The sequence below is a fragment of the Gordonia hirsuta DSM 44140 = NBRC 16056 genome, from assembly GCF_000333015.1.
In the GTDB taxonomy this organism is placed as follows: domain Bacteria; phylum Actinomycetota; class Actinomycetes; order Mycobacteriales; family Mycobacteriaceae; genus Gordonia; species Gordonia hirsuta.
On the sequence record NZ_BANT01000002.1, the window covers coordinates 57672 to 114451 of the forward strand.

Here is a 56780-nt window from a genome sequence, read left to right on the forward strand (position 1 = left end):
ACAAGGTGATGCCGCAGACCACGGCGATGATCCAGAACGCGGGCACCATCTTCGAGACCACCGCGCAGATCCAACCGGATCTGAAGCGGCTCGTCGACGGGGGCGCCTCGCTGATCAATGCGGCCGTGGCCTCGGATAAAGAACTCCGCACCCTGATGGGTACCGGCAGCGGCCGACTGACCAGTCTGACCGGCTCGCTGGACACCATCACCGATCCGATCACGGACGTGCTGGGGCAGTTCATCGACATCGCCCAGCAGGGTGCCCTGCGCGCGCCGACCCTGGCGGTGCTGTTGCCGTCGATCCGGGACGGCTCGATCCAGGGCGGGAAGATGTTCCACGACGGCGCCTGGTGGGCCCTGGGCTCGATCTACGCACGGCCGTACTGCGACTATCAGGTGACACCGACCCGACCGACGCAGATTCTGTCGGCCTCGGTGCCGACCAACCTGTACTGCGTGACCGAGGATCAGAACATGCAACGCCGGGGATCGGTCAATGCGCCCCGACCCAAGGGTGACGACACGGCCAATCCGCCGCCGGGTTACGATCCGAATTCACGCACCGTGCCCTTGAAGTAGCCGCACGCGGCCGCGCCGAGATGTCTCGCGTGAGACGCTGCGGTCGTACGACAACCCGAAGGACAGATGAGTTCAGACTCGACATCGCCGGACACTCCTGCCGATGACAACCCCGACGCCACCGACCAGACCGACCCGATCGATGCGGCCGACGTGGCCGTCTCGAGCGCGGCGGCGGACACCAAGCAGCCGGCGGGGGAGAAGAGCGGTGTCGCCGCCAAGGCGGCCCGGCGGGCGAAGGCCGCCGGGACGAGCGACGACGGTGACTCCACGAGCGGTGACTCCACGAGCGGTAAGGAGTTCACCGTCAGCGCACGTTCGTTGTGGCGATCGCTGATGGCGGCGCTGGTGGTTGTCGCGCTGGTGGCCATTGGTGTACTCGGATGGAAGACCTGGTCCACCTCGCGCACGCTCGACGCGTTCGACGAGACTAAATCGTTCTCGCGGTCGTTCGTGCAGACCTATTTCGAGACGATGATGTCCTCGGACACCACGGCCGAGAAAATCCAGGCCAAGGTGCTGCCGATGACCACCGGCGAGGCACGTGACCGCGTGAAGGAAGAAGCCGAGGTCACCGTCAAGATGGTGACCGAGGGGCAGTTCAAGAACATGACGGTCGACGTCAATGCGGTGATGGTGGAGTCGTTCACCGCCACCACGGCGACCACCGTCGTCGCGGCGACCCTCGCCGGCACCAGTGCGCTGCAGACCGGCGGCGGGCAGCAGGCGTTCCTGCTGGACCTGCACCTGGTCAAGGAAGACGGCCAGTGGCTGGTGGGCAAGATGACCCCGACCGTGGGTTCAGGCGGTACTGCCGGGGAGACCGGGTCCGCTGTCCCGGGTGCCCCCGGCGAGCAGACCGAACCCTCGCCGGCCGAGCCCGCGCCCGGCGGCTGACGGCAGGAGTCCGAGAACGGGCCGGGGGCGGATCGCCGTCACTCGTCAGCGGCGCGCTCCAGGATCGCGACCGACCGATCGCCCAGCAGGTGATCGGCGCGGACAAAACCGGAGTGCACCGCATCGGTCTGCACATCCCGCCAGCGGCCCGCGGGCAGATCCACGGCGGCCTCGGCCCGGTCGGCGCCGGTCCGGAAGGTCTGCGTCATACGGGCGGCGACCACGACCACGACCGGCGGCTGTCCCTTCTCACCACGGGCGAAGGCCAGCAGGTGCCGGCGCCGTTCGCCCCGTCCGATCAAGGCCAGATAGGTGCCGGTGCGGCCGAAGGCCTCCGGATGTCGGCGCCGGAGCGCCAGCGCCTGGCTGATCAACACGAATTTCGGATGGTCATGACACTGCCCGTAGTCCACGGGTCGCCGGTTGTCCGGATCGGTGAGAGCGTCGAACCACCACTGGCTGCCCTGATAGATGTCGGCGACACCCGGGCCGAGCAGGGCGATCGCGGTGCGGGCCAGCGCCTCGTCGCGCCCGGGTCCGGCGATCAGGTCCACGAAAGCCGAGATCTGCGTGGCCGGCTCACCGGTGAGCAGGCCGGCGACCCAGTCCAGGGTCTCCTGTTCGGCGGCGATGTTGGGCTCGGCCCACGAGGTGATGACGGCGGCCTCGCGCATCGCCTTTGTGGTGTAGGCGGCCAGCCGCTGCGCCAGCGCGGCGTCGGGGATACCGTCGGCGGGCCAGGTGCCGACGATGTTTTGCAGCAGCAGGTAGGCGGTGCGTTCGTGCGGCGGCGGGGTCAGCCGCCACAGGCTGCGCACCAGGATGTGCCAGCGCTGGGGGACCTGGGCGATGACGGCGATCCGGGCGCGCACATCGCCGCTGCGTTTGGTGTCGTGGGTGGAGATGGCCGTCAGCGAGAGCGGCCAGACCGCGGCGCGCTGCCGGTTGCGCTCGTGGAACATCGACCGGCTGACGGTGGGACGGCGTGGATTGCAGCCCAGCTCCTGGGCCGAGATCAGGCGTGCGGTGCGGTGGAAGCCGACGTTCTCGATCGCTTTGGTCGAGACCACGGAAGCCAGGTCGGACACCCGGAAGGCGGCCTCGGGATGGTCGTCGGGGTGGCTGAAGACGGTCCGGAGCGCATCGAAGCCTGCATCGGCGCCCGGCAGTGCGGCGCGCGCATGCTCGATCACCTCCAGCACCGTCTCGCGTGCCTGCGGATAGTCGGGCCGGTTGACAGTGAGGGGAACGATGAACGCGGCGACGGCCTGTTCGACCAGATAGGGTGGGACAGAAGGAGCGACCGCCGACACCGCCTGTGAGGCCCACCGCAACCGGGTCGAGAAACTCGAGCGCATGGTTTCCTCGCGCAGCTGCCGGGCAGCCACCGCCAGGCGCTGATCATCACCGTGGAAGCCGGTCACCCAACGGTAGATCTCGTCGAGCTCGATGATCCCCGGTGGTGCGGTGAAGGCCGCCTCGATCAGCTGCAGCTGTTCGTAGCCGGTGGTGCCGTTGATCGGCAGCCTGGGATCGAGCTCCTCATCGACGGCCAGGCCCTTCTCGACGTAGATCAGCCGTTCGGGACCGATCAGGCTGCGCAGGCGTGCCAGATAGGTCGGCGGATCGGCCAGACCGTCCAGGTGATCCACCCGGACCCCGTCGATCAGGTCCTCGGCGACCAGTTCGCGCAGCCAGCCGTGGGTGGCGTCGAAGACCTGTGCGATCTCGGTGCGCAGTACCGCCAGTTCGTTGATATCGAGGAAGCGCCGGTACCCCAGAAAGGCATCGGAGGAGGAGGTGAACCGGTAGTGCTGCCTCTCCAGGACAACGGTGGGGTCGTCACCGGGGGAGGCCGAGCCGGGGGCGGTGGCCATCACCCACTCGTGCAGATGCAGATACCCGTCGTCGTCGAGGGTCAGCTCCGCCAGGTCGTCGTCCCGGCCCAGATACGGCAGCAGGATCACCTGGTCGATGCCGTCGACCTGGACCGGGTGCAGGTCGAAGTAGCCGGCGTATTCGGAGTCGGCCCCGAAACGCAGCACATCTGCCCACCACGGGTTGTGCCGGGCATCGCGGATCCCGACGTGGTTGGGCACGATATCGATCAGAACGCCGATCCCGACCGCGCGGGCCAGTCCGCGTAACAGGCGGAAACCGTCGAGGCCGCCGAGCACCGCGGACAGTCTGGCCGGCGGAACCCAGTCGTAGCCGTGTTGGGAGCCGGGCATCGCGGTCAGTACCGGCGACAGGTACAGGTGCGAGATGCCAAGTTCGACGAGGTCGTCGAGGATCCCGACCACTTCGGCGAACGTGAAGTCGGGGGTCAGCTGGACGCGATAGGTGGCGATCGGTTCGCGCGGGATCCTGTTCATGAGCCGCCCGGATCGGATCGGATGGCGCGGGCACCGGCCAGGATCACCTGGAGGGCCGCGGTGAACTCGCCGCTGTAATCCCGCCCGGACGGCCCGGTCACGCCGAGTCGCTCCATCTGTGCGCGAGTCTGCTCTTCGATGGTGAGGCCGACGATCAGCTGACACAGGGCGGTGGCGGTTCCGGCTGCGGCGGCCGCCTCCAGCCCGCCGGCCTGGGCCAGCGCCGCCAGTCGAGTGGCCAGATCGTTGCGCGCCAGTCCGGAGGCCCACGCCGAGGAGACCACTTCGGCGCTGTCGGGAACGGCCAGCAGCACCTGGCGCACCTGCCGGGCCATCATCGCCAGCGACTCGTCCCACGGCAGTTCGTCTGGGACCGGGACACCGGTGAGCAGATCGTCGGCCAGTGCCGCCAGCATCGTCTGCTTATCGGCGAAATGCCAGTAGATGGCGTTGGGGGAGACACCGACCTCGGTCGCCAGCCGCCGCATGGTCAGGTCAGCCAAGCTGTGCTCGGTCAGGATGCCGCGTGCGGCGGCCAGGATCTCCGACCGGGTATCACTCACGGCCCCACCCTATCGGCGGACGGGTCGGCCGGGACGGGACATCGGGACGGACTCCTGGATGTGACGTGTCACACTGATGGGCACCGCCCGACCCGATATGCAGGAGGACACGTCCGTGACCATCGAATACGCCGACAACGGTGACATCAGACTCGCCTACGAGAGCTTCGGTTCGGCCGACGATCCGGTGATTCTGCTGGTGATGGGGTTGGGGACCCAGATGCTGGCGTGGGATGAGGCGTTCTGTGCACTGCTGGTCGATGGCGGGTACCGCGTGGTGCGGATGGACAACCGCGACATCGGGCTCTCGACGCATCTGGACGCTGCAGGCCTGCCGGATATGACCCCGATGCAGTCCGGTGGCCTGCTGACCGATGCCAAATACCTGCTCAGCGATATGGCCCAGGACGCGGTGGCGGTGGTCGATACGCTCGGCGTCGACGCAGTCCACGTGGTCGGCGGATCGATGGGCGGGATGATCGCCCAGGAGTTCGCGCTGAACCACCCCGACCGGACCCGCAGCTTGACCTCTATCTTCTCCACTCCGGCTCCGCGGATCGGCAGCCCCACCCGCGAGGCGATGGCGGCGCTGATGCTGCCGCCGGCCCGCAGTGAGGACGAGGCGGCCGATCGGGCTGTCGCGATGTACCGCGTCGTCGGATCGCCGGGATACCCCCTCGACGAGCAATCGCTGCGCGAGCGGTCCCGGCAGGCCTACCGGCGCGGGGACGATCCGGCCGGCACCGCCCGCCAACTCGCGGCGATCCATGCCTCCGGTGATCGGACCGAGCGGCTGGCGGCGCTGACGGTGCCGACCCTGGTGCTGCACGGCCAGGACGATCCGCTGGTGCGGCTCAGCGGAGGAGAGGCCACCGCCGCGGCCGTGCCCGGGGCCACGCTGGTCACCTATCCCGGCATGGGGCATGACCTTCCGCGTGAGCTGTGGCCCGCGGTGACCGCCGAGATCCTGGCGCTGGCAGACTCCACGCGCTGACCGGTCGCGGGTACGCCCCGGCCGCACTCTTCCCGTCGCACAGCACGCTCCTGTACGCCGTACAGGAGGCTCCTGTACGGTGTTCAAGACAGCTGAGCAGTGTGGGAAGGAGACCGGTGGTGGAGGCCGCGGAAATCAGCCGGATCGATGCCGCGCACGTCTGGCATCCGTACGGTGGCTTCCCGTCGTCGACCACTCCTCGGGTGGTGACCGCCTGTCGCGGTGTCCGGCTGACCCTGGCCGACGGCACCGAACTGATCGACGGCATGAGTTCGTGGTGGGCGGCGGTGCACGGTTACGCCCACCCGGTCCTGGACGCGGCGGTGCGCGAGCAGCTGGGCGCGATGGCTCACGTGATGTTCGGCGGACTGACCCACGAGCCGGCGGCCGCTTTGGCGGCGCTGCTGGTCGAGTTGACACCGGAGCCGCTGAGCAAGGTCTTCTTCGCCGATTCTGGTTCGGTCTCGGTCGAGGTGGCCGTCAAGATGGCTGTCCAGTACCAGCGCAGTCGTGGCCGGCCGGCCAAACACCGGCTGCTGACCTGGCGGGGCGGCTATCACGGCGACACGCTGGCGCCGATGAGTGTGTGCGACCCCGACGGCGGAATGCACGCCATGTGGCGCGGTGTGCTGCCCGAGCAGGTGTTCGTCGAGGCGCCGCCGCCGGTGGACTGCGCGCACGGCGAAGCGGCCGCCTACGTGCGCATGCTCGAGACGGTGCTGGCCGACCGCCACGGCGAACTCGCCGCGGTGATCGTCGAGCCGGTGGTGCAGGGTGCCGGTGGAATGCGGTTTCATCCTCCACAGCTGATCGCCGATCTGCGCAGGTTGTGCGACACCTACGATGTGCTGCTGATCTGCGATGAGATCGCCACCGGATTCGGGCGCACCGGAGAACTGTTCGCCGTGGACCACGCCGGCATCAGCCCGGACATCCTGTGCGTGGGCAAGGCACTGACCGGCGGCTACCTCACGCTGGCCGCCACGATCACCACCGACGAGATCGCCGCGGTGATCAGCGCCGGCGAGGCCGGAGGCCTGGCACACGGACCCACCTTCATGGCCAATCCGCTGGCCTGCGCGGTGGCACGGGCCTCGCTGGGCCTGCTCGCCGACGGTGCCTGGCGCGCCCAGGTGGCCATGATCGGCCGGCGGCTGGAACGGGGCCTGGCACCGCTGCGCGCGGTGGCCGGTATCGCTCAGGTCCGCAGCTTCGGGGCCATCGGTGTGATCGAGCTGGATCGACCCGTCGACATGGTCGCAGCCACCGACGCCGCCGCGGCCGGGGGCGTGTGGCTGCGGCCCTTCGGGGACCTGATCTACGCCATGCCGCCCTATATCTGCACTCCCGCCGAGGTCGACGCCATCGCGGCGGCGATGGGTGCGGCCGCGCGGGCGAGCCTGGCCGCCGATCGGGCCACCGGACGGGTGAGCGCATGACCGCCGTCTATCCGTCCGTCGAGCAGCAGACCGCGCCGGCCGATGCCGGGCGCACCGATCCGCTGGCCTGGCTGGCTGCCGAAACCGCGGCGACCGCCGCCGCCGGACTGCACCGTGCGCCGATCGCGCGCCGATGCGACGGTCCGGCAGGTGACCGCTCGCAGCAGGGGCTGGTCGACGTCGCCTCCAACGACTATCTGGGATTGTCGACGCATCCGGAGGTGATCGCGGCCGGACAAGGCGCCCTGGCGCGCTGGGGCGCCGGATCGACCTCTTCGCGGCTGGTGGTGGGGACCACCCAGGCCCACCTGGACTTCGAAGATGCTCTCGCCGACTTTCTCGGTACCCCGGCCGCGCTGCTGTTCTCCTCGGGATACCTGGCCAACGTCGGTGCGATCACCGCCCTGGCCGGGAGCGAGGATCTGATCGTCAGTGACGGCGGGTCCCACGCCTCCCTGATCGACGGCTGCCGGCTGTCGCGGGCGCAGGTGGTGGTGGTACCGCGCGGTGACGTGCAGGCCGTTCGCGCCGCGCTGGCCGGCCACGCACGACGCCGCGCCCTGGTGGTCACCGACTCGATCTACAGCATCGACGGCCGCTGTGCGCCGATCGCCGAACTGTACGACGCCGCACAGGATTTCGGAGCGACCCTGCTGGTCGACGAGGCGCACGCCCTCGGCGTGCGCGGACCCGGCGGTCGCGGCGTGGTCGCCGAGGCAGGACTGTCCGGGGCGCCCGGACTGGTGGTGACCACCGTGGCCTCGAAATCGTTGGGCGCCCAGGGCGGCATCGTGGCCGGGCCGGCCCTGTTGCGCGAGCATCTGATCGATCGCGCCCGCAGCTTCATCTTCGATACCGGACTCAACCCGGCCGCCGTCGGCGCTGCACACCGGGCCCTGGAGATCCTGCGCGCCGACCCCGGGCTGCCGCAGCGCCTGCGCGCATCGGCGGATCTCTTTGCCCGGGCCGCCGGAGCCGAAGTCTCCGAATCCGCGGTGGTCTCGCTGATCGTCGGCGATCCGGCCGCGGCCGTAGCCGCCGCCCAATACTGCCGCGACCGGGGCATCCTGGTGGGCTGTTTCCGTCCGCCGTCGGTCCCCGCGGGCACCTCGAGGCTGCGGGTCACGGTGCGCGCCGATCTATCGGCCGCCGAGCTGACTCGGGTGGCAGAGGTGGTCGATACGGCACTGCGGCGGGTGGGTGCGCGATGAGCGACGGCGTTCTGGTGGTGACCGGAACTTCGACCGGTGTCGGCAAGACGGTGGCGGTGGCCGCGCTGGCGGCTGCGGCTGCGTCGGCCGGGGCCCGGGTCGCGGTGGTCAAACCCGCACAGACCGGCGTCGGTCCGCGGGAGCCGGGTGATCTGGCCGCGATCGCCGCACTGGTCGGTGACCTGCCGGCTGCCGAGATCGTCCGCTACCGCGAACCGCTGGCGCCGGAGACGGCCGCGCGCCGCGAGGGCTCGTCGTTCCTACGGCTCGAGCAGGTCCGCCGGACCGTCGATCAGATGCGCGCCCAGGCCGACCTGGTGCTGATCGAAGGCGCCGGCGGTGTGCTGGTGCGATTGGCCCCGGAGCTGACGGTGCTGGAGCTGGCCGGGGCGCTCGGCGCGCAGGTGGCGGTGGTGACCGATCCCGGCCTGGGCACCCTGAACCACACCGAACTGACCGTGGCGGCGCTGCGGGCCGCCGGCCGGGACGTCGCCGGCCTGATCATCGGCAGCTGGCCCGAGGACCCCGATCTGGCGATGCGCTGTAACGCCGAGGATCTGCCGCGGCTCACCGGCCTTCCGGTGCTGGCCACCCTGCCGGCCGGCGCCGGCGCTCTGCGCCCCGAAGACTTCCAGGCGGCGGCGCCGACCTGGTTCGCCCATCCCGTCGGCAGCCTGATCGCCGGCCGTTCCGTCCCGACCGAAGGAGAGATCCCATGACCACCACCGAAGCTCCGGTGACCACCGACCCGACCGCCCGCGACATCCTGGACGTGGCCCGCGAGCAGGTCCTCCAAGAGGGCCAGGCGCTGGGCTACGAACAGATCCTGCAGGTGCTGCAGCTGCCCGAAGGCCGGCTGCCGGAGCTGCTGGAGCTGGCGCACGACGTCCGGCTGCGCTGGTGCGGTCCGGAAGTCGAAGTCGAAGGCATCGTCTCGCTGAAGACGGGCGGCTGCCCGGAGGACTGCCACTTCTGCAGCCAGTCCGGACTGTTCACCTCCCCGGTGCGCAGCGCCTGGATCGACATCCCGGCGCTGGTGGAGGCAGCTAAGCAGACCGCCAAGACCGGGGCCACCGAGTTCTGTATCGTCGCGGCCGTCCGCGGCCCCGATCAGCGGCTGATGGCGCAGGTCGCCGCCGGAATCGAGGCGATCCGCGCCGAAGTCGACATCCAGATCGCCGCCAGTCTGGGCATGCTCACCCAGGAGCAGGTGGACCAGCTGCGCGATATGGGGGTGCACCGCTACAACCACAACCTGGAGACCGCGCGCAGCCACTTCCCGAACGTGGTCACCACCCACACCTACGACGAACGCTGGAAGACCCTGTCGATGGTGCGCGAAGCCGGTATGGAGGTCTGCTGCGGCGGCATCCTGGGGATGGGGGAGACGGTGGAGCAGCGCGCCGAGTTCGCCGCCGAACTGGCTGCCCTGGGACCCGACGAGGTTCCGCTGAACTTCCTCAACCCGCGCCCGGGCACCCCGTTCGGCGACCTGGACGTGCTGCCCCCGGCCGAGGCCCTCAAGTCCATCGCAGCCTTCCGGCTCGCCCTGCCGCGCACCATCCTGCGGTTCGCCGGGGGCCGGGAGATCACCCTGGGCGATCTGGGGGCCAAGCAGGGGATCCTCGGTGGCATCAACGCGGTGATCGTGGGGAACTATCTGACGACGCTGGGCCGGCCCGCCGAAGACGATCTGGATCTGCTCAACGATTTGAGCATGCCGATCAAGGCGCTCAACGACACCCTGTAAGCGCTCGGGCGCCGACCGGGCGGCCGGCAGAAGTCGGAGGGCCGCAGGTGCGGTCCGGGCGCCGGGGTAGCCTCGGTGACGCAAGCGAAGGAGAGCCTCGATGATCACCGTGCCCGGGCCGCTGGAACAGCCGCTGCGTTACGGCGTGCACACCGGCCAGCCGTTGGAGATGCAGGCACCCGAGGCGATACCGGCCGCGGCGAAGCTGGGCCTGGAACCGCCGCGATTCTGCGGTCAGTGCGGGCGCCGGATGGTGGTGCAGGTGCGGCCGGACGGCTGGGCCGCGCGCTGCTCCCGGCACGGCACGGTCGATTCGGCGGATCTGGGGCGACGGTGACCGGGGTGGAGTCCGGCAGGTCGCCGACGGGCCTGGAGTCCGCGGCCCCGCGCCGCCGCCGGCAGCCCTACGGGGTGCTGATCGGACTGGCCGTGCTGGGTGCGCTGGGCGGGGTGCTGTGGGCGTTCCTGGTGCCCACCGCCCAGGTCCGGGTGACCGCCGACGGGTCGGTGAGTCTGCCGCCGGCGCAACTGGCGCGACTGTTCGACGGGGTGGCGATCTTTGCGCTGCTGGCCTTCGGTCTGGGGCTGATCTGCGGGGCCGTGATCTGGTTCGCCCATCGGCAGGTGCGCGGCTGGTTCGGTCTGCTGACGGCCGTGGTGATGGCGCTGTTGTCGTCGTCGATCGCGATGGACGTGGGCCTGCGCGTGGCGCGGGCCCGCTATTCGGCGGACGACCCGTCCGCGCCGGGGGTCCGGCACCTGTTACCGGATCTGTGGCTCGAGGGTGCCGGCTGGAACTCCATGCCTGCGCCGTGGCTGCTGCTGACCTGTGCCCCGGGTCTGGCCGCACTGACCTACCTGATCCTGGCGGTGTCGGCCGCTGATACCGCGTGGCTGCGCGATGACGAACCGATGAGCGGACCGCCGCCGGAGGAGACTGCCGCGGTACCGGCGGACTGGACCTATCCGGGTGCTGCTCCAGGCCCGGCGATGCCGCCGCCGATGACGCCGATGCCGCCGCCGAGCGATCCGGCCGAACGGGCGGTCTGGGGCCCGCCGACGCCTGCCGGATCCCACCCGGTCACCGAGCCGGTCACGGAGGCGGACGAAGAGTGGCGAACTCGTCGGTAACCACCAACTCGTCGTCGGCGAAGGTGTAGAGCGCCGGCGGACGCCCGCCGCTGCGGCCGGTGCGGCCGACGGTGCCGGTAGAGACCACCACACCGCGGCGGGAGAGCACCCGCAGCAGATTCGTCGCATCGACGTGATGGCCGAGGGCGGCGGTGTAGATCTCGGAGAGCTCGGACATGGCGAACCGTTCCGGAGCCAGCGCGAACGCCAGATTCGTGTACGACAGCTTCCCCGCCAGCCGGCCCCGGGCCAGCTCGATCACCTCGGCGTGGTCGTAAACCAGCGCGGGGAGGGCATCGACGTCGAACCAAGCGGCGGTGGCGGCCGGATCGGCCGGCACATCGCGCGGGACCAGCCCGAGGTAGGTCGAGGCGATGGTGCGTTCCCGAGGTACCCGGTCCGGCGCCGAGAGCACTGCGAGCTGCTCCAGATGTGCGATCCGGGTCAGACCGGCCTGGGCGCCCAGATGCCGGCGCGCCGCAGCGGCCAGCGACTCCCGTTCCCCGATGTCACCGCCGGGGAGCGACCAGGTGGAGCCGCCCGGTGAGTGGTCCGGATCACCCGTCTGCTGCAATAGCACCTGCAGGGTGGGGCGCTGATCGGTCTCCGAACCTAGTTCGCCGACCTGAAAGACCGCGCTGAGCACCTCGACGGGAATGGACGTGGCCATGGGCGTGAGTCTAGGCGACCGGTCCGGCGGGAATGCGTCGGCGGCGACCGGTGTTACGATGACTGCATGAGTTTTCGACCGACGGTCGAAAACCTGTGTCGGAGCCAGCCCGCTCCGCCAGACCCTGAGATGGGAGACAGCCATGACCACAGTGGAGACCACCGTGCCCGAGATCACCCGGAGTGTGACCGATCTGGGCATGCCCGACCCGCGAGTCGAGATCCCGGCCGCCTACGGCGGTGTGGAGGCCGATGCGCAGTGGGCCGCGGAGATCAAGCGGCTGGCCAAGGCGCGCAATGCCGTCATCCTGGCGCACAACTACCAGTTGCCGCCGATCCAGGACATCGCCGACTATGTGGGCGATTCGCTGGCCCTGTCCCGGATCGCGGCCGAGGTCGAGGCCGACGAGATCATCTTCTGCGGCGTGCACTTCATGGCCGAGACCGCGAAGATCCTGGCCCCGGAGAAGCGCGTGCTGATCCCGGACGAGCGTGCCGGTTGCTCCCTGGCCGACTCGATCACCGCCGCGGATCTGCGCGAGTGGAAGGCCGATTACCCCGACGCCATGGTGGTCTCGTATGTGAACACCACCGCCGAGGTGAAGGCGCTGACCGACATCTGCTGCACCTCGTCGAACGCGGTCGACGTGGTCGCCTCGATCGACCCGGACACCGAGGTGCTGTTCCTGCCGGACCAGTTCCTGGGAGCGCACGTCAAGCGTGAACTCGGCCGCGACAACATCCACATCTGGGCCGGCGAGTGCCACGTGCACGCCGGGATCAACGGCGACGAGCTGACCGAGCAGAGCGATAGCCACCCGGACGCGGATCTGTTCATCCATCCCGAATGCGGATGCGCCACCTCGGCGATCTACCTGGCGGGAGAGGGTGTGGTGCCCGAGGAGAAGGTGAAGATCCTGTCCACCGGCGGCATGATCGAGGCCGCTCGGGAGACCGATGCGAAGCAGGTCCTGGTCGCCACCGAGGTCGGCATGCTGCACCAGCTGCGCAAGGCCGCTCCGGATGTGGACTTCCAGCCGGTCAATCCGCGGGCGGCCTGCCCGTACATGAAGATGATCACCCCGGCCGCGCTGCTGCGCTGCCTCACCGAGGGCAAGGACGAGGTCCTGGTGTCTCCCGAGACCGCCGAGCGGGCCCGGCTGTCGGTGCAGCGGATGATCTCCATCGGTAATCCCGGCAGTGGTGAATGAGCCGGTGACCGGTACCTTCATCGGGCAGACCGGCCCCGGCGGGGACCTGACCCTGCCGGTGACCGAGGAACTGCTGGCGCTGATCGCCACCGCACTCGACGAGGATCTACGGTACGGCCCCGATATGACGACGCTGGCCACGGTGCCGGCCGAGACGGTGGCCGATGCGCGGATCGTCAGCCGTCAGCACGGGGTGATCGCCGGTCTGCCCGTGGTCCGAGCTGTGCTGGATCTGGTGATCGGCGGCGACAACTACGTCGTCACCGAAGAAATGAGCGACGGCTCGGTGGTCGCGCCGGGGCAGACGGTGCTGGCCCTGCGCGCCCCGGCGACCTCCCTGCTGACCGCCGAACGTACGGCGCTGAATCTGCTGTGCCACCTGTCCGGGATCGCCACGACCACCGCAGCATGGGTGGCTGCGGTCGAAGGCACCGGCGCCAAGATCCGCGATTCGCGGAAGACACTGCCAGGACTGCGGTTCCTGCAGAAGTACGCTGTCCGCGCCGGCGGCGGGGTCAACCACCGGATGGGTCTGGGTGATGCCGCGCTGATCAAGGACAACCACGTCGTCGCCGCCGGGGGTGTGGCCAAAGCGCTGGCGGCCGTGCGCGCGGCCGCCCCCGATCTGCCGGTCGAGGTGGAAGTGGATTCGCTGGCTCAGTTCGACGAGGTGCTCGCCCTGGAGCCGCAGCTGGTGCTGCTGGACAACTTCGAGCCCTGGGAGACGCAGATGGCGGTGCAGCGCCGCGATACGCGCTCGCCGGCGACCCTGCTGGAATCCTCCGGCGGACTGACCCTGGATATGGCGATGGACTACGCCCGCACCGGGGTGGACTATCTGGCAGTGGGCGCCCTGACCCACTCGGTCACGGTGCTGGATCTGGGCCTGGACTGGTAGTCCCGATCCTCGCGCTGGTCCTGGCCTTCGCGGTGAACCAGGTGTACGTCAGCAAGACCGGCAAGACGCTGATCCCGGGTCTGGCCCTGCGCTCGGCCGACGACCCCGGTCCCGATTCGTTCACCAACTCGGTGGCACTGGTGAACAAAACCCAGCCGGCCCTGACTCAGGTCAGCACCGCCGAGAGCAACGGGGTCCGCGCGGTCAACGGCACCGATCCCGGCCTGTACGCCACCACCGGCACGGCCTCTTGCGATGCGGCTTCGCTCGGCAATCAGCTCGCCGCCAATCCGGCCGCCGCGCGCGCCTGGGCCGGTGTCCAGGGGATTCGCACCAGTGACATCCCCTGGTACCTCGACTCCCTGACGCCGGTCGTGCTGACCGCAGACACCTGGGTGACCGACTACTCCTACCGCAGCGGCAATGCCGTGGCCTATCAGGCGGTCCTGCAGTCGGGGACCCCGGTCTTCGTCGACGCCGCCGGTGTTCCCCGCGTCGTCTGCGCCTGCGGCAACCCGCTGCGTCCCCCGGCCGCCGCCCCGATCGGTGGCTACCGGATTACCGGGAACCGCTGGCCCGGCTACACGGTGAACACCACCTACCGGGTCACCTACAACAACACTTACGTCACCAACCAGACGATCGTGAACCAGGCCCCGCCGGCCCCGGCGGCCGCCCCCGTCCTGCGGCTGATGGATCTGCGCAGCGACGTGCTCGTCGAGCAGCCCGTCGGCGGGATCCTGGAGCTTCCCGCCCAGCGGCCCAGCGACGTGCCGGACTTTCGGGCCCTGGCCGTCAGCAACAATCAGGCACCGGTTCTTCGCGACGAAGGAGGCGGCGCAGGCGCAGGGGCTGGCCGCCGCCGACTCGGACGAACCCGCCGAGGCCATGAAGCAGCGGGCCGCCCAGAACGGTAACCAGCCTGTCAGCGACCAGCCGTCCGGCACGGATCCCACCGATGCGACCCAGTCGTCGGCATCTGAGTCCAGCGGAGCGTCCAGCAGCGCCGCCGCCGGTTCGTCGGCGGAGGTCCCGACGACCGAGCCGACCGTCTTCCTCGGAACCGGGGATGCGCTCGGCAAGCTGGTGTATCGGGAGAAGGACGGCCGCACCGTGACCTGCACGCTTCCGAGCGTCTTCACCTCGACCACGGTCGAGGCGACCGAAAGCGACTGCACTCTGGTCTTCAAGCGCGAGGACCTGCTGGACTCCCGGGTCACCGCGGCCGTCACTGTCGATCGCGCCCGGGTCTGGAAGATCACACCGGTCAACGAGTCGACGCCGATCGAGGTGATCCAGGCGCAGTGGCAGACCTCGGTGACCTCCACGACGACCACGGCCCTCGAGCGGACCGAGGCTCCGCCGGCACAGTCGTCGACGCCCGAGGCGCCGCCGGCGGAGCGGTCGATGGAGGTGACGACGCCGTCCCCGACGCCGCCCACCGAGGCGCCGACCGAGGAGCCTGCATCCTCGTCCGCTGCGGTGCCGTCGGCCTGATGACCGACGGGCGGCAACCCGACCAAGACGATGGTGCCGCCGCAGCGAGCCATCCCGATCGCCTGACCGAACGCCTGCGGGTGCACGGCCCGTCACCAGCACGCCGTGCGCCCCGTCGGTCTGCTCCAGAAATCGCGCGAATCGGTGCGGCTTCGGGTCAGCGGTGGCGGGTGGTCAGCGCCGACCGGATCGCGGCAGGTCCGTGCAGAACGGCGCGGGCGAAATCGGACAGGTGCGGATCCGGCTCCGAGCGGAGCGGGCATCCGGCGGTCCCGCCGGGGGATCCGAGGGAATCCAGGACGTCGTGGATCGGTGCGACGATGCCGTGAACGGTGTCCCGATCGAAGTCGGCGCTGCGGTCGCGCGGGCGCCAGCCGCAGACGCCCAGGGCGAACGCGATGTCCCGCCAGCTCTGGTCGTCGTACCGGTGGATCGGCGGGCGGTCGGCACAGGTCAGCAGCAGCGCGGTGGCGGCAACCTGGGCACCGGGGGTGAGCCCGGTGAGGATCCGGGTGGTCAGCGCCGCCCACAACTGGGTCGGCGAACCGGCGGCCCGCTCGCCGTGGCCGGTACGGACCAGCCGACCGTGCAGGGGGCGCACCAGCCCCAGCCGGGTCGCGGCGCGGTGCAGCGTGGGGATAGCTGCCGCGGCCGGTTCCCGGGGTGTCTGCTGCGGGCGCGGGCGGTCCCAGTCGAGTACGGCCACAGCATCGTCGACGACCGCCGACGGCAGGCGGCCGTTCGCGGTCAGCGGGAGGCCGTCGGTGCCGACCGCCTCCAGGAACCAGCCGAAGGGCGCCGTCAGCTGCGCACGCACCTGCGCGGACACCTGGACCGGCTCGAGCAGCCCGGTGCGGTAGACGTACCGGCGGAACTCCGAGCGGGCACCGGCCGGCAGGTTCGCCGCGAAATCGGCCAGCAGCGCCTCGGGCGCCAGATCACCGGGTCCGCGCAGATCGTCGGCCAGCACCAGACCCGACAGATCGTGCGGATCGCGCTCGTCGGCCCGAAAGCCGAACGCCAGATCCAGTTCGGCCTGGGCGGCACCGGCATCGAACAGGTCCGGATCGGGAGTGAACCACGGGCCGGTGACTGCGCGCACCCAGTCGGCGACCACCGCGTGGTCGGGGTGCTCCGGATCTGCCAGGACGGCGAGTTTCTCGGCGTAACCGCGGGGACCTCCGGAACCTTCGATCGGTCCGCGGCCGGTACCGCCGAGCACGCTGACCGGTCGCGGGCTGCCCAGGGCGGCGGTGGGCGCCGAGCCGGTGAGACGATGACCCCAGCGGTCGTGAGGGTCATAGTCGTACCAGAGGGGACCGTCGGCCAGGGCCGCGGCGACGGGCATCTGATCCTCCGGCTCGAGCCGGCCGTGCCCGTTGCCGAACAGATGCGGCTGCTCCTCCCGCCAGTCGAAGACGATCTGCAGGGCGGTGTGCAGTTGCGCCAGCGACAGCTCGCCGTCGACCTGCAGATCCCGGGTGATCGGCGGCTCGGCCTCCTCGAGCTCGACGTGCAACGTGATCAGCGACGAAGCCATGGTCACGAGCCTAACCGCCGCAGGCTTGTGGTCTGGACCCAGGAGACGTGACGGTAAGCAGACCGGGCGGTCAAGGCGCGGTGGTCAAGGCACGGTGGTCAGAGTGAAAGCGTCGTCGCCCACCGACGGCATATCGGCGTTCGGCAGCTGCGTCCGGGCCAGCCCGGGATCGCGCTGCACCCGGACGGTCTGGCACATGCGGAAATCGGGCAGGCCCAGCTGCGGTGCGGCGGCGCAGTCCTGGTGGAAGTGGTCGCTGATCTTGATCACGTACACCGCCAGACCATCGGGGGTGCGGAAGACGACCACGTCGGTGTCACCGGTGGCGGCCACCTGCGCCTGGCTGCGGGCCACCTCGATCCCGACCGTCAGCGGGGCGCCGGTCCCGGCGGCCCGGCGCAGCGCGGTCACGAACGGATCGGACTCACCGGGCACGATCACCCCGTTGACCGATGACGGCGCCGGTGCGATCGTGCCGGCGGCGGCCGAGGACGGCGGGCCGGGGGAGGCGAACACCGTGGTCACCTCGGTGACGACGCTGGGTGCGGTGCCGGTGGCGGTCCGCCCGCCCGGATCCGGCGAACTGCAGCCCGACAGGAGGGCGGCGGCGGTGAGCGCGAAACCGGTGACGGACAGGATCGTCGTACGACGCATTCTTCAGGGCTCCTTCGGTGGTCGATTCCGAGCCTAGCTGGCCTTTCGCATGAGGTCTGGGTCTCAGCGCGGCGGTGCGCACGAAATCATCTGGCGATCACCGCATATCCTGGACGGGTACACATTTGCGTCCAGAACTGGAGTATCCGTTTCATGCTCGCCAGAACCGACCTGCGCGGCGCCGACGTCACGCTGAGCCAGCTGCGTCGTGCCCTGCCGCGCGGTGGCACCGACATCAACTCCGTCCTGCCGGTGGTCACACCGGTGGTGGAGGCGGTCGCCGAACACGGGGCCCAGGCGGCACTGGACTACACCGCACAGTTCGACAAGGTCCGGCCCGCGTCGGTGCGGGTCCCGGCCGAGGTCATCGCCGATGCCCGCCGGCAGCTGGATCCGCAGGTCGCCGCCGCACTGGAGGAGGCGATCCGCCGGGCACGGCTGGTCCACGCGGCGCAGCGGCGGCAGACCACCGTGACCCAGGTGGTCCCCGGCGGCAGCGTCGCCGAGAAGTGGATTCCCGTCGGGCGCGTGGGCCTGTACGTTCCCGGCGGAAACGCGGTCTATCCCTCGTCGGTGGTGATGAACGTGGTCCCGGCCCAGGAGGCCGGTGTCGGTTCGCTGGTGGTCGCCTCACCGGCGCAGGCGGATTTCGGTGGCTGGCCGCACCCGACGGTGCTGGCCGCCTGTGCGCTGTTGGGCGTCGACGAGGTCTGGGCGGTCGGCGGGGCCCAGGGCGTGGCGCTGCTGGCCTACGGCGGCACCGACACCGACGGGCGCGAGCTGGACCCGGTCGACCTGATCACCGGGCCCGGCAACATCTACGTGACCGCGGCCAAACGCCTGGTGCGCGGGGTGGTCGGCATCGACTCGGAGGCCGGACCCACCGAGATCGCGATCCTGGCCGACGACTCCGCCGATCCGGCCGTCGTCGCCGCCGACATGATCAGCCAGGCCGAACACGACGTCCTGGCCGCGTCGGTGCTGGTCACCGACAGCGCCGGGCTGGCCGATGCCGTGGATGCGGCCGTCGCCGAACAGGCCGCCGCCACCAAACACGCCGAGCGGGTCGCCGCCGCACTGAGCGGACCCCAGTCGGGCATCGTCCTGGTCGACGACCTCGAGACCGGTCTGCGGGTGGTCGACGCCTACGCCGCCGAGCACCTGGAGATCATGACCCGCGATGCCCAGGCGGTGGCCGACCGTGTCACCAGTGCCGGGGCGATCTTCGTCGGCCCCTATTCGCCGGTGAGCCTGGGCGACTACTGCGCCGGGTCCAACCATGTACTGCCCACCTCGGGGTCGGCACGCTACTCCTCGGGACTGTCGGTGCAGAGCTTCCTGCGCGGGGTGCACGTGATCGACTACGACCGCGATGCGCTCGCCGATATCGCCGACCGGGTGGTCACCCTGGCGCAGGCCGAAGACCTGCCCGCCCACGGCGAAGCCGTCCAGGCACGGTTCGGGGGTGCCCGATGAGCACACCGGGCCGCGATACGACGCTGGCCGAGCTGCCGATCAGGGACGACCTGCGCGGGAAGAGCCCGTACGGGGCACCGCAGCTGCCGGTGTCGGTGGTGCTCAACACCAACGAGAACCCGCACCCGCCGAGTCAGGCCCTCGTCGACGACATCGCCGAGGCCGTCCGTGACTGCGCCGGGGCACTGCACCGCTATCCCGACCGTGACGCGGTGGCCCTGCGCACCGACCTGGCCGACTACCTCGGCGAGATCACCGGGGTGGAGCTGACCTACCAGAATCTGTGGGCGGCCAACGGATCCAACGAGATCCTGCAGCAGGTCCTGCAGGCCTTCGGCGGGCCCGGCCGCAGCGCCCTGGGCTTCACGCCGTCGTATTCGATGCACCCGATCATCTCCGACGGCACGCAGACCACCTGGCTCGATGCGAAGCGGGCCGCCGATTTCAGTCTGGACGTGGAGTATGCGCTCGGCGAGATCACGGCGCGGGCGCCGGATGTGGTCTTCGTGACCTCGCCGAACAATCCGACCGGCGGTTCGATCACCATCGATGATCTGCGTCGCGTCCTGGAGGCTGCACCGGGCATCGTGATCGTCGACGAGGCCTACGGAGAGTTCTCCGACCAGCCCAGTGCGGTGACCCTGATCGACGAGTATCCGGCCAAGCTGATCGTCTCGCGCACCATGAGCAAGGCCTTCGCCTTCGCCGGTGGCAGACTCGGCTACCTCGCGGCGGCACCGGCGATGATCGATGCGCTGCAGTTGGTGCGGCTGCCGTACCACCTGTCGGTGCTCACCCAGGCCGCCGCCCGCGTAGCGCTGCGGCACAGCACCGAGACACTGGCCGGGGTCGCGGCGATCGTCGCTGAACGCCGCCGCGTGGTGGCCGCCCTGACCGGGATGGGGTACGACGTGGTGCCCTCGGACGCCAACTTCATCCTGTTCGGCGATTTCGCCGATGCACCCGCCAGCTGGCAGCACTACCTCGACCACGGCGTGCTCATCCGCGACGTCGGCATCGCGCATCGCCTGCGTGCGACGATAGGATTGCCCGCCGAGAACGACGTCTTCCTCGATGTCAGCCGCAACCTGGCGGCAACCGACCGAAAGGCCCTGGCATGAGTCGCATCGCCCGCATCGAGCGGACCACGCGCGAATCGTCGATCGTCGTCGAGATCGATCTGGACGGCACCGGCAAGACCGACATCTCCACCCGGGTGCCGTTCTTCGACCACATGCTGACCGCCTTCGGCGCGCACGGCGGTTTCGATCTGACCGTGCAGGCGGTCGGCGATATCGAGATCGAGGCGCACCACACCGTCGAGGACACGATGATCGTGCTCGGCCAGGCGATCGCCGAAGCCCTCGGCGACAAACGGGGCATCCGCCGCTTCGGTGACGCCTGGATCCCGATGGACGAGACGCTCGCGCAGGCGATCGTCGACGTCTCCGGCCGTCCGTACTGTGTGTTCACCGGCGAACCCGACCAGATGCTGACCACCGTGATCGGCGGCTACTCCGGCAGTGACAAGGGACCGGTCACCGCGTACGCGACCGTCATCAACCAGCACGTCTGGGAGTCGCTGGCGCTCAACGCCCGGATCGCGCTGCATGTGCGAGTGCTCTACGGCCGCGATCCGCACCACATCACCGAAGCAGAGTTCAAAGCCGTCGCCCGTGCCCTGCGCGCGGCCGTCGAACCGGATCCGCGGATCACCGGGATCCCGTCGACCAAGGGAACTCTGTGACGGGGCGACCCCGCGTCGTTCTCCTCGACTACGGATCCGGGAACGTCCGTTCGGCGCAGCGCGCGCTCGAGCGGGCCGGCGCCGAGGTGGAGGTCACCACCGACTTCCAGGCCGCCCTGGCCGCCGACGGACTGCTGGTGCCCGGCGTCGGTGCCTTCGCCGCCTGCATGCAGGGTCTGCGCGCGGTCGGCGGCGACCGCATCATCGGCCGGCGGCTGGCCGGCGGACGCCCGGTCCTGGGCATCTGCGTGGGTATGCAGGTGCTGTTCGAGACCGGCGACGAATTCGGTGTCCAGACGCAGGGGTGCGGCGAGTGGCCCGGCACGGTGACTCGGCTGCCGGCCCCGGTGCTGCCGCACATGGGCTGGAACACCACCGCCCAGCCCGCGGACTCGCAGATGTTCGCCGGACTCGATGCCGATGCGCGGTTCTACTTCGTCCATTCCTATGCCGTCCAGGAGTGGACGATGGACTCGACCGGATCGCCGTTGACCGCCCCGAAGCTGGCCTGGACCGACTACGGTGCGCCGTTCGTGGCGGCGGTGGAGAACGGTCCGCTGTGGGCGACACAGTTCCATCCGGAGAAGTCCGGTGATGTCGGTGCGACGCTGTTGCACAACTGGGTCCGGTCGCTGTGAACCGCGACGCCGATGCCGATGCCGCCGACAACTTCTCGTTCGGACGGCTGATCGCCCGTTCGCTGGGCGCCGCGGTCCTGGTGCTGGCGGTGGCGGTGCCGTTCATCTGGTGGACCGCACAGGAGCACACCACCGTGGCCCTGGGGATCGCCGTCGGCGCCCTGCTGGTGATGATTGTGGTGATGGTGCTGGTCGCCCGTCATGAACTCCGGCACGTGCAGGCCGAGATCGACCGGCTCAAAGACAAGAAGCGAGAGAAGTGAGGCCCACCGTGGCGCAGACCCTGGAACTCCTGCCTGCCGTCGACATCGTCGACGGTCAGGCCGTCCGACTGGTGCAGGGTGCTGCCGGTTCGGAGACCTCCTACGGCACCCCGCGCGATGCGGCGCTGGCGTGGGAGCGTGACGGCGCCGAATGGATCCACATGGTGGACCTGGATGCGGCTTTCGGCCGCGGCGACAACCGCGCACTGATCGCACAGGTGGCCGCGGAACTGAACCTGAAGCTGGAACTGTCCGGCGGCATCCGCGACGACGCCTCCCTGGCCGCGGTGCTCGCCACCGGCTGCACCCGGGTCAACCTGGGCACTGCGGCCATCGAGGATCCCCAGTGGTGCGCCAAGGCGATCGCCGAACACGGCGAGAAGATCGCCGTCGGACTGGACGTACTGCGCGATGAGGCCGGTGTGTACCGGGTGCGCGGGCGCGGCTGGGTCACCGAAGGCGGCGAGATCTGGGAGGTGCTGGACCGGCTGAACAACGACGGATGCGCCCGTTACGTGGTCACCGATGTGAGCAAGGACGGAACCCTGACCGGTCCCAACCTGGAACTGCTCGAAGAGGTCGCCCGGCGCACCGACGCCCCGGTCGTGGCCTCCGGCGGCATCTCCGAATTGGCCGACCTGGTGGCCATCGCCGAACTCGTGCCGCTGGGCATCGAGGGCGCCATCATCGGTAAGGCCCTGTATGCGGGCCGGTTCACTCTGCCCGAAGCGCTGGCGGCCGTCGCCGCCACACCATGACCGACGGCGTCGGCCTCGACCTGCCCGGCCTGCTGGCCGTGGCGGTGGAGATCCTCGACGCGGCGACCCCGGAATTCCTGGCCGGTGCAGGCGCGCCCAGCGCGATCGCCAAGGGCGGCACCGATTTCGCCACCGAAATGGATCTGACGCTGGAGCGGTACTTCCAACGGGAATTGGAGGGCCGCACCGGAATCCGTGTCCACGGCGAGGAGTTCGGCGGACCGGACCCGACCGCCGGTGCCGTGTGGCTGGTCGACCCCATCGACGGCACCTTCAACTACTCCATCGGCCTGCCGATGACCGCGATGCTGGTGGCGCTGGTGGTCGACGCCGAGCCGGTGATCGGACTGACCTGGGTGCCCCGGCTCGGGCAACGCTTCGCGGCCTACCGCGGCGGCCCGCTGCTGATCGACGGGCAGCCGGCGACCTCGCCGATCTCGGAGCTGCCCGGGCTGCACTCGGCGGCCATCGGCTACTCCTCCTCCCGGGCCGACGCCCGCGGGATCTTCCCCGGGGCCGAACGGGCGTGGGTGCAGGACCAGATCGCCCGCCGCGACGCGCGCATCCGCATCCACGGGTGCACCGGTTTCGATATGGCCTACGTGGCCGCCGGACACCTGGCCGGGGCGATCTCCTACGGCCGCCACCCGTGGGATCACGCCGCCGGGGCGGTGCTGGTGCGGGCCGCCGGTGGAGTGGCCACCGACATCTTCGGCCGCCCGTGGACCACTGCGACGGCGTCGTTGGTGACCGGCGAACCGGGCGTGCACGCCGAACTGCTGGACGTGCTCTCCGGCGGAGAATGGCCGCTGCCGCGCACCCTGACCTTTCCGCCGTGAGGCGCCGCCGTGCGCGGCCGCCCCGCCGGCGGGCATGATCGTCTCCAAGACCGAACCGACCGAGAGGTGTAACCCATGAGCCTGGCCGTACGAGTGATTCCGTGCCTGGACGTCGACGGCGGCCGGGTGGTGAAAGGCGTCAATTTCGCGAATCTGCGCGACGCCGGCGACCCGGTGGAACTGGCCGCCCGCTACGACGCCGAAGGCGCCGACGAGCTGACCTTCCTGGATGTGACCGCCTCCAGCTCGGGCCGGGCCACGATGGTCGACGTGGTGCGCGCGGCCGCCGACCAGATCTTCATCCCGCTCACCGTCGGCGGCGGGATCCGCACCGTCGACGACGTCGACCTGATGCTGCGGTCGGGGGCCGACAAGGTCAGCGTCAACACCGCGGCCATCGCCCGGCCCGAGGTACTCGAAGAGATGAGCCGGCGGTTCGGGTCCCAGTGCATCGTGCTGTCGGTCGACGCGCGCACGGTTCCCGCGGGGCAGGAGCCGACCACCTCGGGCTGGGAGGTCACCACACATGGCGGCCGCCGGGGCACCGGAATCGATGCGGTCGAATGGGCCCGCCGCGGGGAAGAGCTCGGGGTCGGTGAGATCCTGCTGAACTCGATGGACGCCGACGGCACCAAAGAAGGTTTCGATCTGGCGATGCTGCGGGCCGTGCGGTCGGCGGTCTCGATCCCGATCATCGCCAGCGGCGGGGCGGGGAAGGCCGCGGACTTCCCGCCGGCGGTCGCCGCCGGCGCCGATGCCGTGCTGGCCGCCTCGGTCTTCCACTTCGGAGAGCTGACCGTCGGTCAGGTCAAGGACGCCATGGCCGCCGAAGGCATCACGGTCCGCACCGCACACGACTAGACCCGACACCGCCCCGGACCTGCGGTACACCGTAGCGTTGTGGTCATCAGGCGGCCACGCGACCGGACATCTCAGACAGGACATCACATGGCACTGCCCGACCACCTCGCCGCCGGACTCAAACGCAATGCGGACGGCCTGTTCGCCGCCATCGCCCAGGAACGCGGGACCGGCCGGGTCCTGATGATGGCCTGGATGGACGACGAGGCCCTCGAGCGCACGCTGGCCACCCGCCGCGCCACCTACTATTCGCGTTCGCGCGGGCAGCAGTGGGTCAAGGGGGAGACCAGCGGACACGTCCAGTACGTGCACGAGATCGCCCTCGACTGCGACGGCGATACGCTGCTGTTGACGGTCGACCAGACCGGGGCGGCCTGCCACACCGGCAACCACAGCTGTTTTGACACCCCGCCGCTGGAGTTCGGGGTACCGGTCGACACCGATCACAGCCCTCACCCCCAGACCGACTAGAGGAAGGACGCAGCCATGCCGCTGATCCAGATCTCCCAGACCCCGGGTCTGTCCGACCGGGTCAAGAACGAGACCATCGCCGCAGTGACCGAAGCCTATGCGCGCGCCACCGGTAAGAATCCGGATTCGGTGTGGGTCACCATCACCGAGGTCCCGCGCACCCAGTGGGGCGTCGGCGGGGTTCCGCTGGGATGAGTGCCTCGTCGTCGCCCAGCGCCGGAACCGGACCGGAGACGACCACCCTCGAGGTCTTCCTCGAGTTGGCGGCCGATCACCGCGTCGTGCCGGTGACCCGCCGGCTCCTCGCCGATTCGGAGACGCCGCTGTCGGCGTACCGCAAACTGGCCGGCGAGCGGGAGGGCACCTTCCTGCTCGAATCGGCGCAGAACGGCCAGTCGTGGTCGCGGTGGAGTTTCATCGGCGCGGGATCGCCGTCGGCGCTGACCGTCGTCGACGGCCAGACGCACTGGTGGGGGACCGTGCCGCAGGGCGCACCGACCGACGGTGATCCACTGGCCGCCCTGGCCGAGTCGCTGCGTCTGCTCAAAACCGATCACCTCCCCGGCTTGCCGCCGCTGACCGGCGGTTTCGTCGGCTTCATGGCCTACGATTTCGTGCGCCGGCTGGAACGACTGCCCGAGACCACCGTCGACGATCTCGGTCTGCCCGATATGTGCTGGCTGCTGGTGGCAGACTTGGCCGCCTTCGATCACCATGAGGGCACCATCACGCTGATCGCCAACGCGATCAACTTCGACGGCAGCGATGCGCGCGCCGAGCAGGCCTACCACGATGCCGTCGCACGCCTGGATGCGATGACGGCGGCGCTGGCCGCGCCGGCACCCTCGACGGTGTCGAGCTTCTCGCGGCCCGAACCGGACTACACCAGCCAGCGTTCGCTGGAGGACTACCGGCAGATCGTGGCCGGACTGGTGGAGCAGATCGAGGCCGGCGAGGCCTTCCAGGTGGTGCCGTCGATGCGCTTCGAGATGGCCACCGACGCCGACCCGATCGACGTCTACCGGGTGCTGCGCGCGTCCAATCCGAGCCCGTACATGTACCTGCTGCGGCTGCCCGGGATCGGAGACACCGGCGTGGGGGCCCGGCCGTTCAGCATCGTCGGCTCCTCGCCGGAGGCGCTGGTGACGGTCTCCGACGGGACGGCCACCACCCATCCGATCGCCGGGACCCGCTGGCGCGGAGCCACCGAGGAGGAAGACCAGCTGCTGGCCAAGGGGCTGTTGGAGGACGAGAAGGAGAACTCCGAGCACCTGATGCTGGTGGATCTGGGCCGCAACGATCTGGGCCGGGTCTGCGAACCCGGCACGGTGCGGGTCACCGACTATCGGCGCGTTGAGCGATACAGCCACGTGATGCACCTGGTCTCGACGGTGTCGGGGCAGCTGCGCGACGAATGCCAAGCCCTGGATGCGGTGACCGCCTGTTTTCCGGCCGGCACCTTGACCGGCGCACCGAAAGTACGGGCGATGGCACTGATCGACGAGAACGAGATCACCCGGCGCGGCCTGTACGGCGGCATCGTCGGCTATCTGGACTTCGCCGGCGACGCCGACACCGCGATCGCGATCCGCACCGCCCTGATGACCGAGGGCCGGGCCTTCGTCCAGGCCGGCGGTGGCGTGGTGGCTGACAGCGACGCCGAATACGAGTTCAACGAAGCCCGCAACAAGGCGATGGCGGTCCTCAAGGCGATCGCCGCAGCGGGCACCATGACCCCGGTAGGAGAGCGACCGTGAACCCTGACAATCCCGCCGGTGACACTCCCCGCGGTGATGACCCCGCCGGTCAGACCGCTGCCGACCCGACGGCGGCCGGCGAATCAGCGGTTCGGCCCGGTCGGCGGGCGCAGGGTGTCGCCGCGATCTTCCTGATCGCCGCGGCGGCCCTGCTGTGGGCCGCCTCGCGGATGACCTGGGCGCAGGTCTATGCCGAGGACGGCCTCGGTGCGCCACGCATCTTCGATGTTCTCGGGGCGGACTGGAGCCCCTGGCTGCTGGCGATCGCGCTGTTCTTCCTGGCTGCCCTCGCCGTGCAGTTCGTGCTGCACGGCGTGTGGCTGCGGGTGGTGGCGGCGCTGATCGCGTTGGGCGGTGTGGCCGTGGCGGTCCCGGCGATCTCGCTGCTGAGCAGCGGCGACAACAATCTGTACGCCGCCGAGGTGATCGACTATCCGGCCCGCTACGAGGTGGTGGCGGTCACCACCTCCGGCGGCGCCGGTCTGGTGACGCTGACTGCTGCGGTGTGCGCGGTGATCGGTGCTTTCATGATGGCGCGGTCGGCTGCGGGCGGAGTCAAGATGTCGTCGAAGTACGCTTCGCCGGCGGCGCGCCGTGCCGAACTGGAGCAGCGGGTCTTCGCCGAGCGGGATGCCCGGATCGCCGATGCCGCAGCGGCTCCCACCGAACGCGAGTTCTGGGATGCCCTCGACGAGGGCGTCGACCCGACCGACGAGCGACCCTGAGCGTCGGCGCGTCCAGACGGGTCTCTAGGCTGAGGGTCACAGTTGACGGCAACAATGTGGAAGGGACGGCTCCAGTGACTGGCGGCACGGTTCTCGACTCGATCATCGAGGGAGTCAAGGCTGACGTCGCGGCGCGCGAGGCAGTTCTCGATCTGGCCGCGGTGAAGAAGGCGGCCGAGGCCGCCGCCCCACCCCGCGATGCCACCGCGGCCCTGCTGCAGCCGGGAATCGGTGTCATCGCCGAGGTCAAGCGCGCCAGCCCCTCCAAGGGCGAGTTGGCCAATATCGCTGATCCGGCCGATCTGGCCCGCGCCTACGAGGCCGGCGGCGCCCGGATCATCAGTGTCCTGACCGAGGAGCGTCGTTTCCACGGCAGCCTGGCAGATCTGGATGCGGTCCGCGCGGCCGTGGACATCCCGATCCTGCGCAAGGACTTCATCGTCGGGCCGTACCAGATTCACGAGGCCCGCGCGCACGGCGCCGACGTGATCCTGCTGATCGTGGCCGCACTGGAGCAGAAGGCACTGGTCTCCCTGCTCGACCGCACCGAGTCGCTCGGCATGACTGCTCTGGTCGAGGTGCACACCGAAGAGGAAGCCGACCGGGCACTGGAAGCCGGCGCCACCGTGATCGGTGTGAACGCGCGCAACCTGAAGACACTCGAGGTGGACCGGGACTGCTTCGGTCGCATCGCACCCGGACTGCCGTCCAAGTGCATCAAGATCGCCGAGTCCGGTGTGCGCGGTCCCGCCGATCTGCTGGCCTACGCCGGTGCCGGCGCCGACGCCGTGCTGGTCGGTGAGGGCCTGGTCACCAGCGGCGATCCGCGCCAGGCGGTCTCGGATCTGGTGACCGCCGGCACGCATCCGTCGTGCCCCAAACCTTCGCACTGACCCACCGCGGGGCCATCGTCTCGGCGACGGGGCCCGCCACACCGAAGGATCCCGCCACACCCGAGGATCACCGACTCACCGAAGGGCAACACCGGCGTGACGCAGAACCGTTTTCCCCGTGCCAGCGACGGCATCGCCCAGCGTTCACCGCTGGGCCCCGATGAACTCGGGCACTGGGGTGTCTACGGCGGACGGCACGTACCCGAAGCCCTGATGGCCGTCATCGAAGAAACGACGACGACCTACGAGAAGCTGCGCAACGACGACGAGTTCTTCGCCGAACTCGATGCTCTGGCCCGCGACTACACCGGCCGCCCGTCGCCGCTGTATGAGGCGACGCGCCTGTCGGAGGTCGCCGGCGGCGCCCGGATCTTCCTCAAGCGGGAGGATCTGAACCACACCGGTTCACACAAGATCAACAACGTCCTGGGTCAGGCGCTGTTGGCGAAGCGGATGGGCAAGACCCGGGTCATCGCCGAGACCGGCGCCGGCCAGCACGGTGTCGCCACGGCCACCGCCTGCGCGCTGCTCGGACTGGAATGCGTCATCTACATGGGCCGCGTCGATACCGAACGGCAGGCACTGAACGTGGCCCGGATGCGGCTGCTGGGCGCCGATGTGGTGGCCGTCGAGACCGGATCGGCCACCCTTAAGGACGCCATCAACGAGGCTCTGCGCGACTGGGTGAGCAACGCTGACACCACCTACTACTGCTTCGGTACCGCGGCCGGCCCGCACCCGTTCCCGATGATGGTGCGCGATCTGCAGCGTGTCATCGGCATGGAGGCCCGGGCCCAGATCCTGGAGAAGACCGGCCGGCTGCCCGACGCCGTGGTCGCCTGTGTCGGCGGCGGCTCCAACGCCATCGGTATCTTCCACCCCTTCATCGATGACGCGCAGGTGCAGCTGATCGGGATGGAAGCTGCCGGCGAGGGTGTGGACAGCGGTCGGCATGCGGCCACGTTCACCGGGGGCACCCCGGGTGCCTTCCAGGGCGCCTACTCGTACCTGTTGCAGGACGAGGACGGGCAGACCATCGAATCCCATTCCATCTCCGCCGGCCTGGACTATCCCGGCGTCGGCCCCGAACACGCGCATCTGAAAGATACCGGCCGCGCGCAGTACCGGCCGATCACCGACGCGCAGGCGATGGAGGCCCTGGCGCTGTTGTCCCGGCGCGAGGGCATCATCCCGGCGATCGAGTCGGCACATGCGGTCGCCGGAGCGGTGGAATTGGGCCGCGAACTGGGCCCCGATGCGATCATCGTCGTCAGCCTCTCCGGCCGGGGCGATAAGGACGTCGATACCGCCGGGGAGTGGTTCGGACTGTTCGGCAAACCGCCGTCGGAGTTCGAATACGCCGAGCAGAAGAAGGCCGAGCAGAAGAAGTCCGAGCAGCAGACAGACGACAAGGAGCCGCGCGCATGACCGCCAAGCCCGCACCGCCGTCGCGGCTGCACGACACCTTCGCGGCCTGCCGCGCCGACGACCGCGCCGCGCTGATCGGCTATTTCCCGGTCGGCTACCCCACGGTGGACGAGTCGATGACGACGCTGCGGACCATGGTCGAGGCCGGCTGCGACATCGTCGAGATCGGCATCCCGTACTCCGATCCGGTGATGGACGGACCGACCATCGCCAAGGCCGCCCAGCTCGCGCTGGCCAACGGCAGCCGGGTGCGCGATGTCTTCACCGCCGCCGAGACCGTCGCGGCCGCCGGCGCCAAGCCGGTCGTGATGAGCTACTGGAACCTGGTGCTCAGGTACGGCGTGGACGCCTTCGCCCGCGACCTCAACGCCGCCGGCGGGGTCGGACTGATCACCCCCAACCTCATTCCGGAGGAGGGGGAGGAGTGGATGGCCGCTGCGGCCGCCCACCACATCGATCCCATCTACCTGGTCGCACCGTCGTCGACGCCGGAGCGCATCGCGCTGACCGTCGATCACTGCCGCGGCTTCGTCTACGCCGCTTCCACGATGGGGGTGACCGGGGCGCGGGACTCGGTGTCGAATCTGGCGCCGGAGCTGTGCGCGCGGGTCCGCGAATACTCCGACATCCCGATCGGGGTGGGGCTGGGTGTGCGCGACGGCGCGCAGGCCGCCGAGATCGCCGAGTACGCCGACGGCGTGATCGTCGGCTCGGCGATCGTCTCGGCGGTGGGACAGGGGCAGGGCGCCGTCGCCGAACTGGTGACCGAACTCGCGGAGGGTGTGCGCGGAAACACCCGCTGACGAGTCCGTTAGGGTGGCACGCGTGAGTGATTTGACGCTTCTGGCGTACATTCCGAGTCCGCCGCAGGGCGTCTGGAACGTGGGCCCGTTCCCGATCCGCGCCTATGCGCTGTCCATCATCGTCGGCATCATCGTCGCCGTCTGGTGGGGAGACCGGCGCTGGCGGGCCCGCGGCGGGCAGCCCGGGGATGTGCTCGACGTGGCGCTGTTCGCGGTGCCGTTCGGTCTGGTCGGCGGCCGGATCTATCACGTCCTGACCGACTGGAGCACCTACTTCGGCGGGCCGGGCCGCCGCGGGCTCAGCGGTGCGGTCGCCATCTGGGACGGCGGCCTGGGCATCTGGGGTGCGATCTTCTTCGGCGCGATCGGTGCATGGATCGGCTGCCGGTACTGGAAGGGCATCAAACTCCCGGCGTTCGCCGATGCACTGGCGCCGGGCATCCTGCTCGCCCAGGCGATCGGCCGGCTCGGCAACTACTTCAACCAGGAGCTCTACGGCGGCCAGACCACGCTGCCGTGGGGTCTGGAACTGTACTGGCGCCAGGACGCCGGACGCCGGGACATCTCCCTGCCCAACGGGGTGTCCACCGGCGAGGTCGCCTACGTGGTGCACCCGACGTTCCTGTACGAACTGCTCTGGAACCTGCTGGTGGTGATCGCCCTGGTGGTGATCGACCGGAAGTTCCGTATCGGGCACGGCCGCCTGTTCGCGCTCTACGTGGCCGGCTACAGTCTGGGCCGCTTCGGAGTGGAGATGCTGCGCACCGACCCGGCCACCCACGTCCTGGGGCTGCGGATCAACCTGTTCACCGCGGCGATCGTCTTCCTGTGCGCCGCGCTGTACTTTGTGCTGGCACCACGCGGCCGGGAGATGGGTCTGTCGATGTACCGGCCCAAGCGGGCCGAACAACTGGCCGCCGAGGGAGAGCTGGGCTACGTCTCTCCGGCGATCGACGACGAGGAACCCGAGTCGCCAGTCCCCGGGGACGACGCGACCGAGACACCGGCGTCGGATTCGGCGTCGGATTCGGCAGCGGACGAGGCTGGGGCGGACGAGGCTGGGGCGGACGAGGCTGTCGCGCCCGGATTCGAGGACACCGAGACCGAAAGCGGCGGCACCGGAGACGGCGAAGCCGGCGACGAGGACGCTCAGTGGTCGAGAGAGGCCGCGCTCGGTGGGCCCACGGACCGGTATCGGGTCGTCGACGACGAGCCGGTCGACGCCGGCGACTCCGACCCCGCGGAGACCGTCGAACCGGAAGTGGATCCGGGGGCTGCCGATCCGGCACCGGATGCCGGGGAAGCTGCGACAGCGGACGAGTCTGCCGACGGGGAGATCCCGACGATCTACACCGTCGACGCCGGCGCCGGCCGGGACGCCGGCGGGATCGAGATCCGCGAGGTGATCGCCGCCGACGACGCCTCGCTGGTGATCGTCACTCGCGACGACGAGCGGCTGGCAGACCTGGAAGACGACGCGGCCGCGGTGGCTCAGGTCCCCGCCGACACGGTGCCCGCGAGCGATTCCGACTCGGCATCGGGGGACGTTGCTGAGACCCCGGCCACAGAGGCCCTCGAGGAATCCGCTGGCGACGCGCAGATCGACCAAGGCCGAGAAGACGGCCCCGGCCGAAGCGACTAACCTGGGTGGTGTGACCCGTCGAACCAAGATCGTCTGCACCCTCGGCCCTGCGACCAGCTCTCTGGAGAACATCACCGAACTGGTGAAGAGCGGCATGGACGTCGCCCGCATGAACTTCAGCCATGGCCGCCACGAGGACCACCAGGCGGTGTACGAGGGCGTCCGGAAGGCTGCCGCAGCCACTGGGAAGCCGGTCGGTATCCTCGCTGACCTGCAAGGCCCCAAGATCCGCCTGGGCTGGTTCGAGGACAACGGGCGACCCAACGGAATGGTCGACTGGGAAGCCGGCGAACTGGTCCGCATCACCGTCGATGAGATCATCGGCAACCACGATCGCGTCTCCACTACCTACAAGCAGTTGGCGCAGGACGCCAAACCGGGCGATCGGCTGCTGGTCGACGACGGCAAGGTCGGACTGACCGTCGAAGAGATCGACGGCAACGACGTGGTGTGCCGGGTGACCGAGGGTGGTCCGGTGAGCAATCACAAGGGCCTGTCGCTTCCGGGGATGAACATCTCGGTGCCGCCGCTGAGCGAGAAGGACATCGCCGATCTGGAGTTCGCCCTGGAACTGGGGGTGGATCTGGTCGCGCTGTCGTTCGTGCGCAGCCCCGGGGACATCGAACTGGTCCACGAGATCATGGACCGGGTCGGGCGCCGGGTGATGGTGGTGGCCAAACTCGAGAAGCCCGAGGCCATTGAGAATCTCGAGGCGATCGTGCTGGCCTTCGACGCCATCATGGTGGCGCGCGGGGACCTGGGCGTGGAGATGCCGCTGGAACAGGTGCCGCTGGTGCAGAAACGCGCCATCCAGATCGCCCGCGAGAACGCCAAGCCGGTGATCGTGGCGACGCAGATGCTCGACTCGATGATCGAGAACTCGCGACCCACCCGCGCCGAGGCCTCCGACGTGGCCAATGCGGTGCTCGACGGCGCCGACGCGGTGATGCTCTCCGGGGAGACCTCGGTGGGCAAGTACCCCTTCGACACCGTCCGGACGATGAGCTCGATCGTGGTGGCCGCCGAAGAGAGTTCCCGCGAGGTTCCGCCCCTCAAACATGTGCCGCGCACCCAGCGCGGTGTCCTGACCTACGCGGCCCGCGACATCGGCGAACGGCTCGACGTCGCGGCGATCGCGGCGTTCACCGAGACCGGTGATACCGCCCGCCGCATCGCACGCCTGCATTCCCGGCTGCGGCTGGTCACCTTCACCACCGAAGAGGTGACGCGCAACCAGCTGGCACTGAGCTGGGGCGTCGAACCGTACCTGGTGGCGCGCGCCTCGACCACCGACGCGATGATCGATCAGCTCGACGACTTCTGCGAAACACACGGCACCGTCGCACACGGCTCGACCGTGGTGGTGGTCGCCGGAGCGCCGCCGCAGGTCCCGGGATCGACCAACCTGCTGCATCTGCACCGCATCGGCGAGCAGGATCACTGACCGGTCGGGACCGTGTCGCCGGATACCTGGCCGCTCAGGCATAGGGTGAAGAGATGACCCGCAACCTCAACGACCCGATGCATCGGGCGTCCCGGCCGGACCCCGGTGGCCCTGCGGCTGCCGGAGATCTGGACAAGCTCATCGAACTGCTCGATATCGAGCAGGTCGACGACGACCTGTTCATCGGTCAGCACCCGGAGCAGAAGACGGCCCGCACCTTCGGCGGACAGCTGCTCGGGCAGGGCGTGGTGGCCGCCGGCCGCACGCTGACTCGCGGCAATCCGCCGGTGCATGCGCTCCATGCCCACTTCATCCGCGGCGGCGATGTGAACAAGCCGATGGAATACCACGTCCAGCGGTTCCGGGACGGGAAGGCCTTCGCGAACCGGCAGGTCACTGCGATCCAGGACGGTGAGGAGATCTTCACCATGCTGGTCGCATTCCAGGACAACAACGCCGGACTCGAGCATGCGGTCGAGATTCCGCTGGTGCCCTACCCGGAGGAGCTTCCGCCCCTGGGCGAGCATTTCAAAGGGTACGAAGACCAGATCGCGCTGTTCGTCAACGCGCTGCACCCGATCGACATCCGGTTCGCCAATGATCCCACCTGGAAGATGAAGGACGCGGGCGAGACCCTGACCCACAATCGGGTCTGGATGAAGACCGATGGGCAACTGCCCGACGATCCGCTGGTGCACGTGGCGGCGATGGCGTACGCCTCGGACACCACGGTGCTCGACTCGATCATCACCACCCACGGGCTGTCGTGGGGGATGGACCGGCTGTTCGCGGCGACCGTGAACCATTCGATGTGGTTTCACCGCGAGTTCCGGTTCGACGACTGGCTGCTGTACGCGACCGAATCGCCGGTCGCCGCGGGTTCGCGCGGCATCGGTTCGGGACGGTTCTTCATGCGCGACGGAACTCTGGCGACATCGGTGGTGCAGGAAGCGCTGATCAAATACTTCCCGCCCCGCGAATGAGTACGCCGGAGAACACGCCTGCGGCCGAGCGGCCGGAGGACGCCGACGAGTGGGTGCCGACCGGTGCACCGATCGCCGATACACCCGCGGCGAGCCCGGTATCGGGTGCTCCCGGCAACCTCGGGTGGGGGCCGCAGTTGCAGTACTTCCAGCCGCCGGGACCCTACGTCCCGCCGGTGCGGTGGCGGCGTCACGCACACGGCTGGGTGTGGGCGGTCAGCGTACTGGTGACCCTGTTGCTGGCCGTGCTCACCGTGCTGGTGTTGATCATGGGCGCAACCAACCGGAACACGTTCACCGCCGTCGGGGTGGTGCAGGTCGATTGCGCGACCAAACAGGCCCTGGACGGACGCCCCATCGGACTGGCGACACCGGTGCGGATCTATCGGGTGAACTCGGGTGAACTGGTGGCCCGTAGTGCGCTGAACCGGTTCAAAGACATCGAGGCCGGCAGCGGTGCCTGCTTCGCTTCCTTCCAGGAGAAGGGCGTGCCCGATGCGACCGGCGGTTATCTGGTCGAACTCGGGGATACGCCCGGCATCGTCGTCTCCCGTGACGCCCTCGAGCGGGGCGTCTTGCTCGACGACTGAGGCATCCGCCGACATCCGCCGTCGCGCCGATCCGGTGGTCGGGACCAACCGTGGTCCGGCCACCGGATCGGCGGGTATCAGCGGAGTTTGCGGTCGACGGGAACGGTCACCCAGCTGGGATTCTTCGGGTCGATCTCGATGTACTGCGGACCGAACTTGCTGGCCCACATCTCCGGGCCGAGCGGCACCGCCTTGGGCGCGTTCAGCGAGTAGATGTCGATCCGAAGCCGATCGCCCGGGTGCAGGGCCGCCTGGGTGGGGGTCATCGGGATGTTGACCGGCAGGATCTGGCCCGGACGCACCGGACGGTAGTGGTCCAGCGACAGGAACAGGAACGGGTCCACCAGGTCGCCGTTGGCGGCGAACTGACTGCGGGAGCGGTCGACCTCCCGCAGCGACACCATCAGCTGACCCATCGAGATCACCTGGCTGCGGCCGTCGGGGCTGACCACGTTGACGGTGACGTGCCAGTAGCCGTCGGTGGCCGCCACGCGCTGCAGCAGATGCACGCCGGGCCAGCCGGAGATCCGGGTGAGCTTCTTCACCGGGGCGGTGGTGAAGGTCTGGGCCGCGACCTCGGCGAGCCGGTTGTCCCGGCCGCAGAAGTCGAACAGGGCGGTGATGCCGGCGGCGCCCTGGGCGCCGTCCTTCCCGCACAGGTTGCTCAGCCCCGGCTGCACCAGTCGGGTGGTCCGGGCCGAGGGCGTCACCGACGAGAGGGAACCGTCGCCGGCGACCGGAGTGTGCACCGAACCGGACGGACGACCGCTGAGGTACTGGCGCTGATGGGTGTAGCCGGGCAGCGGGAAGGTCTGTCCCTGCAGGTAGTTGTCGCGCGGCATGGAGGCCAGCGTCGCGGGGGAGTAACGGTCGATGCCGTTGTCGATGCCCTTGAGCCAACGGTCATACCAGGCCCGCGACAGGACGTTCATCTTCGGCGGATTGCCCGGCGTACCGAACTGGGCGCCGGTGGTGATGTGGTAGCCGTCGTCCATGATCAGCTTCTTCTTGCTGTCGGGAAGCTGCGTGAGATCGGTCAGGAGCCGGGCCTCGGAGTTGGTGAACAGATCGTTCCAGCCGCCGATCGCGAAGGTCGGGGTGGTGATCTTGCCCAGATCGGTGTTCAGGGACGTGCGGTAGGCGGTGCCTTCGGTCAGCAGGTCGCGCGTCTTGCCGCTGGCCTGATCGGGATGCTGCACGGTCAGCGCCTGCAGCATCACGTCGATGAAGGTCAGGGGATCCTTCGCGCGGTCACCGAGCCATTTCCAGTCGAACGTGCCGTTGAGCATGGAGGCCACGTTCGGGATCATCTTGGTGGTGTTGACCATGGCCAGCCAGGCCGACAGGAATCCGAAGCCCACACCGCCGCCGGGCGCCACCACATCGCGCAGCAGATCGGCACCGGGCACCACCGGGAAGATCGCATCGACCGCACCGGGGGAATCGGAGGCCACCTGCAGCTGGTTGATCGCCGAGTACGATGCACCGGCCATGCCGATCTTGCCGTCCGACCAGCGCTGGCGCTTGGCCCAGTTGACCACCTCGAGGGTGTCCTTGCGCTCACGCGGGCCGAAGACCTGCCAGGTGCCCTGCGAGAATCCGGTGCCGCGCACGTCGACCACCAGCATGTTGTAGCCCGAACGGACCAGCTTGGTGTCATAGGAGAAGTTCTCGCCGAAGCCGCTCTTCAGCGAGCCGACCAGGTCGTTGTAACCCGACAACACCGTGCCCTGCAGGTTGATCGCATTGAGCAGTGCGATCAACTGCGGCACCAGCACCGGAAAGCTGAGAACCTCGGCGGCCAGTGCGCTGACCATCTTGGTGTAAGGCGTCATGTTGACCACGGTCGGCAGCTTCTTGTCGACCACCCGGCCGCGGGCATCGGTGGGCCGGATCAGGTTGCCGCGCAGCACCGTTCCGTCGCTCATCCGGATCGGCACATCCGGGGTCACCTGCAGATTCGGGTATTTCTGGGGGCCTTCGGCGGTGCGGGTCCACTTGGCGCCCAGGGCGCCGAAGACGGCGGCATCGGCGGTCGCGGCGGTCTGCGGGATCAGGGCCGTTCCGGCGGCGACCAGCAGTGCGGTGACCAGCAGTGCCAGGGTGCGCAGCAGCGGTGCCCGCCGTCGGCGCGGTGAACCCGGTGGAACCTGTGTGGTGGCCGATGAGCGGCCGAGACGCGTGCGCATGTGATGAACAACTCCCCAAAGTCGGCGTGTGAAACAAGCGAAGAAAATACTGTGGCGTAACTTAGCGCACTCTGTGAAAGGTGTCTATATCGCGGGAATGCAGGTCTCGGTGCACCGGGCGGGCGCTGTCACCGGGCAATGCGGGCCGGTTCTGGCCGGTGAGGGCGGGCCGTGGCCTCGTTTGCGTGCCTGCGGACCGGGCCCGGTGCGGGAGGCCGTTCCCGCCGTTTCGCGCGGACCCGTACACTGCACTGAGCAATAATCGAACGACGCAACCGTCGATCGAGAAACCACCAGTCGGCCCCGGTGGCGAAATAGGCAGACGCGCCGCACTCAAAATGCGGTCTCGAAAGGGGTGCCGGTTCGAATCCGGCCCGGGGCACACATCTGTACGAATGCCGAATGCTTGTGAAAGTGAGTCGATGACGCCGACCCCGTCCGCCGCTGTCGCCCATCGCGTCGTCGTCGCCGAGGACGACTCGCTGATCCGGATGGATCTGTGCGAAATGCTGCGCGACGAGGGGTACGAGGTGGTCGGCGAGGCTCCCAACGGGCAGGTCGCGGTCGATCTCACCGAATCGCTGCAGCCGGACCTGGTGATCATGGACATCAAGATGCCGGTACGGGACGGAATCGACGCCGCGAGCGAGATCGCCCGCAAGCGGCTGGCGCCGGTGGTCATGCTGACCGCGTTCAGCCAGCGCGAGTTCGTCGAACGTGCCCGTGACGCCGGCGCGATGGCGTATCTGGTGAAACCGTTCAACCAGTCGGACCTGGCGCCGGCGATCGAGGTCGCCCTCAGCCGATTCCGGGAACTCACGGCGCTCGAGGACGAGATCTCCGGGATGAACGAGCGTTTCGAAGCGCGCAAGCTCATCGAGCGGGCCAAAGGTCTGCTGATGGACCAGCGCGCGCTGACCGAACCGGAGGCCTTCCGGTGGATCCAGACCAATGCGATGGACCAGCGCGTGACGATGAAGGCTGTCGCGCAGATCGTGGTGGAGACGCTCGGCTCGGTGTGACGTCGCCGGTTCCTGCCTTCGGGCCGGCCACGCCCGTAGTGCCGCGCTGTCGCAGCGCCTCACTACACTCGGGAAGCGTGAGCCCCGCGCAGACGTCGTCCCAGTCCTCGTCCCGTCAGAAGAAGGATCAGCGCCCCACGCTGATGCTCCTCGACGGGCATTCGCTGGCTTATCGGGCCTTCTACGCCCTGCCGGCGGAGAATTTCAAAACCAACACCGGGCAGAGCACCAACGCGGTGTACGGCTTCACCTCGATGCTGATCAATCTGCTGCGCGATGAGGACCCGTCGCACATCGCCGCCGCCTTCGACGTGTCCCGGCAGACCTTCCGTTCGGAGATGTTCCCCGAGTACAAGGCGCAGCGTTCCTCGTCGCCCGACGAGTTCCGCGGTCAGGTGGACCTGACCAAGGACGTGCTGGATGCGATGGGTATCCCGGTGATGGCGATCGAGGGGTACGAGGCCGACGATGTCATCGCCACCTTGGCCACCCGGGCCGACGAACAGGGGTATCGCGTCCTGGTGGTGACCGGCGACCGCGACGCACTGCAGTTGGTCAACGACAACATCACCGTCCTCTACCCCAAACGCGGGGTCTCGGAGCTGACCCGTTTCACCCCGGAGGAGGTCGAGAAGAAGTATGGACTCACCCCCGGCCAGTACCCCGATTACGCCGCCCTGCGCGGCGACCCCAGCGATAACCTGCCCGGTATTCCCGGTGTCGGGGAGAAGACGGCGGCCAAGTGGATCCGCGAGTACGGGTCGTTCGACGAACTGGTGAACCGCGCCGACGAGGTGCGCGGCAAGGTCGGTGACTCGCTGCGGGAGAACCTGGCCGCGGTGATCATGAACCGTCGCCTCACCGAACTGGTACGCACCATGGACCTGCCCTCGGGGCCGGACGAGCTGGCCCTGCACGCCTGGGACCGTGACCGCATCCACCGGCTGTTCGACGACCTGGAGTTCAAAGTCCTGCGGGACCGGCTGTTCTCCACCCTGAGCTCGGTCGAACCCGAGGCCGAATCGGGCTTCGAGGTCTCCGGCACCGTGCTGGGTGCCGGTCAGGTCCGCACCTGGCTCACCGAACACGCCCGCACCGGACGCAGCGGACTGGCGGTCAGCGGCGCCCACCGGGTCGTCGGCACCGAGGCGACGGGAATCGCGATCGCCGCCGCCGACGGGGAAGCGGCCTACCTCGATCCGGTCACGATGGACCCGGACGACGAAGCCGCCCTGGGGGACTGGCTGGCCGACGAGTCCGCCGATAAGGCGGTGCATGAGGTCAAATGGGCGATCCATGCCCTGCACGGCCGCGGCTGGCAGCTGCGCGGGGTCACCTCCGATACCGCGCTGGCGGCGTATCTGGTGCGCCCCGGACAGCGCACGTTCAACCTCGACGATCTGGCCCTGCGGTATCTGCGCCGGGAATTGAAGGCCGATACCGCGGCCGACGACGGCCAGCTGTCGTTGCTCGACGGCGACGAGGACACCGCCGCGGTCTCCAATCAGCTCATGCTGTCGGCACAGGCGGTCGCGGAGCTGGCCGACACCCTCGACACCGAACTCGAACGCATCGAATCGGTGCCGTTGCTGCGCGATATGGAGCTGCCGCTGGCCTTCGTGCTGGCCCGGCTGGAGACCACGGGTATCGCCGTGGACGTGGAGCATTTCCAGGCGCTCGAGCGGGAATTCGCCGGCCGGGTGCGGGAGGCGGCCGAGGCCGCCTACGAGGTGATCGGGGAGCAGGTGAACCTGGGCTCGCCCAAGCAGTTGCAGGTGGTGCTCTTCGACAAGCTCGGCATGCCCAAGACCAAGAAGACCAAGACCGGGTACACCACCGACGCCGATGCGTTGGCTTCGCTGTATGAGAAGACCGAGCATCCGTTCCTCAAGTATCTGCTCGAGCACCGCGATGCGACCAGACTGAAGGTCACCGTCGACGGGCTGCTCAAATCGGTGGCCGACGATCAGCGGATTCACACCACTTTCAATCAGACGGTCGCGGCCACCGGGCGGCTGAGTTCCACCGAACCGAATCTGCAGAACATCCCCGTGCGCACCGAGGCAGGGCGGCAGATCCGCGGCGGTTTCGTGGTCGGCGGCCCGGACCGCAGTGCGGGCTACGACACGTTGATGACGGCCGACTACTCGCAGATCGAAATGCGGATCATGGCGCACCTGTCCGAAGACGCGGGCCTGATCGAGGCCTTCAACACCGGGGAGGACCTGCACAACTTCGTCGGGTCGCGGGCCTTCGGCGTGCCGGTCGACCAGGTCGACGCCGAGATGCGCTCGCGGGTCAAGGCGATGAGTTACGGCCTGGCCTACGGACTGTCGGCGTTCGGGCTCGCGGCGCAACTGGGGATCAGCCGAGAAGAAGCCCGCGAACAGATGGAGCTGTACTTCGACCGGTTCGGCGGGGTGCGTGACTATCTGCACGAAGTCGTGGTCGAGGCGCGCAGCAAGGAGTACACGCAGACCCTGTTCGGTCGCCGCCGCTACCTTCCCGATCTGAATTCGGACAACTTCCAGCGCCGTCAGGCAGCCGAGCGGATGGCGCTCAACGCCCCGATCCAGGGCACTGCCGCCGACATCATCAAGGTGGCGATGATCAACGTCGCCCGCCGGCTGGACTCGGAAGAACTGTCCTCGCGCATGCTCCTGCAGGTGCACGACGAACTGGTCCTGGAGGTCGCCGACGGCGAACGCGAGGCGGTCGAGGCGCTGGTCCGCGAGGAGATGGGGTCGGCCATCGAGTTGAAGGTGCCCCTGGACGTGTCGGTGGGATACGGCCGATCCTGGGACGACGCTGCACACTGAACGGGCCGGTGAGAGAAAATGTCGCAGCACAGTCGCGTCGGTACGCAGTTCGGTCCCTACCGCCTGGATGAGTTGCTCGGTCGCGGCGGGATGGGTGAGGTCTACCGCGCCTACGACACGGTCAAGGATCGGGTCGTCGCACTCAAGCTCCTCAACCCCGGACTGGCCGGAGACCCCGGATACCGGGAGCGCTTCCGTCGCGAGTCGCAGACCGCGGCGCGACTGGGGGAACCGCACGTCATTCCGATCCACGACTGGGGTGAGGTCGACGGAGTGCTGTTCATCGACATGCGCCTGGTCCAGGGCGGTGATCTACGGGGTCTGCTCGACCGCGAGCATCGGCTCGCACCGGCGCGGACGGTGGCGGTGGTCGAACAGATCGCGGCGGCACTGGATGCCGCCCACGCCGGCGGGCTGACCCACCGCGACGTCAAACCGGAGAACATCCTGGTCGGTGACAAGGACTTCGCGTACCTGGTCGACTTCGGGATCGCCAACGCCGACGGCGATACGCGGCTCACCCAGGCCGGCAGCGCGATCGGCTCGATCGCCTACATGGCACCGGAGCTGTTCGACGGCCACCCCGCCGGTCCGGCAAGCGATGTGTACGCACTGACCTGTGTGCTGTACGAGTGCCTTACCGGCGGTGTTCCGTATCCGGCGCCGACGGTCAGCGCCGCGATCAAAGCCGCCGTGACCGCGACGCCGCGGCCGGCCGGTGCGCTGGTGCCCGGTCTGCCCCGCGGCCTCGACGCCGTGATCGCACGCGGATTGGCCGCTGATCCACGGCAGCGGTACCGATCGGCCGGGGAACTGGCTGCGGCGGCCGCAACGGCGCTGCGCAGCGGTGCGCCGCCGGCGTCGACGGCGTCGACGGCCCGGCAGAACGAGCCGCCGACAGCGGTGCATCCGCCGGTTCCGGCGATCGCGCCGACGCGGGTGCAGTCGTTCGGCGGACAAGTCCCGGGGCCGCCACCGGCGGGATATCCCGCCGAGTACGCGGTGGTCCCGCAACCGGCCGCGGGGCGCTCGTCGTTGCTGCCGATCCTCCTCGGGGCGGTGGCCACCCTGCTGGTCATCGGCGTCGGTGTGCTGGTCGCTCTGGCGGTTCTCACCGATGACGGCGACGGATCGGCCGCCGCGGCGAGCGCGCCGCAGGAGCCCCCGGTCGTTCCGGCCTCCACGATCGCGTCGGCGGAGCGGCAACCGTCGGCGGGACCCGCGCCCTCGAGTACCCCCTCCTCGGTGGTCCCGGCGCCGGCACCGACTTCGACGGTCCGGACGTATCCGGCTCCGGCGCCCAGCATCGAAGTCAGCGCCGATCCGTCGGCACCCGGTTATGTCCCGCCGCCCCCTCCGATCGATGAGGCACAGTACTTCGCCCAGTTCGGCGCGTTCGACCGAATGGACACGGCCCGCGCCAAGGCCGGTGAGCATTACGGCTCGGTGATCGTCGACGGTTCCCTGGTCGGACTGAGCACGCGCTATGCGGTGGTCCGGCCCACCCACAGCCTGGCCGAAGCCGAGCGGGTCTGCGCCAACTTCGGCGCCGCACAGTGTTACCCGAAACAGCGCACCGGGTGACCGTGCGTCGCCCGGGACGGACTCACACCCGACCCCAGACCCGAAGACTCCAGACAGGACGACGATGACCCCCACCGATACCCTCCCGATCGCCGTCCTCCACGGCGACGGCATCGGCCCCGAGGTGGTGCCGGTGGCCGTCGCTGCCGCGGATAAAGCCCTTGCCGCACAAGGGATCCGAGCGGTGTGGCAGGACCTGCCGTACGGATCGGCCGCCATCGACACGCAGGGATCGGCGATCCCCTCCTCGACCCTGGCTGCGCTGGCCGACTACCGCGTCATGGTGGTGGGCCCACATGATTCAGCGGCCTACCCGCAACCGCACCGCGACGCACCCGCACCCGGGGCCGTCCTGCGTAAACATTTCGGCTTGTACGCCAATCTGCGCCCTGCCCGGGCGATCCCGGGGGTCGAGGCGATGGCCCCGGACATCGATCTGCTGATCGTCCGGGAGAACAGTGAAGGGCTCTACGCCGACCGCAACATGCTGGTGGGCAGCGGGGAGTTCATGCCGACGCCGGATGTGGCGCTGGCGGTCGGTCTGATCACCCGGCAGGCCAGCGAGCGGATCGCCGAACGCGCCTTCGCCGCGGCCCGGGCCCGTCGGCAACAGCTGACGATCGTGCACAAGGCCAATGTGCTGCGGTTGAGCACCGGACTGTTCCGCGACGTCTGCCTGGAGGTCGGCCGGCGGTTCCCCGAGGTGACGGTGCAGCAGCAGCACGTCGACGCGATGGCGGCCCTGCTGGTCCGGCGGCCCGCGGACTTCGATGTGCTGGTGACCGAGAACCTGTTCGGCGACATCCTGTCGGATCTGGCAGCCGAACTGTCCGGGTCCCTGGGGCTGGCGTCGTCGATCAACTGCTCGGATACCCAGGTGATGGCTCAGGCGGTCCACGGGGCCGCTCCCGATATCGCCGGCGCCGGCCTGGCCGACCCCATCGCGATGATCGGCTCGGTCGCCTCGGCCCTGGACTGGTACGGCACCGCCGTGGCCCACGGCGGGTACGCCGCCGCCGCACAGGCGCTGCGCGAGGGCATCGCCGCCACGGTGGCGGCGGGAGTGCGCACGGCTGATCTGGGCGGGACGGCCGGCACGGGGGAGTTCGGCGAGTACCTGTGTGCTCTGCTGTAGTTTGCATCTAGCAACCTGTGACGACAGTCACCGGCGGGGAAGAGGCGGTGACACAGCTGTGAGACGGCGCGGTCTGAGCAGACTGCTCAAAAGCTGGTCGATGCTGGCGGTGACCGGCGTGGCTCTGTCGCTGCTGACGGCGTGCACGAACGACGAGTCCGCACTCGATGTCGCGCCCATCACCGTCCACGTCGACCGTCAACCGCAGATCGCGGCCCTGGTACCGGTCGCAATCGCCGACAGCGGCGTGCTGCGGGTGGGTACCAATCCGCCATATCAGCCCAACGAGTTCAAGGACGGTTCCGGCACCATCGTCGGATTCGACATCGACCTGATGGAGGCGATCGCCGCCGTTCTGGGGCTGACCCCGAAGTTCTACGAGGCCGCGTTCGACAAGATCATCCCGGCCATTCAGGCCGGCACGTACGACGTGGGGATCTCGTCGTTCACCGACACCGTCGAACGGGAGAAGGAGGTCGACTTCGTCACCTACTACCGCGCCGGTGTGCAGTGGGTGCAGCGCACCGGCGACGACGTCGACCCGGACAACGCCTGCGGACTGCGTGTCGGCGTGCAGTCGACGACGGTCGAAGACACCGACGAGATCCCGGCCAAGAGCGCCGCCTGTGTCGCGGCGGGCCGACCGGCGATCAACAAGCAGAAGTTCGATGAACAGGATCAGGCGGTCACGGCGCTGTTGCTGGGCAAGATCGACGCTTTCTCGGCCGATTCGCCGGTCAGTGCCTATGCGGTGAAGAAGACCGCGAAGATCGGCGAAGACCTGGAGCTGGTCGGACCTGTCTACGACGCCGCCCCCTACGGCATTCCGTTGCCGAAGGGGTCGTCGCTCGGGCCGGCCATCCAGCAGGCCGTGCAATATCTGATCGACCACGGCTACTACTGGACCATCGCCGAACACTGGGGAGTCGAAGCAGGAATGATCCAGACCTCGACGATCAACGGAGCCGACCGATGAACCCCTCGCCGCCGGAGCCGCAGACGCCGCCGGAATCGATCAAGGCCGTACCGCTGCGCCATCCGGGTCAGTGGCTCGCAGCGGTGATCATCCTCGTCCTGGTGGGTCTGCTGATCTACGGTGCCGCCACCAATCCGGCATACAAGTGGGCCACCTACGGCCGGTACCTGTTCGACACGCGGATCATCGAAGCAGCCGGCTGGACCCTGGCGCTGACCGTCTGCGCGATGCTCCTGGGCGTGGTCCTGGGGGTCCTCCTGGCGGTGATGCGCCTGTCGCCGAATCCCGTGCTGCGGGCGGTGGCGTGGGTCTATCTGTGGGTCTTTCGCGGCACACCGGTCTACGTCCAGTTGGTGCTGTGGGGTCTGTTCGGGTCCATCTACAAGCAGATCGACCTGGGGATCCCGTTCGGACCGCAGTTCTTCCACCTCGATGTGCAGGCGATCAACGCCGCCTTCCTGTTCGCGGTGATCGGCCTGGGCCTCAACGAAGCCGCGTACATGGCCGAGATCGTCCGGGCCGGTATCTCCTCGGTGCACGAGGGCCAACTCGAGGCGTCGGTGGCGCTGGGGATGACCTGGTCGCAGACCATGCGCCGGGTCGTCCTGCCGCAGGCGATGCGGGTGATCATCCCGCCGACCGGCAACGAGTTGATCTCCATGCTGAAGACCACCTCGCTGGTCACGGCGATCCCGTTCTCGCTGGAGCTGTACGGCCGGTCACGGGACATCTCCAGCGTCAACTTCCAGCCCATTCCGCTGCTGCTGGTCGCCTCCACCTGGTACCTGGCGGTCACTTCGATTCTGATGGTCGGCCAGCACTATCTGGAGAAGCACTACTCCAAGGGCGCCAGTCGCATCCTCAGCGACCGGCAGCTCGAGGAACTGGCGCAGGCCGAAACCCTGGAAGGTGGCCGATGAGCACGGCACAGTCCGGCGTGACGCCGATGGTGCAGGCCGAGGGCGTCTGCAAGAGTTTCGGTGCGCTGCCGGTGCTCAAGGGGATTTCGCTTCAGGTCCAGCCCGGCGAGGTGACCTGCCTGATCGGTCCGTCCGGCTCGGGGAAGTCGACCTTCCTGCGCTGCGTCAACCACCTGGAGAAGATCAATGCGGGCCGATTGCGGGTCGACGGAGAGCTGATCGGCTATCGCGAGCGCGGCGGCAGACTTTACGAGATGAGCCCGCGCGATGCCGCCAAACAGCGCCGCGAGATCGGCATGGTGTTTCAGCACTTCAACCTGTTCCCGCATCGGACCGTGCTGGCCAATGTGATCGAGGCGCCGATGCTGGTCAAGGGGCAGAGTCGCGACCAGGCCGTGGCGCGAGCGCAGGAGCTGCTGGCCAAGGTCGGGCTGGCGAACAAGGCCGACGCCTATCCGGCACAGCTGTCCGGCGGCCAGCAGCAGCGAGTGGCGATCGCCCGGGCTCTGGCCATGGAACCGAAGCTGATGCTCTTCGACGAACCGACGTCGGCACTGGATCCGGAACTGGTCGGCGATGTTCTGGCAGTGATGCAGGATCTGGCTCAGGCCGGTATGACCATGGTGGTGGTGACCCACGAGATGGGGTTCGCGCGCGAAGTCGCCGATCAGCTGGTCTTCATGGCCGACGGGGTGGTGGTGGAGAAGGGCGATCCGCGGGAGATGCTGACCGATCCGCAGCATGAGCGCACTCAGGCGTTTCTGTCGAAGCTGCTGTGAACTCGGGCGGCGAAGACTTGGTGCTCGGTTCTCGACCGTGGCGGTCGGAAACGGAGGTCAAGTCTGCCGACCCGGCCGTGCGCGTCGGCAGAGTCTCGATCCTGTAGAGATTCGGTCCTGCCGAAGGGGCAGTCGTGCCGAGGGTCAGTCCTGCAGGGACCGGGTGTACCGCTCGGTGATGCGGTCCTGAACGTGCGCAGCGACCGGAGCCGCCACCCGGGCTGCGATGCTGTGCGGGCGAGAGAACCCGGACAAGGCGAACCAGACCGCACCAGCGTCGTCGAGGGTCACCGAGAAGTGCTCCTCACCTGCTTCCGGATGTCCGGGCAGCGTCCCGTAGGAGAACGCCACATGGGCGGGGGAGTCGTCGATCATGACCACCCGCACCGGTCCGCCGATCTGCAACGGTCCGAGACCGATCCCCACGATCGCCACCACCCCGGTGTCGATCCGGGGCGCCGAGGCTCTCACCCGGACGCCGGAACGCAGCTGCACCTGCCAGGTCAGCAAGGCTTCGCGTGCGAGCGCGAAGGCGGCGTCACCGCGGCCGAGTTCGGTTCGGCGGCGCAACGAGCGATAACCGTCCGGCAGATGGTCCCGGGCGGAGGCGCCCACATCCGGATATGTCCAGGGCGCGGCGGCCAGGGTGCGCGCCTGCGCGGGAATGAGGAGGCTCAGGCCGGCGTTCTTCATCGTCGTTGGCGACCCGGTCGTCAGGCGGCGCCGGCCGGCTTACGGGTCACGAAGATCGCCGTACCGGGGAACAGGGCACCCCGCAGCGGAGACCACTGTCCCCACTCGGCGTCCAGGTCGTCGGGCCACTCCGGCTCGACCACATCCTCGACCACCAGTCCGGCGGCGACGATCTCCCGGATACGGTCGCCCATCGTGCGGTGATGCTCCACGTAGGTGACGTTTCCGTCGGCGTCGGTCTCCGAATAGGGCGTGCGGTTGAAGTACGACAGCTGCACCAGCAGGCCCTCCGGCCCCGGATCGTCCAGAAACATCCAGCGCATCGGATGGTTGGTGGCGAACACCCAGCGTCCACCGGGGCGCAGGACCCGAGACGCCTCGCGCATCAACTGCGCCGAATCGGCGACGAAGGGGACTGCACCGAACGCGGAGGTCACCAGATCGAAGGAGGCGTCGGCGAACGGCAGCTGCTCGGCCCCGGCCAGCACCAGCGGTACCGGACGGGCGTCGGCGCGCATCGCCTCGACGGCGTGGGTGAGCATGCCGGCGGAGACGTCCAGGCCGACCACGCGGGCTCCGCGTGCGGTCATCCAGCGGGCGCACGGTGCTGCGCCACAGCCGATCTCGAGAACATCGAGTCCGGAGACATCGCCCAGCAGACCGGCCTCCTCCTCCCGGAGCCGCTCGGGGCCCCAGACGAAATCGCCGCCGGCCACATCGTTGCCCAGAAACGACCCGTGTTCGGCCTGATAGTCGTCGGCCTGGCCGTCCCACCAGGAGCGGCTGGCCGATTCGCTGGTCGCCGAATCGATATCGCCGAGAACGCGCGGCGGTCGCGGAGAGTCCGGAGCCATGACGCTCAGTCTAGGTGCCCCCGGCCGGCGGCTGGGCTCACGCAGAGGGTCATTTGTGCAGTACAGGCGCGGGAGAGTAGCCTGTGGGGTGCGTGTCTTCGCGCGCGTGTCCGTCCGTGTTCGCACGGCGGTTCAATCAATCGGAGAAACGGGCTCTACCTGCATGGTCGTGCCCGTGGACCCGTCAACTACTACATACCTGTCCGGAGCAACTCAACACATGTCGTCCCCTACGATCACCTCGCCGCAAGTAGCCGTCAACGATATCGGCTCGGCTGAGGACTTCCTCGCCGCCATCGACTCCACGATCAAGTACTTCAACGATGGCGACATCGTCGAAGGCACGATCGTCAAGGTCGATCGCGACGAGGTTCTGCTGGACATCGGCTACAAGACCGAGGGCGTCATCCCCTCGCGCGAGCTGTCCATCAAGCACGATGTCGATCCGAGCGAGGTTGTCTCGGTCGGCGACGAGGTCGAAGCCCTGGTCCTCACCAAAGAGGACAAGGAAGGCCGCCTGATCCTGTCGAAGAAGCGCGCTCAGTACGAGCGTGCCTGGGGCACTATCGAGGAGCTCAAGGAGCGTGACGAGGCCGTCAAGGGCACCGTCATCGAGGTCGTCAAGGGCGGCCTGATCCTGGACATCGGCCTGCGCGGCTTCCTCCCGGCGTCGCTGGTGGAGATGCGTCGTGTCCGCGACCTGCAGCCGTACATCGGCAAGGAGGTCGAGGCCAAGATCATCGAGCTCGACAAGAACCGCAACAACGTGGTCCTGTCGCGTCGCGCCTGGCTCGAGCAGACCCAGTCCGAGGTCCGCAGCGAGTTCCTCAACAAGCTCGGCAAGGGCCAGGTCCGCAAGGGCGTCGTGTCCTCGATCGTCAACTTCGGCGCCTTCGTCGATCTCGGCGGCGTCGACGGTCTGGTGCACGTCTCGGAGCTGTCCTGGAAGCACATCGACCACCCGTCCGAGGTCGTGGCCGTGGGCGACGAGGTCACCGTCGAGGTCCTGGACGTCGATATGGACCGCGAGCGCGTCTCGCTGTCGCTGAAGGCGACCCAGGAAGACCCGTGGCGTCAGTTCGCCCGCACCCACGCGATCGGTCAGATCGTGCCGGGCAAGGTCACCAAGCTGGTGCCGTTCGGTGCGTTCGTCCGCGTCGAGGAGGGCATCGAGGGCCTGGTGCACATCTCCGAGCTGGCCGAGCGCCACGTCGAGGTGCCCGACCAGGTCGTGTCCGTCAACGACGATGCGATGGTCAAGGTCATCGACATCGACCTGGAGCGTCGCCGCATCTCGCTGTCGCTGAAGCAGGCCAACGAGGACTACACCGAGGAGTTCGATCCCTCGAAGTACGGGATGGCCGACAGCTACGACGAGGCCGGCAACTACATCTTCCCGGAGGGCTTCGACGCCGAGACCAACGAATGGCTCGAGGGCTTCGACGCTCAGCGTGAGGAGTGGGAAGGCCGTTACGCCGAGGCCGAGCGCCGCCACAAGATGCACACCGCTCAGATGGAGAAGTTCGCTGCGGCGGCCGCCGAGGCCGACGCCGCCGGTGACTACTCCAGCTCCAGCGAGAGTGCGTCCGGTGGCTCGTCGAGCTCGTCGTCGAGCGGTTCCGCGCCGGCCGGTGGTTCGCTGGCCAGCGACGAGCAGCTCGCCGCCCTGCGCGAGAAGCTGACCGGCGGCAACTGAGTCTGACTCACCACTGAGCAGCTAGCAGTACAAGACCCCCGATCCTCCTAGAAGGATCGGGGGTCTTTGCTGTCTGGACCGTCCGGCGCCGGACCGGCGCGACTCTACTGGTCGACGAGGATCCGTACCCGGGCCGGACGGCCCGGATCGGCGGCGACGTGCACGCGGCCGGATTCACCGGGCAAAGGTGCGAAACCGTTGGCCGACAACACCTCTGCTGCGGCCTGGGCAGCCGCCTCGTCGGCGACGATCACATCCAGATCGAGCACCGGGACCACCGGCGGACCGGAGGCGCCGTCGGCGGTCGGGCCGACGTGGGCGATGGCGACCGCACCGGCACCCAGCAGTGCCCACAGCCGATTCACCAGGCGGGCACCGACCGCACCCCACGCCGGATCCACCTCGACCGGGATCGTCGGCAGCTCGGGGCTGGTGCCGGCGCTGTGGTGATCGCGCAGGGGGACGATCCGCTCATTCCATACCGTCAGCGCTTGTGCGGCGAGTTCCTCGGGCGTGCCGGAGTTGTCCAGCCAGATGTCGGCGACGGCCCGGCGCTGCTCGTCGCTGGCCTGGGCATCGATGCGCTGGCGGGCATCGGCGGGGTCCATGCCGCGCCGATTCACCAGCCGGTCGAAGCGCAGGTCGGCGGGGGTATGGACGACGATCACCGCGTCGTACAGGGGTGCCAGACTGCCCTCGACCAACAGCGGGACGTCGTGCAGGATCACCGCGTCGGCCGGTGCCGCGGCGATCAGCTCTGCGGTGCGGGCACCGATCAGCGGATGGGTGATCGAATTCAGTTTCTGGGTGCTCTGGGCGTCGGCGAACGCGCGAGTCGCCAGTGCCGCGCGGTCGAGAGCACCTTCGTCATCGAGGATCTCGCTGCCGAAGGCCTCCACCAGCGCGGCCAATCCCTCAGTCCCGGGCTCGACGACCTCGCGGGCGATGCGGTCGGCGTCGATGTGATAGGCCCCGTGCGCTACGAAGGTCTTCGCCACGGTCGATTTTCCGGCGCCGATACCGCCGGTCAGTCCCACTCGAATCATGACTGCCAGTGTGACAGGTCGGCGATTCACAGGCGGAGACCTTCACAGGCGGAGACGTTCACAGGCGGAGACGTTCACGGGCGGCGGCGGTTGAGTGTCGCGGCGATCCCGGCGGCGGCGGCCCGCACCGCGTCGACGTGCTGCTGCGGACGGAAGCGGTGCACCGGACCGGTCACACTGATCGCCGCAATGAGCTCGTTGGAGTCCACATCCAGGACCGGCGCGGCCACACACGCGATCCCCGGAGTGGATTCCTCGAACTCGAACGCGACCCCCTTCTCCCGGACCGTATCCAGCGCGCGGGACAGGATACCGGGGGCCGCGATGGTCTTCGGAGTGCGTCGCGGCAGCGGGCCGGCCAGCACCCGCTCGCGCGTGGCGGTGCTGCCGTGAGCCAGCAGGGCCTTGCCGATCCCGGTGCAGTGCAACGGCATCCGGCCGCCGGTGCGCGAAGGTGCGCTGGCCTGGCGGTGCCCGCCGATCTTGGTCAGATAGAGCACCTCGCTGCCGTCAAGCACCCCCAGGTGCACGCTTTCGCGGCTGCGTTCGTACAGATCCTGCAGAAAGGGCATGGCGATCTCCAGCAGACCGCGTTCGGCGGAGGCACGCATACCCAGCTCGAATAGCCCGCCGGAGAGCCGGTAGCCGTCGGGGGTGCGGTCGAGCAGCCGGGCCGTGACGAGCTCGCCGCAGAGCCGGTGCGCGGTGGCCTTGTGCAGTCCGGTCCGGCGGACCAATTCGGCCAGCGGCAGATCCGCATCGTCGGCGGCGAAGGCATGCAGGATCGCCATCACCTTGCCGATCACCGTATCAGGGACGCTCACCCGGTCAGCGTATCGCTGAGCGAGACGAACTGCTTCCGAAGGGGTGAGTGTGCGGGTGACGATGGTGGCATGATCACCGATCTCGACAGCGACATCGCCGAGGCTCAGGCGGCGGCCCGGCTGCTCACCGCCCTGCAGACCCGCACCGCCTGCACCCCGGTGCGCGATCTCATCGGCCCGACCGACCTGGCGGCCGCCTACCGCGTCCAAGAACGCATCAGCGGTGGCCGCATCGCCGCCGGCGCCACCGTCGTCGGCCGCAAGATCGGTTTGACCAGCAAAGCGGTCCAGGAACAGATGGGGGTCGATCAGCCCGACTTCGGAGTGCTCTTCGACGATATGGCCTATGCGCACGAGCGGACCGTGCCCATCGAGCGGCTGCTGCAACCCAAGGCCGAAGCCGAGGTGGCCTTCGTCCTGAAGGCCGATCTAATCGACGGGCCCCTCGACCTGGAACAGATCCGGGCGGCCGTCGGCTATGGGGTCGCTGCCCTGGAGGTCTGCGACAGCCGTATCGACGGCTGGGACATCGCCTTCGCCGACACCGTCGCCGACAATGCCTCCTCGGGCGTCTACGTGCTGGGCACCGAGCACAAGACCCTCGAGGAGTTCAGCCCGGTCGAGGTGGGGATGAGCATGACTATCAACGGCGAGCAGGTGTCCACCGGCACCGGTGCGGCCTGTCTGGGCGATCCGCTGAACGCCGTTGCCTGGCTGGCCCGGGCGGCCCGCGACTTCGGGGATCCGCTGCGCGCCGGACAGCTGGTGCTGTCCGGCGCGCTGGGCCCCATGGCCCCGATCGCCGCCGGCGACGAGGTGACCGTACAGATCAGCGGACTGGGGACGGTCCGCGCCCGATTCGAATAGGGAACAGCATTGACTAACAAGAAGAAGGTCGCCATCATCGGCTCGGGCAATATCGGCACCGACCTGATGATGAAGGTGATCGAGAACGCCAGGCATGTCGAGATGGGCGCGATGGTCGGCATCGATCCGGACTCCGACGGGCTGGCCCGGGCGGCCGAGCTAGGCATCCCCACCACCTCGGACGGTGTCGAAGGGCTGGTAGCCCTGCCGAACTTCGACGAGATCGACATCGTCTTCGACGCCACCTCGGCCCAGGCGCACGAACACCACATCGAGGTGCTGTCCCCGCACGGCAAGCGACTGATCGACCTGACTCCGGCGGCGGTCGGCCCGTATGTGGTCCCGTCGGTCAATCTCGAAGACCACCTGGATGCGCCGGTGGTCAACATGGTGACCTGCGGCGGTCAGGCGACCATTCCGGTCGTCGCGGCGGTCTCGCAGGTGGTGCCGGTGGCCTACGCCGAGATCGTCGCCTCGATCGCCTCGAAATCCGCCGGACCGGGTACCCGTGCCAATATCGACGAGTTCACCGAGACCACCGCAGGGGCGATCGAACAGCTCGGCGGCGCCCGGCGCGGGAAGGCGGTGATCATCCTCAATCCGGCAGAACCGCCGCTGATGATGCGTGACACCGTCTACACGCTGGTGCAGGCGCCGGATCTGGACACGCAGGAGCAGATCCGGCTGTCGGTGGAGAAGATGGTCGACGACGTCTCCGCCTATGTGCCCGGCTACCGGCTCAAACAGAAGGTGCAGATCACCGAGATCGCCGACTCCAGCCCGGTGCACACCCTGCTGGCCGACGGCGAAGAAGCCGTTCCGACCCATCAGGTCTCGGTCTTCCTCGAAGTAGAGGGTGCCGCGGACTATCTGCCCGCCTACGCGGGCAATCTCGACATCATGACGTCGGCCGGCCTGCAGGTCGCCGAGCGCATCGCGGCACGCGCCGCCGACCAGGAGGCACAGGCATGAGCGGCATCCCCATCTACGTTCAGGACGTCACCCTGCGTGACGGTATGCACGCCATCCGGCACCAGATCTCACCCGAGGACGTCCACCGCATCGTCGCGGCGCTGGACGCCGCCGGGGTGGATGCGATCGAAGTGGCCCACGGCGACGGCATCTCCGGCGGCACGGTGAATTACGGTCCGGGATCCCACAGCGACTGGGAGTGGATCGAGGCGGCCGCCGATGCCGTCACGCAGGCGCGGCTGACCACCCTCATGCTGCCGGGGGTGGGCACCGTCAAGGAACTCAAGCGGGCCTACGACCTGGGTGTCCGGTCGGTCCGCGTGGCTACGCACTGCACCGAAGCCGATGTCTCCGCCCAGCACATCGGCGCGGCAAAGGAGATCGGTATGGACGTCTCCGGTTTCCTGATGCTCTCGCACATGAGTGATCCGGCCTCACTGGCCCAGCAGGCCAAACTGATGGAGTCCTACGGTGCCGACTGCGTCTACATCACCGACTCCGGCGGCCGGCTGACCATGAACGACGTCGCCGAGCGTGCCCGTGCGTACCGGGACGTGCTCGACCAGAAGACCCAGATCGGTATCCACGCGCACGAGAACCTGTCACTGTCGGTGGCCAACTCGGTGGTTGCGGTCGAAAACGGCATCTACCGTGTGGACGCCTCGCTGGCCGGACACGGGGCCGGCGCCGGCAACTGCCCGATCGAGCCGTTTATCGCCGTGGCGAACCTGCTCGGATTCGAGCACCGCTGCGACCTGAATCAACTCCAGGACGCGGCCGACGATCTGGTGCGGCCGCTGCAGGACCGCCCGGTCCGCGTCGATCGCGAGACGCTCACCCTCGGCTACGCCGGCGTCTACTCGTCGTTCCTGCGGCATGCCGAAGCGGCCGCCGCGCGCTACGACCTGGACGTGCGCGACATCCTCACCGTCTGCGGTGAGCGGCGACTGGTCGGCGGCCAGGAGGACATGATCGTCGACATCGCCTTGAATCTGGTAGCCGAGCGCGAGGCCGCTCAGGAGGCGGAACTGGAGAACGTCTGAGCGTTGACCGCGGTAGGCATCACGGTCGTGTCCATGGTGCCGATCACGTTCGGGTGCTCCGGGTATGATCGGTCACACTCCCGGCCTCCGTCTTTCCGTGATGCGCCCGCATCCGTCCGAGGGCGTCGGGAGGTGGACCAGAACGGGTGGGTGGTAACAGATGAGTGAGGCCTCACTCGCGGCGCCGGTCACCGAGGCGCTCCGGCGCATCCGGAAGGCAAGCGGGGTGTCGCTGGCCTTCGGCGGACTTGCGCAGGGGTCGGCCCGGCTGCGACTGCAGCACTTCGTCGGCAACACCACCGGTGCATTGAACGGGTTGGCAGTCGAGGCCGGGCACGGACTCGGCGGCCGCGTCATGCGGGTCAATCGGCCGATGGTGGTCAACGACTATCTGGCGACACCGCAGATCACCCACCTTTACGACGACTCGATCCAGGTCGAGGGTCTTCGGGCGATCGCGGCAGCACCGGTGATCGTCGACTCCCAGGTGATCGCGGTGCTGTACGGCGGATTGCACTGTGACAATCTGATCGGCGGCCGCATGCTGGACATCCTCACCACGCAGGCCCGCTCACTGGAACAACAGGTCGCGGTCGCTCGTGCCCTGCGGGAGGCCGGTGCCCGTTCGTCGCCGGATGTCGAGGCGCTTCGTGACCGAATGAACCGCGCGTACTCGGGGCTGCGGCTACTGGCACAGGCCCTCGACGACGATGTACTCGCCGAAGAGATCAAGCGTCTCACCGATGTCTTGCTCGATGCTCCTGAGCTCGAATCGGTGGCACCGGTGGTGCTCACCGGACGCGAGCGTGATGTCCTCGCGCTCGCGGCGCTCGGGTATTCCAATGCGCGTATCGCCGCGGAGCTGGGTGTGGTCGCCGAAACGGTGAAGGGCTACATGAAGACCGCTATGGGCAAGCTCGATGCGAACACGCGGCTTGAGGCGGTCGTGCTGGCGCGCCGCGCCGGGGTGCTTCCGGGCTGATCCGGCAGTGTTTCATCGGCACCCCCTTCGGGGGGTGGTCGCCGATTCGGGCCCATCGTACTGTGAGCAAACTTACTTCAGTACGTGACTGTGGGGCATGCCATATCGCCGCGAATCTGATTCGGCAGGCTGCTCCATTCACCCGTCCGAGACGAGGATCCGCCAGTGACAATCGCACCACCGAACACTCCCGCCGTATCCGAGCCACAAGCACCGTCCACCAGCATGAAGCGGGTAGCCGCGGCCAGCGCAATCGGCACCACGATCGAGTTCTACGACTTCTTCATCTACGGGACGGCGGCAGCTCTGGTCTTCCCGACGGTCTTCTTCCCCGAGGCGAATCAGGTCACCGGAACCATCGCCTCGTTTGCGACCTTCGCAGTCGCCTTCTTCGCTCGGCCGGTCGGGGCGGTGGTCTTCGGCCACTTCGGTGACCTCATCGGGCGCAAGCGCACCCTGGTGTGGACGCTGCTCATCATGGGTGCAGCCACCGTCCTGATCGGATTGCTGCCCGGATACGAATCCGGGGTGTTCGGACTATTCGGTTCCGGAATCGGCATCTGGGCGCCGATCCTGCTGGTGGTCCTGCGCTTCCTGCAAGGCTTTGCCGTGGGCGGAGAATGGGCCGGTGCCACGCTCCTGACCTCCGAGTACGCGCCGGAGGGCAAGCGCGGACTCTACGCTATGTTCCCGCAGCTGGGCCCGGCCTTCGCGTTCTTCCTGTCGAGTCTGACCTTTTTGATCGCCAGTCTCACCGTGGGCACCGCCAGCGACGCCTTCCTCAACTACGGCTGGCGGATCCCGTTCATCCTGTCGATGGTGCTGGTTCTGGTCGGACTCTGGGTGCGCCTGGCAGTCGCCGAGACGCCGGTGTTCCGCCAGACGCAGGCGCGCCAGAGCGCCGAGCCGGTGCCGGCGGCACGAAAGCTGCCATTCCTGGATGCGGTGAAGTTCCAGTGGAAGGAGATCCTGATCGCCGGTGGCGCACTGGCCAGCCTGTTCTCGCTGTTCTACATGGGCACGGCATTTCTGACCAGCTATGCCACCAATGCCGACCACATGGGCCTGTCGCGGAACTTCGTTCTGACCTCAGGCATGATCGCGGCAGTCTTCTTCGGTCTGTCCACCGCGGCCTCGGCCGTCTACTCCGACCGTTTCGGTCGGCGTCGGGTCATCATGGTGTCGGTTATCGTCGCGGTGCCGTGGGTGCTGGTTCTGTTTCCGATTCTGCAGACCGGAGGCGAGTTCGCTTTCCTGGTCGGACTGATCGGGACGCTGCTGATCTTCGGCATCGCCTACGGCCCGGCCGGTGCGCTGCTGCCCGAACTCTTCGAGGCCCGCTACCGCTACACCGGTGCCGGAATGGGCTACAACCTGGGCGGCATCTTCGGCGGTGCGATCCCACCGCTGATCGCCGCGCCGCTGATCGCCGGTCCCGGATCCATCTGGGTCGGCGTCATGCTCGCGGTGCTGTCGTCGATCAGCGTGCTGTGCACCTACCTGATCGTGGAGACCAAGGACCGGAAGGTCGCCGTGGAATCCGTACGAATCGATCGCGAGTCCGTGCTGGAGGTTCGCTGATCACCGGGCGACCGGCCGGTCCAGCCACGGCATGCGGCCGCCGACCTGCGCATCCAGCCACGACTGGATG

55 protein-coding genes, 1 tRNA gene and 2 pseudogenes (2 of these 58 cut by a window edge) are annotated in these 56780 nt (G+C 68.6%); 46 read left to right on the top strand and 12 right to left on the bottom strand.

All coding sequences use genetic code 11. The features are described 5' to 3' along the window. On the top strand, positions 1 to 581 hold the 3' portion of the coding sequence (locus GOHSU_RS00420; protein WP_005935134.1) for an MCE family protein. 577 nt of this gene lie to the left of the window's left edge; only the last 581 of its 1158 coding nucleotides appear in the window; its start codon lies beyond the left edge, outside the window; its stop codon occupies positions 579 to 581. A gap of 66 nt (positions 582 to 647) precedes the next feature. Next, positions 648 to 1478 (top strand): hypothetical protein, encoded by an 831-nt coding sequence (locus GOHSU_RS00425; protein ID WP_005935136.1) that lies wholly within the window; start codon positions 648 to 650, stop codon positions 1476 to 1478. A gap of 38 nt (positions 1479 to 1516) precedes the next feature. Here the strand turns inward: GOHSU_RS00425 and treY are convergent, their stop codons facing one another. Next, the gene (gene treY / locus GOHSU_RS00430; protein ID WP_024332661.1) at positions 1517 to 3853 is read right to left on the bottom strand and encodes a malto-oligosyltrehalose synthase; all 2337 of its coding nucleotides are present in this window, start codon (positions 3851 to 3853) and stop codon (positions 1517 to 1519) included. Continuing rightward, a complete protein-coding gene (locus GOHSU_RS00435) occupies positions 3850 to 4416 on the bottom strand; it encodes a TetR/AcrR family transcriptional regulator (protein WP_005935140.1) in 567 nt (188 codons plus the stop codon). Before GOHSU_RS00435 ends, treY begins: the two co-directional genes overlap by 4 nt. 76 nt (positions 4417 to 4492) lie before the next feature. Here GOHSU_RS00435 and GOHSU_RS00440 point away from each other — a divergent pair, with 76 nt between their 5' ends. From GOHSU_RS00440 to GOHSU_RS16150, 7 genes are all read left to right on the top strand, one after another. Next, positions 4493 to 5410, top strand: a complete 918-nt coding sequence (locus GOHSU_RS00440) for an alpha/beta fold hydrolase (protein WP_005935142.1) — start codon at positions 4493 to 4495, stop codon at positions 5408 to 5410. Between the two features lie 119 nt (positions 5411 to 5529). Then, positions 5530 to 6849, top strand: a complete 1320-nt coding sequence (locus GOHSU_RS00445; protein ID WP_005935144.1) for an adenosylmethionine--8-amino-7-oxononanoate transaminase — start codon at positions 5530 to 5532, stop codon at positions 6847 to 6849. Then, entirely contained in the window at positions 6846 to 8060 is a 1215-nt protein-coding gene (locus GOHSU_RS00450; protein ID WP_005935146.1) for an 8-amino-7-oxononanoate synthase, read from the top strand. Before GOHSU_RS00445 ends, GOHSU_RS00450 begins: the two co-directional genes overlap by 4 nt. Next, positions 8057 to 8779, top strand: coding sequence for a dethiobiotin synthase (bioD, locus tag GOHSU_RS00455; RefSeq protein WP_005935148.1), 723 nt, complete (start codon positions 8057 to 8059; stop codon positions 8777 to 8779). The genes GOHSU_RS00450 and bioD overlap by 4 nt, the downstream gene beginning before the upstream one ends. Continuing rightward, entirely contained in the window at positions 8776 to 9810 is a 1035-nt protein-coding gene (bioB, locus tag GOHSU_RS00460) for a biotin synthase BioB (protein WP_005935150.1), read from the top strand. Before bioD ends, bioB begins: the two co-directional genes overlap by 4 nt. 100 nt (positions 9811 to 9910) lie before the next feature. Continuing rightward, a complete protein-coding gene (bsaP, locus tag GOHSU_RS16845; protein WP_005935152.1) occupies positions 9911 to 10147 on the top strand; it encodes a biotin synthase auxiliary protein BsaP in 237 nt (78 codons plus the stop codon). Between the two features lie 5 nt (positions 10148 to 10152). Then, positions 10153 to 10941, top strand: coding sequence for a DUF2567 domain-containing protein (locus GOHSU_RS16150; RefSeq protein WP_162138701.1), 789 nt, complete (start codon positions 10153 to 10155; stop codon positions 10939 to 10941). On the opposite strand, the gene GOHSU_RS00475 is transcribed toward GOHSU_RS16150, so the two are convergent. Beyond that, a complete protein-coding gene (locus tag GOHSU_RS00475; protein ID WP_005935156.1) occupies positions 10904 to 11611 on the bottom strand; it encodes an NUDIX hydrolase in 708 nt (235 codons plus the stop codon). The genes GOHSU_RS16150 and GOHSU_RS00475 overlap by 38 nt on opposite strands. Positions 11612 to 11834: 223 nt before the next feature. Here GOHSU_RS00475 and nadA point away from each other — a divergent pair. The 4 genes and pseudogenes from nadA to GOHSU_RS16155 all read left to right on the top strand — a co-directional run. Then, positions 11835 to 12821: pseudogene (nadA, locus tag GOHSU_RS00480) on the top strand (quinolinate synthase NadA); the annotation flags it as partial. Positions 12822 to 12825: 4 nt separating this feature from the next. After that, positions 12826 to 13719, top strand: a complete 894-nt coding sequence (gene nadC, locus GOHSU_RS00485) for a carboxylating nicotinate-nucleotide diphosphorylase (protein ID WP_005935160.1) — start codon at positions 12826 to 12828, stop codon at positions 13717 to 13719. A gap of 32 nt (positions 13720 to 13751) precedes the next feature. After that, the gene (locus GOHSU_RS00490; RefSeq protein ID WP_005935162.1) at positions 13752 to 14636 is read left to right on the top strand and encodes a DUF6777 domain-containing protein; all 885 of its coding nucleotides are present in this window, start codon (positions 13752 to 13754) and stop codon (positions 14634 to 14636) included. Then, positions 14608 to 15216: a hypothetical protein gene (locus GOHSU_RS16155; protein WP_005935165.1), complete on the top strand. Its 609-nt coding sequence runs from the start codon at positions 14608 to 14610 to the stop codon at positions 15214 to 15216. The genes GOHSU_RS00490 and GOHSU_RS16155 overlap by 29 nt, the downstream gene beginning before the upstream one ends. 8 nt (positions 15217 to 15224) lie before the next feature. On the opposite strand, the pseudogene GOHSU_RS17090 reads toward GOHSU_RS16155, so the two are convergent. The 3 genes and pseudogenes from GOHSU_RS17090 to GOHSU_RS00500 form a co-directional block, all read right to left on the bottom strand. Beyond that, positions 15225 to 15330: pseudogene (locus GOHSU_RS17090) on the bottom strand (zinc-dependent alcohol dehydrogenase); the annotation flags it as partial. A 43-nt stretch (positions 15331 to 15373) separates the two neighbouring features. After that, positions 15374 to 16756, bottom strand: a complete 1383-nt coding sequence (locus tag GOHSU_RS00495; RefSeq protein ID WP_005935168.1) for a plasmid pRiA4b ORF-3 family protein — start codon at positions 16754 to 16756, stop codon at positions 15374 to 15376. 84 nt (positions 16757 to 16840) lie between these two features. Then, positions 16841 to 17410 carry a hypothetical protein gene (locus GOHSU_RS00500; RefSeq protein ID WP_005935170.1) on the bottom strand — a complete coding sequence of 190 codons (570 nt, stop codon included), beginning with the start codon at positions 17408 to 17410 and terminating at the stop codon, positions 16841 to 16843. A 153-nt stretch (positions 17411 to 17563) separates the two neighbouring features. Here GOHSU_RS00500 and hisD point away from each other — a divergent pair, with 153 nt between their 5' ends. The 19 genes from hisD (at position 17564) to GOHSU_RS00595 (ending at position 34728) form a co-directional block, all read left to right on the top strand. Further along, positions 17564 to 18886: a histidinol dehydrogenase gene (gene hisD / locus GOHSU_RS00505; protein WP_005935172.1), complete on the top strand. Its 1323-nt coding sequence runs from the start codon at positions 17564 to 17566 to the stop codon at positions 18884 to 18886. Then, positions 18883 to 20007, top strand: a complete 1125-nt coding sequence (locus GOHSU_RS00510; RefSeq protein ID WP_005935174.1) for a histidinol-phosphate transaminase — start codon at positions 18883 to 18885, stop codon at positions 20005 to 20007. Before hisD ends, GOHSU_RS00510 begins: the two co-directional genes overlap by 4 nt. Continuing rightward, positions 20004 to 20633 (top strand): imidazoleglycerol-phosphate dehydratase HisB, encoded by a 630-nt coding sequence (hisB, locus tag GOHSU_RS00515; RefSeq protein WP_005935176.1) that lies wholly within the window; start codon positions 20004 to 20006, stop codon positions 20631 to 20633. The genes GOHSU_RS00510 and hisB overlap by 4 nt, the downstream gene beginning before the upstream one ends. After that, the gene (gene hisH, locus GOHSU_RS00520; protein WP_005935178.1) at positions 20630 to 21271 is read left to right on the top strand and encodes an imidazole glycerol phosphate synthase subunit HisH; all 642 of its coding nucleotides are present in this window, start codon (positions 20630 to 20632) and stop codon (positions 21269 to 21271) included. The genes hisB and hisH overlap by 4 nt, the downstream gene beginning before the upstream one ends. Further along, positions 21268 to 21534, top strand: coding sequence for a hypothetical protein (locus tag GOHSU_RS00525; RefSeq protein WP_005935180.1), 267 nt, complete (start codon positions 21268 to 21270; stop codon positions 21532 to 21534). The genes hisH and GOHSU_RS00525 overlap by 4 nt, the downstream gene beginning before the upstream one ends. Positions 21535 to 21542: 8 nt before the next feature. After that, entirely contained in the window at positions 21543 to 22292 is a 750-nt protein-coding gene (gene priA, locus GOHSU_RS00530) for a bifunctional 1-(5-phosphoribosyl)-5-((5-phosphoribosylamino)methylideneamino)imidazole-4-carboxamide isomerase/phosphoribosylanthranilate isomerase PriA (RefSeq protein ID WP_024332664.1), read from the top strand. Next, positions 22289 to 23131 (top strand): inositol monophosphatase family protein, encoded by an 843-nt coding sequence (locus tag GOHSU_RS00535; protein ID WP_005935185.1) that lies wholly within the window; start codon positions 22289 to 22291, stop codon positions 23129 to 23131. The genes priA and GOHSU_RS00535 overlap by 4 nt, the downstream gene beginning before the upstream one ends. A gap of 75 nt (positions 23132 to 23206) precedes the next feature. Beyond that, a complete protein-coding gene (gene hisF, locus GOHSU_RS00540) occupies positions 23207 to 23992 on the top strand; it encodes an imidazole glycerol phosphate synthase subunit HisF (protein ID WP_005935187.1) in 786 nt (261 codons plus the stop codon). Positions 23993 to 24079: 87 nt separating this feature from the next. Next, complete coding sequence (gene hisI, locus GOHSU_RS00545; RefSeq protein WP_005935189.1) at positions 24080 to 24463, top strand: phosphoribosyl-AMP cyclohydrolase; 384 nt, start codon at positions 24080 to 24082, stop codon at positions 24461 to 24463. Positions 24464 to 24478: 15 nt separating this feature from the next. Then, complete coding sequence (locus GOHSU_RS00550) at positions 24479 to 24658, top strand: tautomerase family protein (protein ID WP_005935191.1); 180 nt, start codon at positions 24479 to 24481, stop codon at positions 24656 to 24658. Next, positions 24655 to 26220 (top strand): anthranilate synthase component I, encoded by a 1566-nt coding sequence (locus GOHSU_RS00555; RefSeq protein WP_005935193.1) that lies wholly within the window; start codon positions 24655 to 24657, stop codon positions 26218 to 26220. The genes GOHSU_RS00550 and GOHSU_RS00555 overlap by 4 nt, the downstream gene beginning before the upstream one ends. Further along, entirely contained in the window at positions 26217 to 26945 is a 729-nt protein-coding gene (locus GOHSU_RS00560) for a TIGR02234 family membrane protein (protein ID WP_005935195.1), read from the top strand. Before GOHSU_RS00555 ends, GOHSU_RS00560 begins: the two co-directional genes overlap by 4 nt. 74 nt (positions 26946 to 27019) lie before the next feature. Next, positions 27020 to 27838 carry an indole-3-glycerol phosphate synthase TrpC gene (trpC, locus tag GOHSU_RS00565; protein ID WP_005935197.1) on the top strand — a complete coding sequence of 273 codons (819 nt, stop codon included), beginning with the start codon at positions 27020 to 27022 and terminating at the stop codon, positions 27836 to 27838. Positions 27839 to 27934: 96 nt separating this feature from the next. Then, on the top strand, positions 27935 to 29266 hold the full coding sequence (gene trpB, locus GOHSU_RS00570; protein WP_005935199.1) for a tryptophan synthase subunit beta: 1332 nt from the start codon (positions 27935 to 27937) through the stop codon (positions 29264 to 29266). Beyond that, positions 29263 to 30069: a tryptophan synthase subunit alpha gene (trpA, locus tag GOHSU_RS00575; RefSeq protein WP_005935202.1), complete on the top strand. Its 807-nt coding sequence runs from the start codon at positions 29263 to 29265 to the stop codon at positions 30067 to 30069. Before trpB ends, trpA begins: the two co-directional genes overlap by 4 nt. A 22-nt stretch (positions 30070 to 30091) precedes the next feature. Continuing rightward, the gene (lgt, locus tag GOHSU_RS00580; protein ID WP_005935204.1) at positions 30092 to 31711 is read left to right on the top strand and encodes a prolipoprotein diacylglyceryl transferase; all 1620 of its coding nucleotides are present in this window, start codon (positions 30092 to 30094) and stop codon (positions 31709 to 31711) included. A 10-nt stretch (positions 31712 to 31721) separates the two neighbouring features. Then, positions 31722 to 33155 (top strand): pyruvate kinase, encoded by a 1434-nt coding sequence (pyk, locus tag GOHSU_RS00585; protein ID WP_005935206.1) that lies wholly within the window; start codon positions 31722 to 31724, stop codon positions 33153 to 33155. A gap of 77 nt (positions 33156 to 33232) precedes the next feature. Then, positions 33233 to 34138, top strand: a complete 906-nt coding sequence (locus GOHSU_RS00590) for an acyl-CoA thioesterase (RefSeq protein WP_051139498.1) — start codon at positions 33233 to 33235, stop codon at positions 34136 to 34138. Further along, positions 34135 to 34728: a hypothetical protein gene (locus GOHSU_RS00595; protein ID WP_005935209.1), complete on the top strand. Its 594-nt coding sequence runs from the start codon at positions 34135 to 34137 to the stop codon at positions 34726 to 34728. Before GOHSU_RS00590 ends, GOHSU_RS00595 begins: the two co-directional genes overlap by 4 nt. A gap of 77 nt (positions 34729 to 34805) precedes the next feature. Here GOHSU_RS00595 and GOHSU_RS00600 read toward each other — a convergent pair whose 3' ends face one another. Next, entirely contained in the window at positions 34806 to 36917 is a 2112-nt protein-coding gene (locus GOHSU_RS00600) for a CocE/NonD family hydrolase (protein WP_005935211.1), read from the bottom strand. A gap of 300 nt (positions 36918 to 37217) precedes the next feature. Between GOHSU_RS00600 and GOHSU_RS00605 the strand changes: the two genes are divergently transcribed. The 8 genes from GOHSU_RS00605 (at position 37218) to GOHSU_RS00640 (ending at position 46152) form a co-directional block, all read left to right on the top strand. Next, positions 37218 to 37299: transfer RNA gene (locus GOHSU_RS00605), tRNA-Leu, on the top strand. Between the two features lie 40 nt (positions 37300 to 37339). Beyond that, a complete protein-coding gene (locus GOHSU_RS00610) occupies positions 37340 to 37939 on the top strand; it encodes an ANTAR domain-containing response regulator (RefSeq protein ID WP_155820843.1) in 600 nt (199 codons plus the stop codon). Positions 37940 to 38016: 77 nt separating this feature from the next. Beyond that, positions 38017 to 40758, top strand: coding sequence for a DNA polymerase I (gene polA, locus GOHSU_RS00615; RefSeq protein WP_005935215.1), 2742 nt, complete (start codon positions 38017 to 38019; stop codon positions 40756 to 40758). An 18-nt stretch (positions 40759 to 40776) separates the two neighbouring features. Beyond that, positions 40777 to 42342, top strand: a complete 1566-nt coding sequence (locus GOHSU_RS00620) for a serine/threonine-protein kinase (RefSeq protein ID WP_005935217.1) — start codon at positions 40777 to 40779, stop codon at positions 42340 to 42342. 64 nt (positions 42343 to 42406) lie between these two features. Next, positions 42407 to 43477: an isocitrate/isopropylmalate dehydrogenase family protein gene (locus GOHSU_RS00625; RefSeq protein WP_005935220.1), complete on the top strand. Its 1071-nt coding sequence runs from the start codon at positions 42407 to 42409 to the stop codon at positions 43475 to 43477. 100 nt (positions 43478 to 43577) lie between these two features. Continuing rightward, positions 43578 to 44453 carry an ABC transporter substrate-binding protein gene (locus GOHSU_RS00630; RefSeq protein WP_005935222.1) on the top strand — a complete coding sequence of 292 codons (876 nt, stop codon included), beginning with the start codon at positions 43578 to 43580 and terminating at the stop codon, positions 44451 to 44453. Continuing rightward, positions 44450 to 45373: an amino acid ABC transporter permease gene (locus GOHSU_RS00635; RefSeq protein ID WP_005935224.1), complete on the top strand. Its 924-nt coding sequence runs from the start codon at positions 44450 to 44452 to the stop codon at positions 45371 to 45373. The genes GOHSU_RS00630 and GOHSU_RS00635 overlap by 4 nt, the downstream gene beginning before the upstream one ends. Positions 45374 to 45399: 26 nt before the next feature. Beyond that, positions 45400 to 46152: an amino acid ABC transporter ATP-binding protein gene (locus tag GOHSU_RS00640; RefSeq protein ID WP_035739761.1), complete on the top strand. Its 753-nt coding sequence runs from the start codon at positions 45400 to 45402 to the stop codon at positions 46150 to 46152. Positions 46153 to 46296: 144 nt separating this feature from the next. Here the strand turns inward: GOHSU_RS00640 and GOHSU_RS00645 are convergent, their stop codons facing one another. Then, positions 46297 to 46845, bottom strand: a complete 549-nt coding sequence (locus GOHSU_RS00645) for a DUF1990 domain-containing protein (RefSeq protein ID WP_005935228.1) — start codon at positions 46843 to 46845, stop codon at positions 46297 to 46299. A 20-nt stretch (positions 46846 to 46865) separates the two neighbouring features. Then, the gene (locus GOHSU_RS00650) at positions 46866 to 47699 is read right to left on the bottom strand and encodes a class I SAM-dependent methyltransferase (protein ID WP_005935231.1); all 834 of its coding nucleotides are present in this window, start codon (positions 47697 to 47699) and stop codon (positions 46866 to 46868) included. Positions 47700 to 47919: 220 nt separating this feature from the next. On the opposite strand from GOHSU_RS00650, the gene rpsA reads away from it, so the two are divergent. Then, complete coding sequence (gene rpsA, locus GOHSU_RS00655) at positions 47920 to 49395, top strand: 30S ribosomal protein S1 (protein ID WP_005935233.1); 1476 nt, start codon at positions 47920 to 47922, stop codon at positions 49393 to 49395. Between the two features lie 104 nt (positions 49396 to 49499). Here rpsA and coaE read toward each other — a convergent pair whose 3' ends face one another. Continuing rightward, entirely contained in the window at positions 49500 to 50441 is a 942-nt protein-coding gene (gene coaE / locus GOHSU_RS00660) for a dephospho-CoA kinase (RefSeq protein WP_024332668.1), read from the bottom strand. 74 nt (positions 50442 to 50515) lie between these two features. Further along, positions 50516 to 51232 (bottom strand): IclR family transcriptional regulator, encoded by a 717-nt coding sequence (locus GOHSU_RS00665; protein WP_035739766.1) that lies wholly within the window; start codon positions 51230 to 51232, stop codon positions 50516 to 50518. Positions 51233 to 51334: 102 nt separating this feature from the next. Here GOHSU_RS00665 and GOHSU_RS00670 point away from each other — a divergent pair, with 102 nt between their 5' ends. The 5 genes from GOHSU_RS00670 to GOHSU_RS00690 all read left to right on the top strand — a co-directional run bounded on the left by GOHSU_RS00670 (position 51335) and on the right by GOHSU_RS00690 (position 56710). After that, positions 51335 to 52132 (top strand): 2-keto-4-pentenoate hydratase, encoded by a 798-nt coding sequence (locus tag GOHSU_RS00670; protein WP_005935239.1) that lies wholly within the window; start codon positions 51335 to 51337, stop codon positions 52130 to 52132. 9 nt (positions 52133 to 52141) lie between these two features. Next, entirely contained in the window at positions 52142 to 53104 is a 963-nt protein-coding gene (locus GOHSU_RS00675; protein ID WP_005935241.1) for an acetaldehyde dehydrogenase (acetylating), read from the top strand. Then, a complete protein-coding gene (dmpG, locus tag GOHSU_RS00680) occupies positions 53101 to 54147 on the top strand; it encodes a 4-hydroxy-2-oxovalerate aldolase (protein ID WP_005935243.1) in 1047 nt (348 codons plus the stop codon). Before GOHSU_RS00675 ends, dmpG begins: the two co-directional genes overlap by 4 nt. 160 nt (positions 54148 to 54307) lie before the next feature. After that, positions 54308 to 55129, top strand: a complete 822-nt coding sequence (locus GOHSU_RS00685) for a LuxR C-terminal-related transcriptional regulator (protein WP_005935245.1) — start codon at positions 54308 to 54310, stop codon at positions 55127 to 55129. Between the two features lie 225 nt (positions 55130 to 55354). Beyond that, a complete protein-coding gene (locus tag GOHSU_RS00690; RefSeq protein WP_051139492.1) occupies positions 55355 to 56710 on the top strand; it encodes an MFS transporter in 1356 nt (451 codons plus the stop codon). On the opposite strand, the gene GOHSU_RS00695 is transcribed toward GOHSU_RS00690, so the two are convergent. Continuing rightward, positions 56711 to 56780, bottom strand: the end of a protein-coding gene (locus tag GOHSU_RS00695) for a ribonuclease FAU-1 family protein (RefSeq protein WP_005935249.1). The gene runs 464 nt beyond the window's last position; 70 of the gene's 534 nt are visible here — the last part of the coding sequence; its start codon lies beyond the right edge, outside the window; it ends in the stop codon at positions 56711 to 56713.

Excerpts from the sequence above, each read along its gene's own strand:
- GOHSU_RS00495 (WP_005935168.1), bottom strand. The coding sequence starts at position 16,756 with ATGGCTTCGTCGCTGATCACGTTGCACGTCGAGCTCGAGGAGGCCGAG.
- GOHSU_RS00645 (WP_005935228.1), bottom strand. The coding sequence starts at position 46,845 with ATGAAGAACGCCGGCCTGAGCCTCCTCATTCCCGCGCAGGCGCGCACC.
- treY (WP_024332661.1), bottom strand. The coding sequence starts at position 3,853 with ATGAACAGGATCCCGCGCGAACCGATCGCCACCTATCGCGTCCAGCTG.
- coaE (WP_024332668.1), bottom strand. The coding sequence starts at position 50,441 with ATGATTCGAGTGGGACTGACCGGCGGTATCGGCGCCGGAAAATCGACC.
- GOHSU_RS00650 (WP_005935231.1), bottom strand. The coding sequence starts at position 47,699 with ATGGCTCCGGACTCTCCGCGACCGCCGCGCGTTCTCGGCGATATCGAT.
- bioB (WP_005935150.1), top strand. The coding sequence starts at position 8,776 with ATGACCACCACCGAAGCTCCGGTGACCACCGACCCGACCGCCCGCGAC.
- GOHSU_RS00475 (WP_005935156.1), bottom strand. The coding sequence starts at position 11,611 with ATGGCCACGTCCATTCCCGTCGAGGTGCTCAGCGCGGTCTTTCAGGTC.
- trpA (WP_005935202.1), top strand. The coding sequence starts at position 29,263 with ATGACCGCCAAGCCCGCACCGCCGTCGCGGCTGCACGACACCTTCGCG.
- GOHSU_RS00595 (WP_005935209.1), top strand. The coding sequence starts at position 34,135 with ATGAGTACGCCGGAGAACACGCCTGCGGCCGAGCGGCCGGAGGACGCC.
- GOHSU_RS00635 (WP_005935224.1), top strand. The coding sequence starts at position 44,450 with ATGAACCCCTCGCCGCCGGAGCCGCAGACGCCGCCGGAATCGATCAAG.
- GOHSU_RS00665 (WP_035739766.1), bottom strand. The coding sequence starts at position 51,232 with ATGGCGATCCTGCATGCCTTCGCCGCCGACGATGCGGATCTGCCGCTG.
- hisD (WP_005935172.1), top strand. The coding sequence starts at position 17,564 with ATGCTCGCCAGAACCGACCTGCGCGGCGCCGACGTCACGCTGAGCCAG.
- GOHSU_RS00685 (WP_005935245.1), top strand. The coding sequence starts at position 54,308 with ATGAGTGAGGCCTCACTCGCGGCGCCGGTCACCGAGGCGCTCCGGCGC.
- GOHSU_RS16155 (WP_005935165.1), top strand. The coding sequence starts at position 14,608 with ATGAAGCAGCGGGCCGCCCAGAACGGTAACCAGCCTGTCAGCGACCAG.
- GOHSU_RS00510 (WP_005935174.1), top strand. The coding sequence starts at position 18,883 with ATGAGCACACCGGGCCGCGATACGACGCTGGCCGAGCTGCCGATCAGG.
- GOHSU_RS00555 (WP_005935193.1), top strand. The coding sequence starts at position 24,655 with ATGAGTGCCTCGTCGTCGCCCAGCGCCGGAACCGGACCGGAGACGACC.
- dmpG (WP_005935243.1), top strand. The coding sequence starts at position 53,101 with ATGAGCGGCATCCCCATCTACGTTCAGGACGTCACCCTGCGTGACGGT.
- GOHSU_RS00550 (WP_005935191.1), top strand. The coding sequence starts at position 24,479 with ATGCCGCTGATCCAGATCTCCCAGACCCCGGGTCTGTCCGACCGGGTC.
- rpsA (WP_005935233.1), top strand. The coding sequence starts at position 47,920 with ATGTCGTCCCCTACGATCACCTCGCCGCAAGTAGCCGTCAACGATATC.
- GOHSU_RS00600 (WP_005935211.1), bottom strand. The coding sequence starts at position 36,917 with ATGCGCACGCGTCTCGGCCGCTCATCGGCCACCACACAGGTTCCACCG.
- hisI (WP_005935189.1), top strand. The coding sequence starts at position 24,080 with ATGGCACTGCCCGACCACCTCGCCGCCGGACTCAAACGCAATGCGGAC.
- GOHSU_RS00450 (WP_005935146.1), top strand. The coding sequence starts at position 6,846 with ATGACCGCCGTCTATCCGTCCGTCGAGCAGCAGACCGCGCCGGCCGAT.
- hisF (WP_005935187.1), top strand. The coding sequence starts at position 23,207 with ATGAGCCTGGCCGTACGAGTGATTCCGTGCCTGGACGTCGACGGCGGC.
- GOHSU_RS00670 (WP_005935239.1), top strand. The coding sequence starts at position 51,335 with ATGATCACCGATCTCGACAGCGACATCGCCGAGGCTCAGGCGGCGGCC.
- bioD (WP_005935148.1), top strand. The coding sequence starts at position 8,057 with ATGAGCGACGGCGTTCTGGTGGTGACCGGAACTTCGACCGGTGTCGGC.
- GOHSU_RS00425 (WP_005935136.1), top strand. The coding sequence starts at position 648 with ATGAGTTCAGACTCGACATCGCCGGACACTCCTGCCGATGACAACCCC.
- GOHSU_RS00440 (WP_005935142.1), top strand. The coding sequence starts at position 4,493 with ATGGGCACCGCCCGACCCGATATGCAGGAGGACACGTCCGTGACCATC.
- GOHSU_RS00640 (WP_035739761.1), top strand. The coding sequence starts at position 45,400 with ATGGTGCAGGCCGAGGGCGTCTGCAAGAGTTTCGGTGCGCTGCCGGTG.
- GOHSU_RS00625 (WP_005935220.1), top strand. The coding sequence starts at position 42,407 with ATGACCCCCACCGATACCCTCCCGATCGCCGTCCTCCACGGCGACGGC.
- GOHSU_RS00535 (WP_005935185.1), top strand. The coding sequence starts at position 22,289 with ATGACCGACGGCGTCGGCCTCGACCTGCCCGGCCTGCTGGCCGTGGCG.
- GOHSU_RS00620 (WP_005935217.1), top strand. The coding sequence starts at position 40,777 with ATGTCGCAGCACAGTCGCGTCGGTACGCAGTTCGGTCCCTACCGCCTG.
- GOHSU_RS00690 (WP_051139492.1), top strand. The coding sequence starts at position 55,355 with ATGAAGCGGGTAGCCGCGGCCAGCGCAATCGGCACCACGATCGAGTTC.
- bsaP (WP_005935152.1), top strand. The coding sequence starts at position 9,911 with ATGATCACCGTGCCCGGGCCGCTGGAACAGCCGCTGCGTTACGGCGTG.
- GOHSU_RS00630 (WP_005935222.1), top strand. The coding sequence starts at position 43,578 with ATGCTGGCGGTGACCGGCGTGGCTCTGTCGCTGCTGACGGCGTGCACG.
- hisB (WP_005935176.1), top strand. The coding sequence starts at position 20,004 with ATGAGTCGCATCGCCCGCATCGAGCGGACCACGCGCGAATCGTCGATC.
- GOHSU_RS00610 (WP_155820843.1), top strand. The coding sequence starts at position 37,340 with ATGACGCCGACCCCGTCCGCCGCTGTCGCCCATCGCGTCGTCGTCGCC.
- GOHSU_RS00500 (WP_005935170.1), bottom strand. The coding sequence starts at position 17,410 with ATGCGTCGTACGACGATCCTGTCCGTCACCGGTTTCGCGCTCACCGCC.
- GOHSU_RS00590 (WP_051139498.1), top strand. The coding sequence starts at position 33,233 with ATGCATCGGGCGTCCCGGCCGGACCCCGGTGGCCCTGCGGCTGCCGGA.